At 68.6% G+C, this 57,671-nt stretch carries 48 protein-coding genes, 1 pseudogene and 1 riboswitch (1 of these 50 only partly in view); of the genes and pseudogenes, 22 read left to right on the top strand and 27 right to left on the bottom strand.

Going from position 1 to position 57,671, the window contains the following annotated elements; translation table 11 throughout:
• Positions 1-41: 41 nt before the first annotated feature.
• The gene (locus tag ACFVIV_RS27885; protein WP_379201267.1) at positions 42-1,694 is read left to right on the top strand and encodes a purine-cytosine permease family protein; all 1,653 of its coding nucleotides are present in this window, start codon (positions 42-44) and stop codon (positions 1,692-1,694) included.
• A gap of 65 nt (positions 1,695-1,759) precedes the next feature.
• Here the strand turns inward: ACFVIV_RS27885 and ACFVIV_RS27880 are convergent, their stop codons facing one another.
• Positions 1,760-2,404, bottom strand: coding sequence for a TetR/AcrR family transcriptional regulator (locus ACFVIV_RS27880; protein ID WP_379201265.1), 645 nt, complete (start codon positions 2,402-2,404; stop codon positions 1,760-1,762).
• 38 nt (positions 2,405-2,442) lie between these two features.
• The gene (locus tag ACFVIV_RS27875; RefSeq protein WP_379201263.1) at positions 2,443-3,591 is read right to left on the bottom strand and encodes an MFS transporter; all 1,149 of its coding nucleotides are present in this window, start codon (positions 3,589-3,591) and stop codon (positions 2,443-2,445) included.
• Positions 3,592-3,694: 103 nt separating this feature from the next.
• Between ACFVIV_RS27875 and ACFVIV_RS27870 the strand changes: the two genes are divergently transcribed.
• A complete protein-coding gene (locus ACFVIV_RS27870) occupies positions 3,695-4,165 on the top strand; it encodes a MarR family winged helix-turn-helix transcriptional regulator (RefSeq protein ID WP_379201261.1) in 471 nt (156 codons plus the stop codon).
• A gap of 92 nt (positions 4,166-4,257) precedes the next feature.
• Here the strand turns inward: ACFVIV_RS27870 and ACFVIV_RS27865 are convergent, their stop codons facing one another.
• The 3 genes from ACFVIV_RS27865 to ACFVIV_RS27855 form a co-directional block, all read right to left on the bottom strand.
• The gene (locus ACFVIV_RS27865; protein ID WP_379201325.1) at positions 4,258-5,403 is read right to left on the bottom strand and encodes an MFS transporter; all 1,146 of its coding nucleotides are present in this window, start codon (positions 5,401-5,403) and stop codon (positions 4,258-4,260) included.
• Between the two features lie 455 nt (positions 5,404-5,858).
• Entirely contained in the window at positions 5,859-7,076 is a 1,218-nt protein-coding gene (locus tag ACFVIV_RS27860) for an NADP-dependent isocitrate dehydrogenase (protein ID WP_379201259.1), read from the bottom strand.
• A 267-nt stretch (positions 7,077-7,343) separates the two neighbouring features.
• Positions 7,344-8,834, bottom strand: a complete 1,491-nt coding sequence (locus ACFVIV_RS27855) for an MFS transporter (protein ID WP_379201257.1) — start codon at positions 8,832-8,834, stop codon at positions 7,344-7,346.
• Between the two features lie 134 nt (positions 8,835-8,968).
• Between ACFVIV_RS27855 and ACFVIV_RS27850 the strand changes: the two genes are divergently transcribed.
• From ACFVIV_RS27850 to ACFVIV_RS27835, 4 genes are all read left to right on the top strand, one after another.
• The gene (locus ACFVIV_RS27850) at positions 8,969-9,664 is read left to right on the top strand and encodes a TetR/AcrR family transcriptional regulator (RefSeq protein ID WP_379201255.1); all 696 of its coding nucleotides are present in this window, start codon (positions 8,969-8,971) and stop codon (positions 9,662-9,664) included.
• An 11-nt stretch (positions 9,665-9,675) separates the two neighbouring features.
• A riboswitch (SAM riboswitch) is annotated at positions 9,676-9,786 on the top strand.
• 96 nt (positions 9,787-9,882) lie between these two features.
• Positions 9,883-11,208, top strand: coding sequence for a bifunctional o-acetylhomoserine/o-acetylserine sulfhydrylase (locus tag ACFVIV_RS27845; RefSeq protein ID WP_379201253.1), 1,326 nt, complete (start codon positions 9,883-9,885; stop codon positions 11,206-11,208).
• Between the two features lie 44 nt (positions 11,209-11,252).
• Positions 11,253-12,362, top strand: a complete 1,110-nt coding sequence (locus ACFVIV_RS27840; RefSeq protein ID WP_379201323.1) for a homoserine O-acetyltransferase — start codon at positions 11,253-11,255, stop codon at positions 12,360-12,362.
• A 123-nt stretch (positions 12,363-12,485) separates the two neighbouring features.
• A complete protein-coding gene (locus ACFVIV_RS27835; RefSeq protein ID WP_169814883.1) occupies positions 12,486-12,647 on the top strand; it encodes a hypothetical protein in 162 nt (53 codons plus the stop codon).
• A gap of 8 nt (positions 12,648-12,655) precedes the next feature.
• Here the strand turns inward: ACFVIV_RS27835 and ACFVIV_RS27830 are convergent, their stop codons facing one another.
• Entirely contained in the window at positions 12,656-12,973 is a 318-nt protein-coding gene (locus ACFVIV_RS27830; protein WP_379201251.1) for a DUF3017 domain-containing protein, read from the bottom strand.
• Positions 12,974-13,052: 79 nt separating this feature from the next.
• Between ACFVIV_RS27830 and ACFVIV_RS27825 the strand changes: the two genes are divergently transcribed.
• Together ACFVIV_RS27825 and ACFVIV_RS27820 are read left to right on the top strand one after the other, a co-directional pair.
• Positions 13,053-13,529 carry a tRNA (cytidine(34)-2'-O)-methyltransferase gene (locus ACFVIV_RS27825; RefSeq protein WP_379201250.1) on the top strand — a complete coding sequence of 159 codons (477 nt, stop codon included), beginning with the start codon at positions 13,053-13,055 and terminating at the stop codon, positions 13,527-13,529.
• A 115-nt stretch (positions 13,530-13,644) separates the two neighbouring features.
• The gene (locus ACFVIV_RS27820) at positions 13,645-14,256 is read left to right on the top strand and encodes a Uma2 family endonuclease (RefSeq protein ID WP_379201322.1); all 612 of its coding nucleotides are present in this window, start codon (positions 13,645-13,647) and stop codon (positions 14,254-14,256) included.
• Between the two features lie 25 nt (positions 14,257-14,281).
• Here the strand turns inward: ACFVIV_RS27820 and ACFVIV_RS27815 are convergent, their stop codons facing one another.
• On the bottom strand, positions 14,282-14,512 hold the full coding sequence (locus ACFVIV_RS27815; RefSeq protein ID WP_379201248.1) for a DUF167 domain-containing protein: 231 nt from the start codon (positions 14,510-14,512) through the stop codon (positions 14,282-14,284).
• A gap of 106 nt (positions 14,513-14,618) precedes the next feature.
• On the opposite strand from ACFVIV_RS27815, the gene ACFVIV_RS27810 reads away from it, so the two are divergent.
• Positions 14,619-15,722 (top strand): epoxide hydrolase family protein, encoded by a 1,104-nt coding sequence (locus ACFVIV_RS27810; protein ID WP_379201246.1) that lies wholly within the window; start codon positions 14,619-14,621, stop codon positions 15,720-15,722.
• Positions 15,723-15,773: 51 nt separating this feature from the next.
• Here the strand turns inward: ACFVIV_RS27810 and ACFVIV_RS27805 are convergent, their stop codons facing one another.
• Positions 15,774-19,169 carry an error-prone DNA polymerase gene (locus ACFVIV_RS27805; protein ID WP_379201244.1) on the bottom strand — a complete coding sequence of 1,132 codons (3,396 nt, stop codon included), beginning with the start codon at positions 19,167-19,169 and terminating at the stop codon, positions 15,774-15,776.
• 255 nt (positions 19,170-19,424) lie between these two features.
• Here ACFVIV_RS27805 and ACFVIV_RS27800 point away from each other — a divergent pair.
• Positions 19,425-20,363 (top strand): annotated as a pseudogene (locus ACFVIV_RS27800) (SDR family NAD(P)-dependent oxidoreductase); the annotation flags it as partial.
• Positions 20,364-20,682: 319 nt separating this feature from the next.
• Here the strand turns inward: ACFVIV_RS27800 and ACFVIV_RS27795 are convergent.
• From ACFVIV_RS27795 to ACFVIV_RS27775, 5 genes are all read right to left on the bottom strand, one after another.
• Positions 20,683-21,600, bottom strand: coding sequence for a sucrase ferredoxin (locus tag ACFVIV_RS27795; RefSeq protein ID WP_379201242.1), 918 nt, complete (start codon positions 21,598-21,600; stop codon positions 20,683-20,685).
• Positions 21,597-22,157 (bottom strand): YdeI family protein, encoded by a 561-nt coding sequence (locus ACFVIV_RS27790; RefSeq protein ID WP_379201240.1) that lies wholly within the window; start codon positions 22,155-22,157, stop codon positions 21,597-21,599. The genes ACFVIV_RS27795 and ACFVIV_RS27790 overlap by 4 nt, the downstream gene beginning before the upstream one ends.
• 23 nt (positions 22,158-22,180) lie before the next feature.
• Entirely contained in the window at positions 22,181-22,996 is an 816-nt protein-coding gene (locus ACFVIV_RS27785) for an alpha/beta fold hydrolase (protein WP_379201238.1), read from the bottom strand.
• Between the two features lie 49 nt (positions 22,997-23,045).
• A complete protein-coding gene (locus tag ACFVIV_RS27780; RefSeq protein WP_379201236.1) occupies positions 23,046-24,671 on the bottom strand; it encodes a DNA polymerase Y family protein in 1,626 nt (541 codons plus the stop codon).
• A 376-nt stretch (positions 24,672-25,047) separates the two neighbouring features.
• Positions 25,048-25,785, bottom strand: coding sequence for a hypothetical protein (locus tag ACFVIV_RS27775; RefSeq protein WP_379201234.1), 738 nt, complete (start codon positions 25,783-25,785; stop codon positions 25,048-25,050).
• A gap of 158 nt (positions 25,786-25,943) precedes the next feature.
• Between ACFVIV_RS27775 and ACFVIV_RS27770 the strand changes: the two genes are divergently transcribed.
• Positions 25,944-27,098 (top strand): protein kinase, encoded by a 1,155-nt coding sequence (locus tag ACFVIV_RS27770; protein ID WP_379201232.1) that lies wholly within the window; start codon positions 25,944-25,946, stop codon positions 27,096-27,098.
• 67 nt (positions 27,099-27,165) lie between these two features.
• Here the strand turns inward: ACFVIV_RS27770 and ACFVIV_RS27765 are convergent, their stop codons facing one another.
• Together ACFVIV_RS27765 and ACFVIV_RS27760 are read right to left on the bottom strand one after the other, a co-directional pair.
• On the bottom strand, positions 27,166-27,807 hold the full coding sequence (locus ACFVIV_RS27765; protein ID WP_379201230.1) for a response regulator: 642 nt from the start codon (positions 27,805-27,807) through the stop codon (positions 27,166-27,168).
• A 101-nt stretch (positions 27,808-27,908) separates the two neighbouring features.
• Positions 27,909-29,216 (bottom strand): PspC domain-containing protein, encoded by a 1,308-nt coding sequence (locus tag ACFVIV_RS27760; RefSeq protein ID WP_379201320.1) that lies wholly within the window; start codon positions 29,214-29,216, stop codon positions 27,909-27,911.
• A 179-nt stretch (positions 29,217-29,395) separates the two neighbouring features.
• Between ACFVIV_RS27760 and ACFVIV_RS27755 the strand changes: the two genes are divergently transcribed.
• Complete coding sequence (locus tag ACFVIV_RS27755) at positions 29,396-31,468, top strand: CocE/NonD family hydrolase (RefSeq protein ID WP_379201228.1); 2,073 nt, start codon at positions 29,396-29,398, stop codon at positions 31,466-31,468.
• A gap of 28 nt (positions 31,469-31,496) precedes the next feature.
• Here the strand turns inward: ACFVIV_RS27755 and ACFVIV_RS27750 are convergent, their stop codons facing one another.
• Positions 31,497-32,105 (bottom strand): TetR family transcriptional regulator, encoded by a 609-nt coding sequence (locus ACFVIV_RS27750; protein WP_379201226.1) that lies wholly within the window; start codon positions 32,103-32,105, stop codon positions 31,497-31,499.
• Between the two features lie 312 nt (positions 32,106-32,417).
• On the opposite strand from ACFVIV_RS27750, the gene ACFVIV_RS27745 reads away from it, so the two are divergent.
• The 4 genes from ACFVIV_RS27745 (at position 32,418) to ACFVIV_RS27730 (ending at position 39,428) form a co-directional block, all read left to right on the top strand.
• Positions 32,418-33,065, top strand: coding sequence for an MspA family porin (locus tag ACFVIV_RS27745; protein WP_379201224.1), 648 nt, complete (start codon positions 32,418-32,420; stop codon positions 33,063-33,065).
• A 134-nt stretch (positions 33,066-33,199) separates the two neighbouring features.
• Positions 33,200-37,369: a WD40 repeat domain-containing protein gene (locus ACFVIV_RS27740; RefSeq protein WP_379201222.1), complete on the top strand. Its 4,170-nt coding sequence runs from the start codon at positions 33,200-33,202 to the stop codon at positions 37,367-37,369.
• A gap of 81 nt (positions 37,370-37,450) precedes the next feature.
• Positions 37,451-39,238 (top strand): PspC domain-containing protein, encoded by a 1,788-nt coding sequence (locus ACFVIV_RS27735; protein ID WP_379201220.1) that lies wholly within the window; start codon positions 37,451-37,453, stop codon positions 39,236-39,238.
• Positions 39,231-39,428, top strand: coding sequence for a hypothetical protein (locus ACFVIV_RS27730; RefSeq protein WP_379201219.1), 198 nt, complete (start codon positions 39,231-39,233; stop codon positions 39,426-39,428). Before ACFVIV_RS27735 ends, ACFVIV_RS27730 begins: the two co-directional genes overlap by 8 nt.
• Before the next feature lie 238 nt (positions 39,429-39,666).
• On the opposite strand, the gene guaA is transcribed toward ACFVIV_RS27730, so the two are convergent.
• A complete protein-coding gene (gene guaA, locus ACFVIV_RS27725; RefSeq protein WP_379201217.1) occupies positions 39,667-41,232 on the bottom strand; it encodes a glutamine-hydrolyzing GMP synthase in 1,566 nt (521 codons plus the stop codon).
• Between the two features lie 138 nt (positions 41,233-41,370).
• Between guaA and ACFVIV_RS27720 the strand changes: the two genes are divergently transcribed.
• Positions 41,371-42,225, top strand: a complete 855-nt coding sequence (locus ACFVIV_RS27720; RefSeq protein ID WP_379201215.1) for an alpha/beta fold hydrolase — start codon at positions 41,371-41,373, stop codon at positions 42,223-42,225.
• Positions 42,226-42,378: 153 nt separating this feature from the next.
• On the opposite strand, the gene ACFVIV_RS27715 is transcribed toward ACFVIV_RS27720, so the two are convergent.
• Together ACFVIV_RS27715 and guaB are read right to left on the bottom strand one after the other, a co-directional pair.
• Positions 42,379-43,512 (bottom strand): GuaB3 family IMP dehydrogenase-related protein, encoded by a 1,134-nt coding sequence (locus tag ACFVIV_RS27715; RefSeq protein WP_379201213.1) that lies wholly within the window; start codon positions 43,510-43,512, stop codon positions 42,379-42,381.
• A 78-nt stretch (positions 43,513-43,590) separates the two neighbouring features.
• On the bottom strand, positions 43,591-45,135 hold the full coding sequence (gene guaB / locus ACFVIV_RS27710) for an IMP dehydrogenase (RefSeq protein ID WP_379201212.1): 1,545 nt from the start codon (positions 45,133-45,135) through the stop codon (positions 43,591-43,593).
• A 332-nt stretch (positions 45,136-45,467) separates the two neighbouring features.
• Between guaB and ACFVIV_RS27705 the strand changes: the two genes are divergently transcribed.
• Positions 45,468-45,881: a DUF5319 domain-containing protein gene (locus tag ACFVIV_RS27705; RefSeq protein WP_029923780.1), complete on the top strand. Its 414-nt coding sequence runs from the start codon at positions 45,468-45,470 to the stop codon at positions 45,879-45,881.
• Between the two features lie 204 nt (positions 45,882-46,085).
• Here the strand turns inward: ACFVIV_RS27705 and ACFVIV_RS27700 are convergent, their stop codons facing one another.
• The 3 genes from ACFVIV_RS27700 to ACFVIV_RS27690 form a co-directional block, all read right to left on the bottom strand.
• Complete coding sequence (locus ACFVIV_RS27700) at positions 46,086-47,213, bottom strand: anti-sigma-D factor RsdA (protein WP_379201210.1); 1,128 nt, start codon at positions 47,211-47,213, stop codon at positions 46,086-46,088.
• Positions 47,206-47,787, bottom strand: coding sequence for a sigma-70 family RNA polymerase sigma factor (locus ACFVIV_RS27695; protein ID WP_067543959.1), 582 nt, complete (start codon positions 47,785-47,787; stop codon positions 47,206-47,208). The genes ACFVIV_RS27700 and ACFVIV_RS27695 overlap by 8 nt, the downstream gene beginning before the upstream one ends.
• A gap of 142 nt (positions 47,788-47,929) precedes the next feature.
• A complete protein-coding gene (locus ACFVIV_RS27690; protein ID WP_379201208.1) occupies positions 47,930-48,859 on the bottom strand; it encodes a hypothetical protein in 930 nt (309 codons plus the stop codon).
• 610 nt (positions 48,860-49,469) lie between these two features.
• Here ACFVIV_RS27690 and ACFVIV_RS27685 point away from each other — a divergent pair.
• From ACFVIV_RS27685 to ACFVIV_RS27675, 3 genes are all read left to right on the top strand, one after another.
• Complete coding sequence (locus ACFVIV_RS27685; protein ID WP_067544211.1) at positions 49,470-49,763, top strand: WhiB family transcriptional regulator; 294 nt, start codon at positions 49,470-49,472, stop codon at positions 49,761-49,763.
• Positions 49,764-50,190: 427 nt separating this feature from the next.
• Positions 50,191-50,775, top strand: a complete 585-nt coding sequence (locus tag ACFVIV_RS27680) for a sigma-70 family RNA polymerase sigma factor (RefSeq protein WP_379201206.1) — start codon at positions 50,191-50,193, stop codon at positions 50,773-50,775.
• Position 50,776: 1 nt separating this feature from the next.
• A complete protein-coding gene (locus ACFVIV_RS27675) occupies positions 50,777-51,088 on the top strand; it encodes a hypothetical protein (RefSeq protein ID WP_379201204.1) in 312 nt (103 codons plus the stop codon).
• Positions 51,089-51,315: 227 nt separating this feature from the next.
• Here ACFVIV_RS27675 and groL read toward each other — a convergent pair whose 3' ends face one another.
• Positions 51,316-52,926 (bottom strand): chaperonin GroEL, encoded by a 1,611-nt coding sequence (groL, locus tag ACFVIV_RS27670; protein WP_379201202.1) that lies wholly within the window; start codon positions 52,924-52,926, stop codon positions 51,316-51,318.
• Between the two features lie 143 nt (positions 52,927-53,069).
• Positions 53,070-53,372 (bottom strand): co-chaperone GroES, encoded by a 303-nt coding sequence (groES, locus tag ACFVIV_RS27665; RefSeq protein WP_029923772.1) that lies wholly within the window; start codon positions 53,370-53,372, stop codon positions 53,070-53,072.
• 603 nt (positions 53,373-53,975) lie between these two features.
• Between groES and ACFVIV_RS27660 the strand changes: the two genes are divergently transcribed.
• Entirely contained in the window at positions 53,976-55,475 is a 1,500-nt protein-coding gene (locus ACFVIV_RS27660; RefSeq protein ID WP_379201200.1) for an Hsp70 family protein, read from the top strand.
• 10 nt (positions 55,476-55,485) lie between these two features.
• On the opposite strand, the gene tsaD is transcribed toward ACFVIV_RS27660, so the two are convergent.
• The 3 genes in view from tsaD to tsaB are tightly spaced (each overlapping or abutting the next) and all read right to left on the bottom strand, a layout consistent with a single transcriptional unit that may run on beyond the window.
• Complete coding sequence (tsaD, locus tag ACFVIV_RS27655; protein ID WP_379201199.1) at positions 55,486-56,517, bottom strand: tRNA (adenosine(37)-N6)-threonylcarbamoyltransferase complex transferase subunit TsaD; 1,032 nt, start codon at positions 56,515-56,517, stop codon at positions 55,486-55,488.
• Positions 56,514-57,038, bottom strand: a complete 525-nt coding sequence (rimI, locus tag ACFVIV_RS27650; protein ID WP_379201197.1) for a ribosomal protein S18-alanine N-acetyltransferase — start codon at positions 57,036-57,038, stop codon at positions 56,514-56,516. Before rimI ends, tsaD begins: the two co-directional genes overlap by 4 nt.
• Positions 57,035-57,671, bottom strand: the 3' portion of a protein-coding gene (tsaB, locus tag ACFVIV_RS27645; RefSeq protein WP_379201195.1) for a tRNA (adenosine(37)-N6)-threonylcarbamoyltransferase complex dimerization subunit type 1 TsaB. 128 nt of this gene lie beyond the right edge of the window; 637 of the gene's 765 nt are visible here — the last part of the coding sequence; its start codon lies off the right edge, out of view — the gene reads right to left on this strand; the stop codon is at positions 57,035-57,037. Before tsaB ends, rimI begins: the two co-directional genes overlap by 4 nt.

Below are 57,671 nucleotides of genomic sequence, written 5' to 3'. Positions count from 1 at the left end.
ATGGTTGTCAGTAACGCTGTGAGGGTGACAGGGAGATTCACGTGGTCGATGTCGATACCCGTGCGAGTACCAATGACGGATTGGCGGCGGCCAAGGAGACGCTGGAGGACTACACGCTGCGGTTCGCGCCCCGCAGTTACCGAAAGTGGAGCCCGGCGGTGGTCGGCATCTCGGCACTCGGCGGTATCGCCTACCTGGCCGACTTCGCCATCGGCGCGAATATCGGCATTGCGCACGGAACCGGAAACGCGCTGCTCGGCATTGGTATCTTCGCGATTGTGGTGATGCTGACCGGCTTTCCGCTGGCGTATTACGCGGCGCGCTACAACATCGATCTCGATCTGATCACGCGCGGCAGCGGATTCGGCTACAAGGGCTCGATCATCACGAATATCGTGTTCGCGTCCTTCACCTTCATCTTCTTCGCGCTCGAAGGCTCGATCATGGCGCAGGGCCTGGAATTGGGGCTCGGAATTCCGCTCTGGCTGGGCTATCTGGCCTCGACGCTCATCATCTTCCCGCTGGTCATCTACGGCATGAACACCCTGGCCAAACTGCAGGTCTGGACGACGCCGCTATGGTTGCTGCTGATGGTGCTGCCGTTCGCGTTCCTGGTGATCCGGCACCCGGAATCGGTGGACGCGTTCTGGGCCTACGGCGGTGAGAACGGTTCGGGCGTCAGCATTTCCGGCACCCTGCTGGCGGCGGGCGTGTGCCTGTCGCTCATCGCGCAGATCGCCGAGCAGATCGACTATCTGCGCTTCATGCCGCCCAAGACGCCGGAGAACGCGCGCCGCTGGTGGGGCTGGATGCTGCTGGCGGGCCCGGGCTGGGTGCTCTTCGGCGCCATCAAGCAGGTCGTCGGCCTGTTCCTGGCGGTCTACCTGATCGCGAATCTGGATGCGGCGCAGGGCATCGCGAATCAGCCGGTGCACCAGTTCCTGGAGATCTACAAGGACATGGTCCCCGGCTGGCTGGCCATGACGCTGGCCGTGGTGCTGGTCGTCATCAGCCAGATCAAGATCAATGTCACCAATGCCTACTCCGGCTCGCTGGCCTGGACCAACTCCTACACCCGGGTCACCAAGACCTACCTGGGCCGGCTGATCTTCCTGGCCGTGAACCTGATCATCGCGCTGGTGCTGATGGAAGCCAATATGTTCGGCTTCCTCAACAACATCCTGGGCTTCTACGCCAACTGCGGCATCGCCTGGATCGTCACCGTCGCAACGGATATCGCGATCAACAAGTACGTCCTGAAGATCTCGCCCAAGGTGCCCGAGTTCCGCCGCGGCATGCTCTACGACTACAACCCCGTGGGCCTGGTCGGCTTCGGACTCTCGGCGGCGCTGTCGATCATGACCTTCTTCGGCCTGTTCGGGGAGCTGCTGAAGCCCTATTCGCCGCTGGTCGCGGTGGTGGTCGCCTTCGTCGCCACGCCGCTGACGGCCATGGCCACCAAGGGCAAGTACTACCTGCGCCGCGGCGACGACGGCATCGAGCTGCCGCTGTTCGACGAGCACGGCAACCCGTCCGGCGAGACGCTGCCCTGCGTGGTGACCGGCATGGAGTTCGAGCGGCCGGACATGATCGCCTCGGCGGTGCCGGGTCCGGAGGGCGAGATCCAGTACATCAGCTCGCTCGCGCTCTCGACCGACAAGGCGGGCATCCACCTGCTGCCGCGCCAGCACTGAGTCACCGACGGCAGAGCCGTGCCGGGCGAGATCCCCTCGCCGGCACGGCTTTCGCCGTCTCCGGGTCAGTCCGCGAGCCGCAGCCCCGGCAGCGACTCCCGCGCCGCCGCCCGCAGATGCGCGCAGGCGCGCTGCCAACGCCGGTGCGCGCGTTCGCGATCGGAGTCGATGAAGCTGGCCACCAGGATCCCGCGCAGCGCGTCCATCGCGGTGTAGACGAAATCCCGTGCGTCCCTGCGATGCACCTCGTCCGGCACGTACCGGCTCAAGGCCATCAGCACCGCATTGTTCACGAACGGCTCGACCTTGTGCGCCTCCAGCGCCAGCACCGGATCCGTGCGCCCCGCCACCCACAGCTCCATGGCCGCGATGAACAACGGCCCCTGATGCAGCTCCCACAGCGAGTCCAGCACGGTCGTCACCGGATCGGCCCCCACCTTGATCCGGGAGAGCTCCTGCATGGCCGCCTCGGTGCGCCGCTGCGCCAGATGACTGATGGCCGCGACCACCAGATCCTCCTTGGCCCCGAAGTGGTGCACCTGCGCCCCGCGCGTCACGCCCGCCCGCTCGGCCACCCGCGGCGTGGTGGTCCCCGCGTACCCGTACTCCACCAGGCATTCGATGGTCGCGTCCAGCAATCGGGCCCGCGTCTCACTGCTGCGCTGCTCCTGCGTGCGACGCGGCGGTTTCGAGACGGCGGACCTGGTCATGCCGCGGATTCTACACAGTTACATACACGGCTGTATGTTCACGGCCGGGTTGCGGCGCCGACCCTGGGCGACCTGCTGTCCCGGTACAGCATGAGCCCGGCCAGCCCCGCGGCGGCGAGGGTGACGGCCGCGCCGATCAGCGGCAATGCCCTCGGACCGGGTCCCGCGCCGATGATCCAGCCGCCCGAACGACCGGCGAGGGCGGCGGCGAGCTGGAAACCGGACGCATTGATCGCCACGGCCAGCGTGGGCGCGGCCGCGGCAGCGGTGATGACCCGGGCCTGCATGCCCGGAATGATCGCGAAGGCGAGCACACCGAGCACGAAGACCAGAAGCACGGCGAGCCAGTGGTTTCCGTCGACAATGCCGAAGATCGCGAGCGCGGCGGACAGGCACGTCAGCAGCCCGGTCAGCGCGGGCAGCAGCGCGCGATCGGCCGCCCGCCCGCCGAGCTGATTCCCCACGACCGCGCCCGCGCCGTAGACCAGCAGCAGGACGGGCGCCGCGGCGGCCGCGAATCCGGCCACCTCGGTGAGCAGCGGCGTGATGTAGGTGAACACCATGAGCACGCCCACATTGCCGAGTGCGGTGAGAGCGATGGCGAGCAGCACCCGGCGGTCACCGAGGACGCGCAGTTCGCGCAGTGCGGAACCCGCTGTCGCCGAAGGCAGTTCGGTCACGAAGAGCAGCACCGCGCCCAAGGCCGCCAGTGCGCACGCGGCGACGACCGCGAAGGTGGCGCGCCAGCCGAGCTGCTGCCCGATCCAGGTGCCGAGCGGAGTGCCGAGAATGAGCCCGAGATTCATGCCGAGGGCGATCTGCGCGATGGTGGACGCGGCCTTCCCGGCCGGCGCGAGGGCCACCGCGGTGGTGACCGCGACCGCGAAGAAGGTCGCGACCACCAGACCGGCCGCGAATCGAGTGGCCAGCAGCACCGAATAGCCGGGCGCGAGCGCCGATCCCAGATTGGCGAGCACCGCCACCGCCACCAGCCCGAGCAGCACCGCCCGCCGCGGCAGCCGGGCCGTCGCCACGGTGACCACCGGCCCGCCGACGATCATGCCCAGCGCATACGCGGTCACCAGCTGACCGGCCGCCGACACCGGGACCAACAGTGCGCCCGCGACCTCCGGCAGGATCCCGGCGACCACGAATTCGCCTGTGGTGAGACTGAATACCACCAGCATCAGGGACAGGACAGGGAGTCGCATCATCACTCCAAATAGTTACAACTCGAATAGTACGAGTTGTAACTATCATAGTTCGAAGCTTCCCTGCTAGACTCGGCTCATGGCACGGCGCACCGGCACCACGCCGACACACCACGTGGACACCGAGATCGAGCGGGACGTGTGCAAACTCGTGCACACCTTCACCCACCGCCTCGACATCCACGTCCGGCGCGTGGCCGACGCCCTGGGGCTCACCCCGTCCCAGGTGATCGCACTGCGCGAACTGTCCGAACCCATTACCGCGCGTGAACTCGCCGCCCGCATGTCCTGCGAGCCCTCGAACGCGACCTTCGTCCTGGACCGGCTCGAAGCGCACGGCCTGATCGAACGCCGGCCGCACCCGACCGACCGGCGCGCCAAACAGATCGAGCTCACCGCGGCCGGACAGGACACGCGGACCGCCGTCCTCGCCCGCCTGGAAACCGAATCCCCGCTCACCACACTGGATGTCGAGCAGCAGCACGCCCTGCGCGACCTGCTCCGGCACCTGGTCGGCCCGGAAAGCGCTCCCCACGCGGAACCGTCGTGAACGCGGGGCGCAACTCGAGCGTCATGAACGCGGGCCTGACCCGTGAGTCATGAACGCAGATGCGGCTGAGGCGACGTGGACGCGGGCTCGACTCAGGCTTTGGCGGCCGGGCGGCGCGCGATCAGCACGGTCACGGCGAAGAGCGCGGTGCCGACGACCGCTAGGCCCGCACCCACGGCCGCGGGCGCGGTGTAGCCGAGACCGGCGGCGATCACCACACCGCCGAGCCAGGCGCCGGCCGCATTGGCGATGTTCAACGCGGCATGGTTGAGCGCGGCGGCGAGGGTCTGCGCATCGTGCGCGACATCCATGAGCCGGGTCTGCAAGCCCGGAGCCAGCGCCGCGCCCGACGCGCCGATCAGGAAGGCGCCGACCGCCGCGGTGTACGGATTGTGGGCCGCGGCAATGAATCCGGCGAGAATCACGATCATGGCGATCATGGCGGCGAAGATGGCGCGGTCCACGCCGCGGTCGGCGAGCACGCCGCCGACGATATTGCCCGCCACCATGCCCAGACCGAAGAGCATGAGCACGATCGGGACCAGGCCCAGGCGCATACCGGCCACATCGGTGAGGGTCGTGGTGATGTAGGTGTAGACGGCGAACATGCCGCCGAACCCGACCGCGCCCACCAGCAGGGTGAGCAGCACCTGGGAGCGCCGCAGCGCGCCGAGCTCGGTGCGGGGGTCGGTGAGGCGAATGCCGTGCAACTCCGGGACGAAGCGGGCAATGGCCGCGACGGTCGCGATGCCGATAACGGTGACCACCACGAAGGCGTCGCGCCAGCCCAGATGCTGGCCCAGCCATGTGGCCGAAGGAACGCCGACAACATTGGCGGCGCTCAGGCCCAGCATAACCGCGGCAACCGCCTTGGCCCGCTGGCCCACCGGCGCCAGCGACGCCGCCGCGAGCGACGCCACACCGAAATAGGCCCCGTGCGGCAAGCCGGATACGAACCGCGCGAGCGTCAGCGTCGCGAAGCTGGGCGCGATCACCGTGGCCGCATTACCCAGGCTGAACGCCACCATCAAGGCCATCAGCAGCCGCTTGCGCGGCACCCGCGCGCACAGCGCCGCGATCACCGGCGCACCCACGACCACACCCAGCGCATACGCCGAAACAGCATGCCCCGCAGTAGGTTCGGAAACTTTCATGGCCGCCGCGATATCCGGCAGCAACCCCATGGTCACGAATTCGGTCGTCCCGATCCCGAACCCCCCGAGCGCCAGCGCCAGCATGGCCGGCACATGCCAACCGCTCCGCCCCGCGACAGCACTCGCCCCGCCCTCAGCGGGCGTGGACACAACCTCGGCTTCGGACCCGGATTTCACCACGACCAATCGCAACACCCGAGCGAACTCCCCCGATACCCCAAACCCCGGTGATCTCACTCACCGGGCACTTCCGCAAAACAGTTCGGGCACCCGCCCACTCACCGTTCGGTGAGGGCAGGTGCCCGGAATGTGTGCGGCGAGATGGCCCCGGCCGGGACGATCGGTCCCGGCCGCCATCGTTCGCCGCTGCGGCGCTGTTCGCGTGCAATCAGCGCAAATCCTCGGACGCTGTCCGCGCCCACCCGGCCATCGGATCACTCCGCCGCCGGGTTTCGGGGGCTGACCCCCATCGGCCCGAGAGGGCCTTCCCTCCTCCTGGGGTTTCAGGGGCTTGCCCCTGAGAGTCCCGAGAGTGGGTATTACCGCAGTTCCCGCGCCAGGTTGGCGTCCAGCACACCCAGGAATTCCTCGGTGGTCAGGTAGCCCTGGTCGCCGCCGACCAGCAGCGCGAGGTCCTTGGTCATCTGGCCGTCCTCGACGGTCTTGATGACGACATCCTCGAGGGTCTGGGCGAAGCCGATGACCTCGGGGGTGTTGTCCAGCTTGCCGCGATGCGCCAGGCCACGGGTCCACGCGAAGATCGAGGCGATCGGGTTGGTGGAGGTGGGCTTGCCCTGCTGATGCTGGCGGTAGTGCCGGGTCACGGTACCGTGCGCGGCCTCGGCCTCACAGGTGCGCCCGTCCGGGGTCAGCAGCACGGAGGTCATCAGACCCAGCGAGCCGAAGCCCTGCGCCACCGTGTCGGACTGCACGTCGCCGTCGTAGTTCTTACAGGCCCAGACGTAGCCGCCCTCCCACTTGAGCGCGGAGGCGACCATATCGTCGATGAGGCGGTGCTCGTAGGTGAGACCGGCCGCGTCGAACTCGTCCTTGAACTCGGTCTCGTACACCTCCTGGAAGGTGTCCTTGAACATGCCGTCATAGGCCTTGAGGATGGTGTTCTTCGTCGACATGTACACCGGGTAGTTCTGCTGCAGGCCGTAGTTCAGCGAGGCCCGCGCGAAGTCCCGGATGGACTCCTGGAAGTTGTACATGCCCATCACCACGCCGCCGTCCTCCGGCATGCGCACCACCTCGTGCTGGATCGGCTCGGAGCCGTCCTCGGGGGTGAAGGTGAGGGTGACGGTGCCCGCCTGGTGCACCTTGAAATCGGTGGCGCGGTACTGGTCGCCGAAGGCGTGACGGCCGATGATGATCGGCTTGGTCCAGCCCGGCACCAGACGCGGGACATTGGAGATGATGATCGGCGCGCGGAAGATCGTGCCGCCGAGGATGTTGCGGATGGTGCCGTTGGGCGACCGCCACATCTTCTTGAGGCCGAACTCCTCGACGCGGGCCTCATCGGGAGTGATCGTCGCGCACTTGACGCCCACGCCGTGCTTCTTGATGGCGTTGGCCGCGTCGATCGTGACCTGATCGTCGGTCTTGTCGCGGGACTCGATGCCGAGGTCGTAGTACTCGAGGTTCACATCGAGATACGGATTGATCAGCTTGTCCTTGATGAACTGCCAGATAATCCGGGTCATCTCGTCGCCGTCGAGCTCGACGACGGTGCCTTCAACCTTGATCTTGGACATGGATCTTCGTGTCCTCCTAGGAAGGTGGTGCTCCCATTGCACGGCCGGTGAGCACCGCTTGTAGCGGACCCCAGCTGTTCAACAGACAACGTATACGCATGGCGCGCGGCACGGGGCCTGTGGTGCCAGGTCCACGTACGCTGTGGCGTCAAGCAAGACAAGCGTACTGCTGCTATGAACCTCACCGCGCGGGCAGCCCCCACTGTGCGGGAAGCCGCCCTCAGTTACTCACGAGTAAGGATCGCCCCTGCTCGAGAGTATGGAACGTCAGCCCATGTGTACGTGTCCGGCACCTTCCAGCAGATTCTCAGGCTTGTCCCGAATCATCAACCAGATGATCGGAATGGTGGCCACGAAGAAGCCCGCTCCGATCAGAAACGAGATGTCGTAGCTGTGGATGGCGGCCCGGGCGGCGAGATTGTCGACGGTCGGATTGTTCTCGGCGTACCGCTCGGCGACCTGCACCGCGATCGTGGTGAGCAGGGCCGTGCCGATCGCGCCGCCTACTTGCTGGGCGGCGTTCAGCAGGGCGCTGGCCACGCCCGAGTCGGCCTCGTCGACCTGATGCAGGGCCGTGGTCTGCATGGCCACGAAGATCGGGCCCATGCCGAGGGCGATGAGAATCATGGCGGGCAGGACGCTGGTGGCGTAGCCGTCGCCGTAGTCCAGCTGTGACAGGTACAGCAGGCCCAGGACGCCGAGCACCGCGCCGGCGATCAGCACCGGGCGCGGCCCGCGCCGCGGCAGGACGGCGCTGGTGAGGCCGGCGGCGATGACGATGCCGATCGGGAAGGGCAGGAAGGCCACTCCCGCCTTCAGCGCCGAGTAGCCCAGCGTGATCTGCAGGTAGAAGCTCAGGTTGAGGAACATGGCGAACATGGCGATGGGGACCAGCAAGGCCACCAGGAACGACCCGCCCCGGTTGATCTCACCCGGAATGCGCAGCGGCAGTAGCGGATTCGCGGAACGGCGCTCGATGGCCACGAAGGCGGCCAGCAGTGCGAGCCCGGCGCCGAGCAGGGCGAGGGTGGTGCCCGCCAGCCAGCCGTCGTCGGCCGCCCGGCTGAATCCGTAGACGATCGAGACCAATCCGAGCGTGACGGTGACTGCGCCGGGCAGGTCGTAACCGCCGGTGCGCGGTTCGGGCACGTCCTTGACCACGAAGGCCAGCCCGCCCAGCACCGCCAGCAGCGCGAAGGGCGTATTGATCAGCAGGGTCCAGCGCCAGTCCGCGTATTCGGTGAGCGCGCCGCCCACGATGAGCCCGATGGCCACCCCGCCCGCCGAGACCGCCGCGAAGACGCCGAAGGCGCGGGCGCGCTCCTTGGCCTCGGGGAAGGTCACCGACACCAGCGACAGCGCGGCCGGCGCCAGCAGCGCGGCGAACGCGCCCTGCAGACCGCGTCCGGCGAACAGCTGCCAGCCGGTTTGCGCGAGCCCGGCCAGCGCCGAGGCCGCGGCGAAGCCGATCAGGCCGATGAGCAGGATCCGGCGCCGGCCCAGATAGTCGGCCAGCCGCCCGCCGAGCAGCAGCAGGCCGCCGAAGATGAGCGTGTACGCCGTCATCACCCATTGCCGGTCGCCGTCGCTGATGTGCAGGTCCTGCTGTGCGAAGGGCAGCGCGATCGTGACGATGGTGACGTCCAGCACCACCATCAGCTGCGCCAGGGCGAGTACGCCCAGCGCCCACCAGCGGGTGGAAGTCGTTGTCTCGATTGGTTTCCGGTCGGCGTCCAGCGCCGCGATCCCGCCGGTCATGGTCATCTCCTCGGTTGCCGGGCAGTGCAGCCCATCGTGTCACCGGGCGACAAATGTCGTCAAGAGAAATCTGTCGCGTTGCGACAGTTGTCAGATGAAGTCACAATCGCGCGAGGTATCGCTAGACTGGACCGATGCTCGGTTTGTCGACGTCGACCACCCGGACCGGACTCCGGGAGCGCAAGAAGCAGCAAACGCGGTCTCGGATCATCGAGGTCGCCCTGCGGTTGTGCGACAAGCAGGGCTTCGACGCCACCACCGTCGAGCAGATCGCCGACGCGGCCGATGTCTCACCGCGCACCGTGAACCGGTACTTCGACTCGAAAGAGGCCATCGTGGTCGGCCTCATCGAGGACTTCGAGGGCGCGCAGGCCGAGGCGCTGGCCGCCCAGCCGCGCACCGGCAATGAACTCGAAGCGCTACGCGCCAGCTTCCTCGCGGTGATCGACCGCATCCTCACCGAGGGCGAACCGATCTCCTTCGAGCAGTTCAAGCAGATGCAGCGGCTGATCCTGGACAACCCCACCGTGCGGGCCCGCAGTTTCGAATCCGTCTCCTTCGAACAGGCCGCCCTCGCACAGGTGCTGGCGGAGCGGCTCGGCGCCGCGCCCGATGCGCTCTCGGTGCAGCTGCTGCTGTCGATCTGGCAGGTCATCTGCCATGCCGGCAAGGAGGACAGCCTGCGGCAACTGCTCGACGGGAATGATCTGGAAGCCATCGCCGCGCACTGCGTGAATCACGTGAACACCGCCTATGCGGAGTACATCCGGGTGTGCGCGGTTCCGAGTGTGTCCGGCCCCACTGCGGGAAGTTCCGAATCCGGCGGTTAGAATCTCGCTCAGGTCAAGAGCATCAGCGACAAGCCCCGGCTCGCTGATCGGCAACCCTCCAGCTGCGGTGGGGTGCTCCGGGTGAGGACCTGGCACTCGAGGGACGAGTGCAAGCGCAACGTAGGAGGCCACCCGAAATGTGTTGTTGTCGAAGCCTATTCGTTTCTCGATAACGTCAGACTTCCGCCTTTCGGCGACCTTTTTTCTTGGAGCAGGACATGAGTGACTCGACCGCGCCCATCGACCCGGCCGACTGGTCTTTCGACACCAAGCAGATCCATGCCGGGCAGGCGCCCGACGCCGCCACCGGGGCCCGCGCCCTGCCGATCTATCAGACGACGTCCTATGCCTTCCGCGATACCGATCACGCCGCCGCGCTGTTCGGGCTCGCCGAGCCGGGCAATATCTACACCCGCATCATGAATCCCACCCAGGACGTGGTGGAACAGCGCATCGCCGCGCTGGAGGGCGGTGTGGCGGCGCTGCTGCTGGCCTCCGGGCAGGCGGCGGAGACCTTCGCCATCCTGAATCTCGCGGCGGCGGGCGACCACATCGTGTCCAGCCCGCACCTGTACGGCGGGACCTACAACCTCTTTCACTACTCGCTGCCCAAGCTGGGCATCGAGGTCAGCTTCGTCGAGGATCCCGACGATCTGGAGCAGTGGCGGGCGGCCGTGCGGCCCAATACCAAGGCGTTCTACGGCGAGACCGTCGCGAACCCGAGCAGTTCGATCCTGGATATCCCGGGCGTTGCTCGAATCGCGCACGCGGCGGGCGTGCCGCTCATCGTGGACAACACGGTGGCCACGCCGTACCTGATCCAGCCGCTGAAGCACGGCGCGGACATCGTGGTGCATTCGGCCACCAAGTACCTGGGCGGGCACGGTTCGGCGGTGGCCGGTGTGATCGTGGACGGCGGCACCTTCGACTGGACCGTGCGCGATGCCGGCGGGCAGTCCCGGTTCCCGGGGTTCACCAGCCCCGATCCGTCCTACAACGGCGTGGTCTTCGCCGAGCTCGGCGCGCCGGCGTTCGCGCTCAAGGCGCGCGTGCAGTTGCTGCGCGATCTGGGCGCGGCCGTGTCGCCGTTCAACGCGTTCCTGATCAGCCAGGGCATCGAGACGCTGAGCCTGCGGGTGGAGCGGCACGTGGCCAATGCCCGGGCGGTCGCGGAGTTTCTGGCCGCCGCGCCGGGTGTGGAATCGGTGTCCTACGCGGGCCTGCCGAGCTCACCCTGGTATGAGCGTGGCAAACAACTGGCACCCAAGGGCGTCGGCGCCATCGTCTCCTTCGAGCTGGCCGGCGGCGTGGACGCGGGCAAGAAGTTCGTGGAGGCGCTGGTCCTGCACAGCCATGTCGCTAACATCGGGGATGTGCGCTCGCTCGTGATCCATCCGGCGTCGACGACCCATTCCCAGCTGACTCCCGAGGAGCAGCTCGCTTCGGGCGTCACGCCTGGTCTGGTGCGTCTGGCCGTGGGCATCGAGGGTATCGAGGACATCCTGGCGGATCTCCGGGCCGGACTGACGGCGGCGGCACGGTGATCGTGAACATCGAATCGAGCACGGCGCGGGAGACGGCGGAAGCACTGCTCCCGCCGTCCGACGGGACGCTCGGCAGCATTGCCATCGGCGCGGTGCGGCTGGAGAACGGGGCCGTCATTCCGGATGTGACGCTGGCCGTGCAACGGTGGGGCGAACTTTCCGCGAATGCCGACAACGTGATTCTGGTCGAGCATGCGCTGACCGGTGATTCGCACGTGGTCGGCCCGGCCGACGTGCATCACGCCCAGCCGGGCTGGTGGGACGGCATCGTGGGCCCGGGCGCGGCCATCGATACCGGCGAATGGTGTGTCATCGCCACCAATGTGCTCGGCGGCTGCAAGGGCAGCACCGGGCCGGGTTCCCTGGCCGCGGACGGAAAGCCCTGGGGCGCACGGTTTCCCGAGATCTCCATTCGCGATCAGGTGACCGCCGAGGTGGCGCTGTTCGATCTGCTCGGCATCGACCGGCTGGCGGCCGTCGTCGGCGGGTCCATGGGCGGCATGCGGGTGCTGGAGTGGATGGTCGGGCATCCGGAGCGGGTGGGTTCCGCGCTGGTGCTGGCCGTCGGCGCGCGCGCCACCGCCGATCAGATCGGCACGCAGACCACGCAGATCGCCGCCATCACCTCCGATCCGGACTGGCAGGGCGGCAACTATCACGGCAGCGGGCGCGCGCCCATGACCGGCATGGGGCTGGCGCGGCGCATCGCACACCTGACCTACCGCACCGAGTTCGAGCTCGACCATCGCTTCGAGAATCACGCCCAGGGCACCGAGAATCCCTGGGACGGTGGGCGATACGCGGTGCAGAGCTATCTGGAGTATCAGGCCGACAAGCTCATCGCGCGCTTCGATCCGGCCACCTACGTACTGCTGTCGGAGGCCATGAACCGGCACGACGTGGGCCGCGGGCGCGGCGGCGTCGAGGCCGCGCTGGCCGCCACCCCGGTGCCGTGCGTGGTCGGCGGTGTGGACTCCGATCGCCTCTACCCGCTGCGCACGCAGCAGGAGCTGGCCGATCTGCTGCCCGGCTGTCGCGGCCTGGAGATCGTGCGCTCGCGCGACGGGCACGACGGCTTCCTCACCGAGACCGAGGCGATCGGCAAGCTCATGGTGGAGACCATGGAGCTGGCACGCGCGGCTCGCGAGCGCTAATTCGAGTCGTGCCCGTTTCGCGCGAATTACGCTGAGGCGCTGCCGGTTTCATGCGGGTGACACATCGGTAACCGTGATCCGATCGCGATCAAATCCGGGCGCGCTGCCGCTAATGTATCCCCCATGACGGCAGCCTTCGATGACATGGATCTACGTGATCTCGTCGATCTGCTCTCCGAGGAGGAGCAGCTCGAGCTTCGCCCCGATATCCTCCGCGTATTACACCGGCTCCCGTCGCAGGAGATCCTGCGCCGTGAGCTCGGCCGCCGCATGACCAAGGTTTAACCCAGCCCCTATGTGATCCCCAGCGGGCTGATGGTCGCCGCCAGCACGATGATCGTCGCGCCCAGGGCCGTCAGCCACGCCACATCGAATCCCTTGCTGCGCACCGCGAGCACGCCCACCTTCTCGGTCGGCAGGAGCATCCGGAAGGCCGCCGCCAGCAGCGTCGCGCCGCCGAAGACATAGGTCCCGCGCCGCCAGCGATCCCAGGCCAGCAGCACCACGGCCACGATCATCACCAGCGCGATCAGAATGATCGGCAGATTCTCCCGCACGAACGCACCGGCGCGGCTGCTGCGATCCTCGGGGGCGGCATGGGCTGGACTCACGCTGCGAGCTTAACCGCCCGCCGCCGCGACGGCCCGACCCACGGCCGGGTCACGAACAGCACGGTCCGTATCTTCTGCAATGCTGATCCGCGTGTTCCATCTCGTGTTCTTCCAGCCGCGCATCCCGCCCAATACCGGCAATGCCATCCGCCTGGCCGCCGGCACCGGCTGCCACCTGCACCTGATCGAACCCCTCGGCTTCGACCTATCCGAGCCCAAACTCCGCCGCGCCGGCCTCGACTACCACGACCTGGCCTCGGTCACCGTGCACGAATCCCTCTCCGCCGCATGGGAAGCCCTCACCCCCGAACGCGTCTACGCCTTCACCGCCGGCGCCGCCACCCGCAATACCGACATCATCTACCTCCCCGGCGACGTCCTCCTCTTCGGCCCCGAACCCACCGGCCTCCCCGACGACGTCCTCGCCGACCCCCGCATCACCACCCAGCTCCGCATCCCCATGCTCCCCGGCCGCCGCTCCATGAACCTCTCCAACGCCGCCGCTGTCGCGGTCTACGAAGCCTGGCGGCAACAGGGTTTTCCCGGCGCGGTGTAGGACAATACGGGCGTAGCCGTCTATTCTGCGTGAACCCAAGGAGGCCGCGGGCATGGCGAAATACCCTGATGACGTGTCCATTCCACATGCCGAACAACCGGGCCTCCCCGAGTACATGACCTGGGAGGAGCTCGAGCAGCTTCCTGAAGAGATTGCGGAGCAGATCGAACTGTGGGACGGCCGGGTGGTATGGCTACGGCGCGGACCGGCCGAGCATCAGACCTTCTCGAATCTGCTGTGGAGCGGGTTACGCAGGTGCGCCCAGTCGGATGTGTCGCAGCACTCCGATCACTGCTGGCGAGTGACCACCGAGACCAATGTCTTTCTCGGCAGCAGCGGAAAGTCCAACTTCCTGACACCCGACTTCCTCGTCCATCGGTGCCTCGGAGCGCCCTACCAGGATGTCCGCGCCACCGACACGCTACTGGTCGGCGAGGTGCTGTCCCCGTCGAACACCCGGACCGATCTCGAAGCGAAGAAGATCCGCTACGCCGGCGCCGGAATCCCTTGGTACTGGGAGGTTCACCTGGATCCGGGCAGCAGTGCAATCGCTGTCGTGCGCGCCTACGCCCTCGAGATCGAGCCCGGTCATCTCGCGGAGGGCGTTCGCCCGCTGCGTCCGGTCAACTACATCGTCGCGGGCGAGTGGACCCCCGCCGACAACAACGGCATCGAATTCGACTTCCCGTTCCCGATCCAGATCCCTTGGGACGAGCTCGCGTTCTGAATCGGCGATACTCACCGCCTGATGATCAGTCGTCGATCTCGAAGCGTTTGAAGCGGGAGGTGGCGCCGGCGGTGAGGCGGACGGAGGTTTTGGCCACGCCGTAGTGGGCGGCCAGAAGTTCGATGGCGGCCTTGTTGGCCTTGCCTTCGACGGCGGGCGCGCGGACGTACAGCTGGAGGGTGCCGTCGTCGAGGGTCTCGACGAGGGGACCCTTCTTGCTGTTCGGCTTGATCGTCGCCCGCACCACCGTCGACACCCTGACTCCTCTCGCTTTCCATCGATTCTCACCCAGGGGTTGAAACGGAATGAATCATTCTGCTAATCTGGAACGGAACAAAACATTCCGTTCCGAGGAGATGGCAATGACCTTCCAGCCCTTCCGAGTCGACATTCCCCAGACCGATCTGGACGATCTGCGCGATCGCCTGGCCAAGGCGCGCTGGACGCCCGCGCTGCCCGGGGCCGGCTGGAGCCGCGGGGTTCCGGTGGACTACCTGCGCGAGCTGGCCGAGTACTGGAAGGACGGATTCGACTGGCGCAAGGCCGAAGCGGAGCTCAACCAGTGGCCGCAGTTCATTACGGAGATCGACGGGCAGCGCATTCACTTCAAGCACATCCGCAGCGAGCGAGAGGACGCGAAGGCCCTGTTGCTGCTGCACGACAACCCCGGCGGCGCCATGGGCCTGCTGGATGTGATCGAACCGCTGTCGCGGGACTTCCATCTGGTGATCCCGTTCATGCCGGGCTTCGGTTTCTCCACCCCGCTGGCCGATACCGGCTGGACCGTTCCGCGCACCGCGGCGGCCTTCGCCGATCTGATGACCCGGCTGGGTTACGAGCGGTTCGGCGCGCACGGCGGCGGGGGCGGCGCGAATGTGGCCATCGAGCTGGGCCGCCAGGCGCCGGATCGGATGGTCGGCCTGCACGTCAATGCCTACGTCGCGTTCCCGGACGAGAATGTCGAGGGCCTGACCGAGGCCGAACAGCAGCGAATGGCGACCATCGACACGTTCATGCGGGAGGGCATGGGCTTCAACATCATGATGTCCACCCGGCCGCAGACCATCGCGCACGGCCTCAATGATTCGCCGATCGGCCTGCTGGCCTGGGTGGTGGAGAAGTTCGAGGAGTGGAGCGATCCGCGCGCCGAGCTGCCCGAGCAGGCCATCTCCAAGGACCGCATGCTCACCGATGTCAGCGTCCAATGGTTCACCGGCACTTCGGGTTCCATCGCGCAGAGCTACAACGATGTGGCGCACGACCCGACGGCCCGGGCGCCCAAGCCGCGGGTGAGCGTGCCGACCGCGTTCGTCGTCGCGGCGGGCGATGTCACGGTGCGCCGCTTCGCCGATCGCGATACCACGGTGGCGCGCTGGACCGAATTCGACAAGGCCGGCGCGTACATCGCCCTCGAACAGCCCGACCTGCTCGTCGGCGATATCCGTGCCTTCTTCGGCGAGCTCTGAGCCGCAATCGAATTCGAGCGGCCGACCCCGGCGGGTCGGCCGTTTCGTTCGTCAGCGGAAGTCGCGGGAGCGGCCCTCGATGCGTAAATCCATGCGCTGCAGGTGATCCGCGACAATGGTGACCGCGCCCTCGGCGTTCTGGACGCGGCCGCGAACCAGCAGGGCGGGCGCGGATTGGGCCAGACGGCGGTAGCGCGCCCACAGGCCGATCGAGCAGACCACGTTCACCATGCCGGTCTCGTCCTCGAGATTGAGGAAGGTGACCCCGCCGGCGGTGGCGGGGCGCTGCCGGTGGGTGACCGCGCCGCCGACGAGAACCCTGGTGCCATCGCGAATATCGAGCAGATGCGCGGCGGGGACCACGCCGAGGGCGTCGAGGCGGTCGCGGAGGAATTCGGTCGGGTAGCTGGTGGGCGAGACGCCGGTGGCCCAGACGTCGGCGGCGGCCAGTTCCAGTTCGCTCATGCCGGGCAGGGCGGGGGCGTCGGTGGCCGCGCCGGTGCCCGGAATGCGATCGGGGCGTTCGCCCGCCGCCGCACCGGCCGCCCACAGGGCCTGGCGGCGGGTGATGCCGAGACTGCCGAGCGCGCCCGCGGTGGCCAGCGATTCCGCTTGCGGGACGGTCAATTCCACGCGGCCGGTGAGATCCAGGAAGGACCGGTAGGGGCCGGCTGCGCGGGCGGCGACGATCTGCTCGGCCAGCTCGGCGCCGATGGAGCGGACCGCGGCCAGGCCGAGCCGAACTTCCATCCCACGCTGCTCCAGGGTCGCCTCGGCCAGGCTGTGATTGATATCCGGGCCGTGCACCGCCACCCCATGCCGCCGCGCATCGGCCACCAGCGACTGCGGGGAGTAGAAGCCCATCGGCTGGGCGCGCAGCAGGCCCGCGCAGAACGCCGCCGGATGGTGCAGCTTGAACCACGAGGAGTAGAACACCAGCGAGGCGAAGCTCTGCGAATGGCTTTCCGGGAAGCCGAAATTCGCGAAGGCGTACACCTTCTCGTAGATGCGGTCGGCGATCTCGCCGGTAATGCCGTGCAGGTCCTGCATGCCCTGATAGAAGCGGGCGCGCAGGCGTTCCATCTTCTCCGTGGAGCGTTTGGAGCCCATGGCCCGGCGCAACTGATCGGCCTCGGCGGGGGCGAATCCGGCGACGTCGATGGCCATTTGCATGAGCTGCTCCTGGAACAGCGGAATGCCCAGGGTGCGCGCCAGCGCGTTCGCCAGCGCCGGATGATCGGGGACGGCCTTCTCCTGCCCGTTGCGGCGGCGGATATAGGGATGCACGGATCCGCCCTGGATGGGACCCGGGCGAATCAGCGCGACCTCGACCACCAGGTCGTAGAAGTTGCGCGGCTTCAGGCGCGGCAACGTCGCCATCTGCGCGCGCGACTCCACTTGGAAGACGCCCACCGAGTCCGCGCGGCACAGCATGTCGTAGACGGCGGCCTCGGCGAGATCCAGCTTGTGCAGTTCGACGGTCTCGCCCTTGTGCTCGCGCACCAGATCGATCATGTAGTGCAGCGCCGACAGCATGCCCAGGCCGAGCAGGTCGAACTTCACCAAACCCGCTGCGGCGCAATCATCCTTGTCCCACTGCAGCACGCTGCGGTTCGCCATGCGCGCCCACTCGGTGGGGCACACGTCGGCAATGGGCCGATCGCAGATCACCATGCCGCCGGAGTGAATGCCCAAATGCCTTGGCAGACCCTCTAATTCACCGGCCAGGCCGAGCACGTCGCGCGGAATATCGGTGTGCTCCTCCTTCGACACCCCGGTCCAGCGGCTCACCTGTTTGCTCCAGGCATCCTGCTGCCCCGGCGAAAACCCCAGGGCCTTGGCCGCATCCCGGACCGCCGAGCGCCCGCGATAGGTGATCACATTGGCCACCTGCGCCGCGTACTCCCGCCCGTACTTGGCGTAGACGTGCTGAATCGCCTCCTCCCGCCGATCCGATTCGATATCCACGTCGATATCGGGCGGCCCGTCCCGCTCCGGCGACAGGAACCGCTCGAACAGCAGATTGTTCTGCACCGGATCCACATTGGTGATCCCGATGGCGTAGCAGACGGCGGAGTTGGCGGCCGAACCCCTGCCCTGACAGAGGATGTCGTTGTCCCGGCAGAAACTGACGATGTCGTGGACCACCAGGAAGTAGCCCGGGAACTTCAGCTTCTCGATCACCTTCAGCTCATGCTCGAGTTGCTGGTACGCCGGTGCGTTCTCCGCGCGCGGCCCGTACCGCCGCGCCGCGCCCTCGAAGGTGAGCTCCCGCAGCCACGAATTCTCGTCATGTCCTACCGGCACGTCGAACGGCGGCAGCTCGGGCGCGATCAAGCGCAGATCGAATGCGCATTCCCGCGCCAGCGCAACGGCATTCGCCACCGCGCCCGGGCACTGCGCGAACAGCCGCGCCATCTCCGCCCCCGACCGCAGATGTGCGCCGCCGGTCGGCGCCAGCCAGCCCGCCATCTCGTCCAGGCTGGACCTGGCCCGGATGGCCGCCAGCGCCATGGCCCGCCGCCGCTGCGGCGGCGCCGCGAAATGCGCTCCGGTGGTGGCGAGTACCGGTAATCCGACCCGATCGGCCAGGGCGACCAGCCGGGCGTTGCGCTCATCGTCCTCGGGAATCCCGTGATGGGTGAGCTCCACGCTCACATGCTCGCGCCCGAACCGCTCCACCAGCTCCCGCAGGGCAGCCTCGGCCGCGGCGTCGCCCTGCGTGAGCGCCTGTCGCACATGCCCCTTCCGGCAGCCGGTGAGCACATGCCAGTGCCCGCCCGCCGCCGCGGTCAGCCGATCCAGGTCGTAGCGCAGGATCCCCTTCTCCCCCGCCGCCATATGCGCCGTCGCCATCTCCCGCGACAACCGCCGATACCCTTCCTGCCCGCGCGCGAGGATCAGCAGATGCGGACCCACCGGATCGGGCGCACCCGTGCGCGGCGCGGAATCGGCCACCTCCGAACCGAATTCGTCCATCGGTTCCGGTGTCGCCCGATCCGGAACCGCCTTCCCGCGCGGCCGCCGCCCGCGCGGGACGAGGTGCGCCTTGGGCCGGGCGGCGGTACCGAGCGAGAGCTCCGCCCCGAAAACGGTCGGCATACCCCACTCCCGGGCCGCCTCCGCGAACCGCACCACCCCGTAGAACCCGTCGTGGTCGGTGAGGGCGAGCGCCTCCAATCCGAGCCGCACCGCCTCCTCGACCAATTCCTCGGGCTGGCTCGCCCCGTCGAGGAAGCTGTACGCGGAGTGCGTGTGCAGTTCCGCATACGGCACCACCGGCCCCTCCGGCCGGGCGAGCGCCCCCGCCTCGTACTTCTCCCGTTTCCGCGACCAGGCCGGGCTGTCCCCGCCGTCGCCGTCGGGCAGGTTGCGGGCCGGGTCCGGCCGGCCGGAGAGCACGCGCTCCAGCTCCGACCAGGACGGCGGTCCGTTGTGCCAGCCCACGGCACCCTCCTCCAACTGCGACGATCTTCCGGTGTCGAACATACATTCGATACCGACCGGTCTCTACAGAGGGTTGCCCGGCGCGTCGCGATTACCGACGAACGCGCGCAAAGGAGGGTTGCCGGGAGCTGCGACCGACCCGATCTGGCAGCTGAACTTACTTTCAAGTAAGTTCTAGGCAACTCGATTGTCTGCAAGGGAGCAGCGATGGCCGACAACTCTGTTATCGACGACAACGGTTACCTGGCTCGCCGGCGCGCCCGCCGCGATCTGACCGGCAAGCATGTGGTCATCACCGGCGCCTCGTCCGGCATCGGCCGCTCGGCCGCCATGGCCGTCGCCGAGAAGGGCGCCGTGGTCTTCCTCCTGGCGCGTCGCGGCGACGAACTGGCCGCCGTGGTCGACGAGATCAAGGCCGCGGGCGGAAACGCGCACGGCTACCAGTGCGACGTCACCGACGCCGACTCCGTCGAACAGGCCGTCACCCTCATCCTCGCCGAGCACGGCCACGTGGACATGCTGGTCAACAATGCCGGCCGCTCCATCCGCCGCGCCGTGCACCGCTCCACCGACCGCATGCACGACTTCGAACGCACCATGGCCGTCAACTACTTCGGCGCGGTCCGCATGACCCTGGCCCTCCTCCCCCAGATGCGCGCCCGCAAATCCGGCCACATCGTGAATATTTCGAGCGCCGGCGTCCAGGTCGCCACCCCCCGCTTCGCCGCCTACCTCGCCAGCAAGGCCGCCCTCGACAAGTTCGCCGAAGTCACCGCCGCCGAAATGCTCGCCGACAACATCACTTTCACCACCATCCACATGCCCCTGGTCCGCACCCCCATGATCACCCCCAGCGGCGACCAGGGCACCCCCACCCAATCCCCCGAGTGGGCAGCCGCCCTCATAGTCCGCGCCCTCAGCGAGCGCCCCCGCCGCATCGACGTCCCCCTCGGCACCCTCGCCGAATACGGCAACCTGGTAGCCCCCGGCATCAAAGAACGCGTCCTGCACCGCTACTACCGCGCCATCCCCGACTCCCCCGCCGCCAAAGGCGAAACAGTCCCTGAACCAGAGACAACCGACGTCGACCTCGTCACCCCCCAACGCCGCCGCCGCTCGATCCCACCCGCCATCCGCGTCACCGGCACCGCCCTCCGCCGCGCAGCACGACTCGTGCCCGGAACACACTGGTAGATACCAACTCTCGGGACTCTCAGGGGTTCCCCCTGAAACCCCAGAAGAGGGAGGTGGAGGGTCCCTCACCCCCAACAGCGGACTTGGCAACCTCGCCCCCAAGAGCGGGTATGGCTCCGGCATGCCGCAGGACTCCGCACGCCGTAGGACTCTCTGCGCCGTACGCTGCGGGGCGCGGGGCCCGACGGTCCCACTCCCCCAAACGATCCGGCTCCGCACCGACAGTCACGGGGTCGGCCCGGCAACCACACTCCCCCAAACGATTCGGCCCCGCACCGATAGGTGCGGGGCCGGTCGCTTCCGTGCAGGCGACGGATGTTCAGTCCAGTGGGCGGATGGTGTCGGCGACCAGGGCGGTGGCGGGTTTGGGGGGTACGCCGCAGCTGGCTTGGCGCGGGGCGTAGGTGATGGTGCGGGTGGTGACCAGCCAGCGGCGGCCGTCGCGGTGGGTTACCAGGGCCGCGCCCGCGAAGGTGGCCGGGTCGGGGGGCGGTGGGATATCCGGGGCCGGCTCGACTGTGAGGGCATCGATGGCGGCGTCGGAGATGCGCTCGCGGACTGCGATTTCGGCTACTTGTTCGACCGGGGTGTAGTAGCTGCGGCCGCGGAAGCCGGTGAGTGCGACCTCGCCGCGGCGGGCGGTTTCGACCACGGTGGAGGCCGAATCGGGGTTCAGGCGGCCGTAGGTGAGGCCGGTGGGGAGCAGGACCAGGGCGGGGGCGAAGCGGTGGCCGCCGGTGTGGGAGCACTCCCAGACCTGGCCGGGGTGGAAGTGGGCGAGGTGGGCGGCTATGGGGCGGCCCAGGAGGGCGCAGCATTGGTCGCGTTTGCCATGGGCGCAGACCAGGACGAGGGGATCCGTTACGGGAGCGCCGATTCCGGGGGCGGGGCCGTCGAACAGGTTCGGGTCGAGGTCCAGGAGTTGTTTCAGGTCGGTGATTTCGAAGCGTTCGCACCAGGCGTTCCCGGGGCGGGTGCTGGCGATGAGAATCGTTCGGACGCCGGTGAATTCATGGCGTCCGGGGCGGCGGATGAGGGTGGGGCGGGCGTGGGACGCCGTGGTGCGGGCTGCCAGTTCGGCGGTGATCTCGGGGCCGAGGACCGCGTCGGCGATGACGTCGCGGCCCCAGGCGCCGGGCTGTTCGATGCACAGCCAGCTGGTGACGTGGGTGGCGCTGCCGGCGAGCGGAATCTCCTGGGCGGCAGCCGAACACAGTAGGCCCTGAAAATCATTCACAGCGGCTGACCGTCGATCAGCTTGCGGATCAACTGATCCAGGCGGCGGGCCCTGGTCTCCGGGCGCACGGCGCTGCCCAGGTGGTAGCCGACCACGACACGCGATTGGGCAGGCAGGGTTTCGAAGAAGGCGGCGGCCTCCGGATTGGCGGCCAGGGCATCGAGGAAATCCTGCGGCAGATCGCGGCCGTAGGCGCTGTCCCAGCGGCCGTCCGCCTTGGCGCGGTCGATCTCGGCTTGACCGGCGGCATGCATGAGGCCCTGCGCGATCAACTCCTCGACGATCCCCACATTGCGCTGCGACCACGGACTGCGCTGCCGGCGCGGCGTGAAACCCTGCAGATAGAACTCGTCGTCCACGCGCCGCGACTGCCCGTCGATCCAGCCGAAACACAAGGCCTGCCGCAGCGCGCCGTCGTAGTCGAGGGACTCATGCCCCGACCCCTTCTTGGCGAATTTCACCCAGATGCCATCCACCGCGGCGTGATTGGCCGCCAACCACTCCCGAAAAGACTGCTCATCGGCGAAGAACAGCGTGGGACGCTCGAGTCCGGACACGGCTTCACTCTAGATTCCGGCGCTCAGTGGCCGAGAAACGGGAGGACGGCGGCCTCGAATTCGCGATGCCGGTCCCGGTGGATGCTGTGGCCGCAGGTGAAGGCGCGGACGGTGCAGTCGGGGACGGCGGCCGACAGCTGCGCCAGCTTGTCGGGATCGACCATGCCGCCCGGACCGCCGCGCAGGAACAGGGTGGGCGCGGTGATCTCGGACAACCCCTCCCACCACTCCGGATAAGGCTTGCGGAACTGCTCCAGCGCCGTGCCCGTCATGGACCGGTCGAAGGCCAGCACCGCGCCGGGATGCCGGATCAGACTCGTGGTGGCATGCCAGAGTTCCGGAATCGTCGGCAGCCGCCGGGTCAGCTTCATCTGCTCGTCACCGGAGCGCAGCGGCAGCGGCTGTTCCTCGATGACCAACCGGCGCACCAGCTCCGGACGCTGCATGGCCACCCACGACACCGCGTAGCCGCCGAGCGAATGCCCGACCAGATCGACCGAATCCAGCCCGAGCCGGTCGCACAGGTTCAGCACATCCGCGCCGAACTCGGAGAAAAGATACGAATCGGTATGCGCGCTACGGCCGTGCCCGCGCAGATCCGGAATGATCACCCGTCGCCCGCGCTGCACCAACTGGTGCGCGAACCGGTCCCAGGTGTGCCCGTCGCCGCCCATGCCGTGTACGAGCATGACGGGGATATCACTCGACACATGACCGACGGCCGCCCCGGTATCCCGATAGGCGATCCGCACGTCGTCGAACGAGACCCGGGTAACCGTCACGATCAACCAGGGTACGGATCGAGCCGGTGCGCCGCCGCAAGTTGTGCCCACCGCCATAACCGCTGTGACCAGGGAGAGCCGTGATGCGGATGAGCCGGTCCAGGCGTCACTCGTACAAGCCCTCCACATGCCAGCTGTGGTCGTAGCCGAGCAGCAGCAGGGCCCGGCGGTCTCTGTCGGTCGAGTCCCGGCGATCGGCGTCGATCAGCACGCGATCGCGGGCGGCGGTGTCGATCAGCACTTGCGCGCGGGCGGCGAAGCCGCGTCGGGACCGGTGAGTCCACCAGTGGTCGTCCAGCGGCCATGGGCCGGCCCATCCGAGTAGCGGCCAGGAGCGGCGGCCCCAATGCAGCCGCGCCGGGTCGGCGGTGAAAAGGCCCCGGTCGGTGACCCACACCGGGGACCCGTCCGCCGACTCCAGCCGCACCTCGGGGCGATTCCGCAGCACCACGGCGGGGGCCGGTTCCGGGAGTCGCCCCGGCCACGGCTGGGCCGGATCCGCCGCGGGCACCGGTTCGTCCCCCAGCGGAACCAGGGTGATCCGCTCGTCGGGCCCGCGGCCGCCGCTGAGCACGCCCATCCGCACCGCATCCCCGCCGAGCAGCCCCTGCACCCGGGCCAGGGCCCGGCGCGCCCGCTCCTCGTCCTCGCCGACGCCGCCCCAGAGACCCAGTTGCAGCGCACCGGAGGACACCACTTCGACCGGGTCGAGCCGCAGCAGCGTGATCGGCGCGGTCGGTCCGCCCTGCCGCAGCGCACGCCGGGTGAGCCAGCCGTCCAGCTGCCAGCGGATCCGGTCCGCCGTACTCTCCGGGGTCAATGGTTCGGCGCACCGCCAGATCCGCGAGAGCTGTTCGCCCGCTTCGGTTTCGGCGTGAATGGCCAGCCGTGTGCAGGCCACCGCCGCCGCGGACAGTTTGGTGTGCAGTTCGGCGGCGAGCATGCGCCCGGCGAAGGCGGCGGTATCGACGCGTTCGAGCGGCGGATCGCAGCGCTGTTCCACCGTCAGGTCCACCGCGGGCAGCCGGGAGGCGGGCGGCCGCTCCGGTTCCGCGCGGGCGCAACGATGTGCCGTAATGGCGTCCTTCCCGAAGCGGGAGGTCACCTCGGCGGGTGTCAACGCCGCGAAATCCCCGATCCGCCGCAACCCCAAGCGGTGCAACAGATCCACCAGCTCACCACGCTCCGGCGCGGCCAGCGTCGGCTCCACCGCGAGCTCGGAAACCGGCAGCGGCGCAAGAAATTCCGAGCCCTTACCCGGCGGCACGATGGTGGCGCGCCGGGCCGCGAGCACCGCCGTGGACAGCTCGTCGGCAATCCCGATCTGGCATTCCACCCCGACCGCCGCCACCGCGTCCACCAGCCGCTCGGCCGCCGCCTCCTCCGATCCGAAGAACCGCGCCGCCCCGCGCGCCCCCAGCACCAGCAGTCCGGGCCGCAGCACCTCCACCCCCGGCACCGTCGCATCGACCGCCGCCACCACCGGTTCGAACAACCGCCCGTCCCGATCCGAATCCTCCTGCGCCACCAGCAGATCCGGACAACACGCCTGCGCCTCCCGCTTCCGCAGCCCGCGCCGGATCCCCTCCGCCCGCGCCACCGCCGAACACGCGACCACCTTGCCGTTCGAGAGCACCGCCACCGCCTGCGTGACCGGCGCCCCCGCCTCGGCGGCAGCCGCCGCCGCGGGCCAATCCAGGCACCACACCGCCAGCACCCGCCGCGCCTTCACCCGCGCCTCACCACCATGGCGCCGAGGCGCCGACCGAACCGAAAATCATTGCCCCGCTTCACCCCACTGCCGCCGAGCGGCCAGCCACTGTCACCGCGCAACCGAACAGAAGTCCCGCTCGTCATCCCGGCATGTGTCCCGCTCGTCATCCCGGCATGTGTCCCGCTCGTCATCCCGGCGTACTTTTGGCCGGGATCCACAGCGGCCCGGTAGATTCCGGCCAAAAGCACGCCGGAATGACAGGGAGAATTCGCGCCGGAACGACGGGGAGAATTCGCGCCGAGACGACGGGCAGAGCTATCGGCCAGGCGCTCAGGAAGCGACATGCCGTGCGCCTGCACACTCGAGCGGGCAGGCCGCGAGGGCGCGGATCCGCTCAGGAGACGGCATGGCGGACCGGGCGAAGAGGTTCGACGGCGGCTTGTTTCGTCTCGACCCATTCGACTCGGCCGTTGCCCGGGCACAGGGCCAGGTGGCCGGTGCGGGGTTGGGCGGAGCGGCTGTGGACTTCGACGGCGAGACTGACGGTGCGGAGGCGGCCGCAGCCGCGGCCGAGGCCGCCGTAGCCGGCGATGCGGGTGTCGATGCGCAGGGCCGGGCCGGACCAGGAGCCGCCGGTGACCAACAGGGTGGCGTTCTTGCTGCGGGCCTTGGCGGTGAGGATCCGAGTGCGGGTGAGGGGGACGGACGCGCCGTTCAGGTCGAGGACCACCAGGTCCAGGCCGTCGAGCAAAACTGAGGCAACTTCGAGAGCCTCGGAGCCGGGGCTGGCGACCACGGCGAGTCGGTCCAGACGCGCGCCCATTTCCGCAGCTGCCAGCAAGCCCAGGCGCGGGAGGCCGACGACGGCGGCGTGGGCGCCGGACGCGGTGACGGTGGCCAGCAAACCGGACAGTAGGGAACTGGCGCCGGTGTAGGCGACCACCGAGCCCTTGACCAAACCGCCGTCCGGCAACAGGTTTTCGAGTGCGGCCGGTACGGGCAGCGACTCGCGCTGGAGTTCCGCAGCCGCGGGCACCTGCGCCGACGGCTCCGCACCACGCGCCGGAATCGCGGCCATGCGCCGCCGCAGCTCTGCGATCCGCTGCTGTTTCGCTTCCCCAGCCGAACCCATCTATCGACCACCTCTCTCAACCGACGGGGACCCGGGCACCGATCCAGCTACCTGACATAATCGCACATACGTTCGATTCCTGGATAGTAGAACTCGAGCCTCGGCGCGCGTCAAGAGGCAGTGGCGCAAACCTCGGGCAGCGAACCAGGCCAGTCAGGATGGTTTTCCGCTACCCTGCACCCGTGACCGAACGCGCCCGCCCCATCGTCGGCCCCGATTACCTGGTCGCCGGCCGCTATCGTCTGCAATCGAAGCTCGGTGGCGGCGGCATGGGCGCGGTGTGGCTGGCACACGACCGCATGCTCAAGCGCGATGTGGCCATCAAACAGGTGCTTTCCATCGCCGGCCTCGACGAACGAGAGGCCGATGAGGTCCGGCGGCGGATCATGCACGAGGGCCGGGTCGCGGCCAAACTCTCGCACGAGCACGCCATCGCCGTCTACGACGTGGTGCTCGAGGCCGGGGAACCCTGGCTGGTCATGGAATACCTGCCCTCGCGCAGCGTCGCCAAGGCGCTGTCGCTGGTGGATCTGCTCTCGCCCATCGAGGTCGCGCAGATCGGCGCGCAGGTCGCGGACGCCCTGGCCGCCGCGCACACCGCCGGCATCGTGCACCGCGATATCAAACCCGGCAATATCCTGGTCGCCGACCGCGGCGACGAGGTCGGCATGGTGAAGCTCAGCGACTTCGGCATCTCCAGCGCCGCCGGCGAACCCTCCGACGAAATCGGCGACGTCATCACCGGCACCCCGGCCTACCTGCCGCCGGAGGTCGCGCGCGGCGCCCAGCCGACCACCGCCAGCGACGTATTCTCGCTCGGCGCAACGCTCTACACCGCCATCGAGGGCCGCCCGCCCTACGGTTTCGACGACGACAGCAATGTGATCGTGGAACGCGCCGCCATGGCGCAGATCATTCCGCCGGAGCGCACCGGCGTGCTCACCGCCGCCCTGCTGCACATGATGGAACCGGCCCCGCAGCGCCGCCCCACCATGACCGAGGCGCGCAATGAAATCCTCACCGCCGCATTCGGTCCCGGCACCGCGCCCTACATTCTGGGCGCACCGGTGCGCACCGAGGACGGCACCATCCCGGCCTGGGCGGCCCGCAACTCCGCCGCGGGCCTGCGCAGCCCGAACTCCAGCCCGCTCCCCCGCCCGCAGCGGCAGACCGCGGCGACCCCCGTTGCCCCGCAACCGAAGTCGAAGGGCTTCGACCTGTCCGGCCTGGGGCCGAACGCCGGGCCGCTGGCCGTAGCGATCGGGCTGCTCATCGGCCTGCTGATCATCATCGTGATTCTGGTGGCACTGTAGAACTCTCGATTCTCGTGTGCCCGTTGCCGACGCAACGGGCACACGGAGGCAAGAGGGAGTGCGAGTTTCAGTCGATCCGGCGGCGGTGGGCCCAGCGGGTCAGCGCATTGCGATTGGACTGCTGGGTTTTGCGCAGCACGTTGGAGGCGTGGGTCTCCACGGTCTTCACCGAGATGAACAGGGATTCGGCGATCTCGCGGTAGGTGTAGCCGCGAGCCAGCAGCCGCAGCACCTCGAGTTCACGCGGGGTGAGCGAGTCCAGCTCCGGATCCAGCGGCGGCTCGGGAACCGGGGACTTGCCGGTGAAGGAGTCCAGCACGAAACCGGCCAGGCGCGGACTGAATACGGCGTCGCCGCCGGACACCCGGCGAATGCCGTCGGCCAGCTCCGGTCCGGAGATGGTCTTGGTGACATAGCCGCGCGCCCCGGCGCGAATCACCGCGATCACATCCTCGGCGGCGTCGGACACGCTGAGCGCCAAGCACACCGGCCCGGATTCGATGCCCTGCAATACCGCCACGCCGCCGCCGTCGGGCATGTGCACATCCAGCAGCACCACATCCGGCGCGGTCGCCTTGATGCCGGCGATGGCCTCGGCCACCCCGCCCGCCTCGCCGACCACTTCCATATCGGATTCCCGACTCAGCTCGGCCCGCACCCCGGACCGGAACACGGCGTGGTCGTCGACCAGAAACACCCGGACACTCACCTGATACTCCTCGATTGACGGACCGAATCCACCCTCATCGGTACCACATCCAACACGTCATGCCCCGGACTCGCCTTCGCGGCGGCGTATTCGCGATCGGCTCAACTCGGCAACGCCGATTCCTCGGACGCCGGCTCCTCCGACACCGGCTCCTCGTGCTGCACCACGATCCGGTCGTCCGCGCCGTCCTTGCGCGGCATGGTGATTCGCACCTCGGTGCCGCGCCCCGGGGCGGACTGGATCTCCACGTGCCCGCCGCGGCGTTCGATGCGGGCGCGAATGGATCTGGCCAGGCCCTGCCGGTCGCCGTCGACGGCGTCGATATCGAAACCCTTGCCGCGATCGCGCACGAAGATGCTCACCTGATGCGGTTCGGCCTCGGCGAACAGGTCGATGGCCGGCACCTCGGCATGCTTGGCCGCATTCACCAGCGCCTCGCGGGTGGCGCCCAGCAGGGCGGTGAAATGCTCCTTCGGCAGCCCGGTTCCGCTGTCGTCGATATCCATGGACACATCGCCCACGGTCACCGGCGTCACCTTCACCCCGTGCTGATCCTCCACCTCGCCCGCGATGGTGCGCAGCGCCGCCGCCAGACTGGATTGCGCCGGCCCGGTGTCGTCGAACAGCCACTTGCGTAGCTCGCGTTCCTGACTGCGCGCCAGCCGCACCACTTCCTGCGGATCCCCGGCCTGCCGCTGGATCAACGCCAGTGTCTGCAGCACCGAATCGTGCAGATGCGAGGCGATCTCCTCACGCTCCTCGTTCCGGATCCGCGCCGCCCGTTCATCGTTCAGCGCTCGCACCATGCGCAACCACAGCGGCACGGTGAGCAACCCGGCGCCGATCAGGGTCACCGCGACGGCCAGCAGCGCCGACCCCAGCGAACTCAGATTGATCCGCGCCAGCACCACCACGCCCAGCCCGACGACGATCAGCGTCGCCCCGCCGACGATCCGCGCCCAGGTGACCACCGAGGCGTGCCCGAAGACCGATCGCGGTCCCTCCGCGTCGAATTCGCGCCACACCAGCGCCGCGCCGATGGCCACCACAATGATCGGCCCCACCACGTGCGCGGCCGTGCCATTGAACAACCAGGCCGTGGCCACCGCCAGCGACAACCCGAGCAAGGCCAGCCCGAGGGCCTGCCGCCGCTCCGCCGCCGACGCCGGCGCCTTGTCCTCACCGCTGGGCGTGAAGATCCACAACATGCCGTAGGCGACGATGCCGGCCCCCGCCAAGGCGGACAGCAGCACGAACGCCATCCGCACCTTGAACACGTCGATCCCGAAATGGTCGGCGACACCGCCGGCCACGCCGCCCACCACGCGCCCGCCGGAGCGCCGCACCAGCTTCGGTGGCTGCACGGCCACCCCGCGGGCAGGGTCCATGAAGGGCGCAGGCGGATACATGCCTTCGATACTGGCACGCATCCCCGACAGGTGACATCAGGTACATCCCCGATTCGGACCCTGACACAATCCGCCAAAAATAGATGGTGACCCATCACTATCTTGATTGCCGACTGTGGCGCGCATTACTGTCCTACCCGCCGGTAGCCAGCCGGAGCAGGGAACGGGGAAACATCTTCATGACATCAGCAGCACGAACCAGATGGTGGGCGCGGTGCGCGGTGGTGGTCACCGCCGCCGTCTGCGCGCTACAGCTCGCACCGGTCGGGGGCGGCGAACCACCGGAGGGGTTCACCGGCATCGACGGCGGCGCCGCGGCCACCGCCTGGACCGCCACCGTCGATGGGCCGCAACCGTATTCGGACATGTTCCCGGATCTCGCCGTGCCCATCACCATGAGCGACGGCACCGTGCTGAAGGCCGACATCATCCATCCGGGCAACGGCGGCAAGCGCACCGACGAGAAGCTGCCGACGGTCCTGCAGATCCAGGGCTACAGCAAGATCGCCCTCAATGTGGCCGCGGCGCTGCTCGAGATTCCCGGCGTCGACACCGTGCTGCTGCCGTGGATCGCCTCGTTCAATTTCCCGGGCTCCGGCCTCGACGGCCTGACCGATCTCACCCGCCAGCTGGATTCCGGTGTGCTGCAAGCTTCCGCGCACAATCTCGATCTGGTGCGGGGCGGCTACCACCTGGTCCAGCTGGACCTGCGCGGCACCGGCACCTCCGAGGGCCTGTGGCAGGTCTTCGGCGAGCGTGAGCGCCAGGACGCCGAGGAGGTCATCGACTGGATCGCCGCGCAGCCCTGGAGCAATGGCGCCGTCGGAGCGATGGGCACCTCGTTCACGGGCATCACCGCACTGCAGGCGGCCGAACGCGGCCATCCGGCGCTGCAGGCGGTCTTCGCCAATGTGCCCAGCGGCGATCTGATCGACGATATCGTCGCGCCCGGCGGCGGAGTCGGATTCGGCTTCCTGCCGTTCTGGCTGCTGGCGGTCAATCTGTCCAAGATGACACCCGATGTGGAGGCGCTGCTGGCGGGCCGCTGGGACACCGCGCAGCAGTTGCGGTGGCTGCGGGACCGGCTCGCCGATCCGATGACCATGATGGATGTGGTGCTCAATGCCTACGGCGCCACCACGGTCGATCAGCTCAGCGAGCGCACCCGCGCGATCATCGACCCGGATTCGCCGTTCCGCACCGGCCTGAAGACCGCGGTCGAGAACGTCACCGCGCCCACCTTCATCATCGAGGCGTGGTTCGACATCTTCGGCAGCACGGCCACCGAGACCTACAACAACATCCCGCTGCCGATGGAGCAGAAGAAACTGATCATGGGCGACGGCTACCACGTCGGCGCGGGCGTGGCGGGCTTCGGCCACCCGGGTATGCCGCCGCGGCTGGATGTGCTGCAGCGCGCCTGGTTCGACAAGTGGCTCAAGGGCATCGACAACGGCATCGACAAGTACAGCCCGCTCACCGTCAAACAGCAGGGCGGGCAATGGACTTCGATGCCATCGTTCCCGCGCGCGGATCAGACCCACCAGCGGATGTACTTCAGCGACCGGCATTCCGGCACCGCCGCCTCGGTCTACGACGGCATGCTGTCGGCGCGGCCGTTGCAGGAGGGCGTGCGCGATCTGACCATCGCCCCGAACCTGCTGAGCCTGTGTTCCCGTGACACCGCGCGGATTTGGGCCGGTGTGCCCGCCATCGTGGTGGCCTGCGGTGAGGACAGCCGCATCTGGGAGAACGCCGGGCTCACGTTCACCAGCAATCCGGTGACCGAGGCGACGACCATCTCCGGCCCGATCGCCGTGCACCTCAATGCCGTTCACGACACTCGCGACGGGTACTGGGTGGTCACTGTGAACGATGTCGCGCCCGAGGGGCAGTCCCGTGAGATCAGCACCGGCCAGCTGGTGGCCTCGCTGCGCGCGGTGGACGAGGCGGGCAGCACCCGTTCGGCCAGTGGCGACTACACCAAACCCGAGCTCTACCTGGATCTCGACCGGCGGCAGCTGACCGAACCGGGCGTGCCGGTCACCCTGGATCTCGCGCTCACACCGATCGACGCGGTGCTGCAGCCCGGGCACCGGCTGCGGGTCGATGTCTTCGCCAGCAACTTCCCCCGGGGCCTGCCGCCGACGCCGGTCCTGGTCGACAGTCAGCTCGCTCCACAGCATCTGCGCCTGGATCCGGACGCGCCCAGCTGGGTGAACATCCCACTGAGCGTTGCCATTCCGGAGTAGCGCCATGCGGCGGTAGCGCGGCCGCGGATCACGGTCCGGTGCGGCGGAACTGCTCGAGCATCCGCCGCAATACCGGAACCCGGTGCGCGCCGATCTCCGGATGCCGCTCGCGCAGTGGGCGCTGGAAGACCTCGCTGTCGAAGATGTCGGCGATCAGGAAGGTGAAGGCGACGAGATCGTCGTCGGTGAGATCCAGTTCCCGGCCGACCACTTCGCGCGTCAGCTCGATCATGATCAGGCCGTGGTCGACCATGGTCTGCTGCATCGCGGCGCGCAGGAACGGATCGGTGCGCGCGGCCATGGTGAGTTCCAGGATGGCGTTGTGCGCCGGGGTCCCGGCCACCTCGCGCAGCGCATCCAGGCCGCGATCCAGATCGGTGCCCCCGGCCTCGGCCGCCACCCCGCGGAACCGCTCGGCGACGGTCTCGGCCTGCCGGCGCACGGCCTCGCGCGCGGTGGCGGCCATGAAATCGCTCATGGTCGGGAAGTGCCGGAACAGCGCGCCGTAGGACAGTCCGGCGCGCGCCGAGATGATCTTCACCGAGGCGCGCGCATACCCGATTTCGTCAATGGTCGCGATGCTCGCGTCGAGCAGTTTGGCAATGGTCGCCTCACGTCGTTCCCGCTGGGTCGGCACACCGGAACTGTACTGACTGGACAGCCGCCCAGGGCGTCGCGGCGAGCCCGCTTGTCCGGTCCGGACAGCAATCCGGTACCGGCGCGACCGGACCGGAAAACCGGCGAAACCCCTCCCCATCAGCGGATTTCCCACACTCCGGCCGCTCGCGCACTCGGCCGGACCCCGGTGACGTCCCTACCTTTCTCATCGAGGCCGGCGCGCCTCACCCGGAGGACTCGGTCCGAAGGGGGGATCGAGTCCACCAGGGCAGCAGCCCTACCGCGACCGCTACCGCAGCGGTACGCACCCAGGTTCGGGGAGGAACCAACCATGATCATCAAGACCGCTCTCGCCGCCGCCATCGCCGCGGCGGGTCTCATTGCCGGCGCACCGTTCGCGGGGACCGCCGGCGCCTGGGCGCTCGCACCGCACGAGAAGACGCTCGACGCACCCAACGGCATGGCCGTCACCGTCGGCCACACCGCCAATGCGGCCCGCCCGGTCGCACCGTTGAACGGCATGCCCACCAGCCGGGAGGTGTACCTGGACAACACGTCCTACGGCGCCGTCACCGGCGGCACCGGGAAAATCCGCACCGGCTACTTCGTGGCCTGCGCCGTCGACCTGGACGTCACCTTCAGCATCGACGCCGATATCGGCATCGACGCCGGCGTGAATGTCGGTGTCGGCGTGGACATGACCGGCGTGACCCCGCTGGCGAGCGCCGACATCACCCCCAGCTTCGGCGCGGGCATCGGCTTCGACCTGTCCATCACCCCCGGCAAGATCACCGACATCAAGCTGTCGGAGAAGGAACTGCCCCCGGGCGGCACCGGCTACATCGTCGGCCGCGACTACCGCCTCACCGTCGAGGGGTGCGGCGGCCCGCTGACGGTGCAGGCGTACACGATCATCGAGGCCACCTCCCCCGAGGCGGATGCGGCGGACTGGGTCATCGGCGACCCGATCGTCCTGTGATCCGCTCGCGCCGAGGACGTCTCGATGCCCAGCGGCGGCGGGGCCCGCTCCGCCGCCGCTTCGGCATTTTCCCGTCCCAGACGCTAAATTGGCCTCATGTTCGCGGGGGCAAATCGAATACAGGACCGATCGCGGTGACCGGGGACACCACGATCGAAGGCCAGATCCGTTCACCCCGCGCACTATTCGCGCAACGCTTCACCGAACTCTATGAAGCCGCGGGCAATCCGACCCTGCGCCGGGTAGCGGCCGCCGCGGAAACCCGGATGCGCGCCGCCCAGGGCAAGCGCACCGGCGGCGCCTCCGCCCAGCGCATCAGCGACTGGAAGGCGGGCCGGAATGTCCCGGCCCGCTTCGAATCCCTGCTCCCGGTCGTCCTCACCCTCGCCGACCTGGCCCGCAAATCCGGCGGTGATCTCACCCGCGAGCTAGCGGAACCCCGGGAATGGCAACGCCTCTGGCAATCCGCCACCACCTGGACCCCGGAAGACGACAGCGAAGCAGCCTGCCCCTACCTCGGCCTCAACTCCTACCGCAGGGAAAACCGCGACCTCTTCTTCGGCCGCACCCGCCCCACCACCGAACTCACCGCCCTGGTCCGCGACGCCGCCGGAATCGTCGCCGTAGTCGGCGCGTCCGGAGCCGGCAAGTCCTCACTGCTGGCAGCGGGCCTCGCCCCCGCCTTCGCCGAATGGGAGGTGATCGCCTTCACCCCGGGCAAGCACCCGCTGCCGGCGCTCCTCGACGCGACCGCGTCCGCGCCGGACCCGTCCGCCACGCAACTCGACACGACCACAACGCAACTGGCGGATCATGCGCTGCCCTCCACCTCGCAACCGGCCAGCCGAACGCGGCGGCCCGCAACCGGCCCCGAGCCGGTCGCGAGGGAGTCCGGCCCGCCGACTCCGCGGGAAGCGGCTGCGCCGGAGCGGGCGATCGTCGCGCCCCCGACGCCTGCGGACGCGGCACCGGCCGTCTTGTCCCCGCGCCCCGATGGCCCGCGCCGGCTGCTGATCATCGACCAGTTCGAGGAACTGTTCACCACCTGCGACAGCGAACGCGACCGCGAGGACTTCCTCGCGGCCCTGGACCGCTGCGCCACCCGCACCGACGACCCGATCGCCGTCGTGATCGCGTTACGTGCCGACTTCTACGCCCACTGCCTCAACTACCTGATCCTCCAAGACGCCCTCGAACGCCGCAGCTACCTGCTGGGCCCGATGCGCATGGACGAACTGGCGCAGGCTATCTCCGGCCCCGCCCGCGCAGTAGGTCTGGAGCTGGAGCCAGGTTTGGAAGAGTTGGTCATCACCGAATTGTGCGGCGCCGGCGACCATCACGGCCGCCGCACCTACGACCCGGGCGCCCTCCCCCTGCTCTCCCACGTCATGGCCGCCATCTGGCAACACCGAGAAGGCCGCCGCCTCACCACATCCGGCTACCGCAAGGCGGGCGGCGTCGTCGGCTCGGTCGCCGAAACCGCCGAATACGCCTGGAACGAACTCTCCCCCACCCAGCAATCCGCCGCCAGGGAAATCCTCCTCGGCCTCATCACGGTAGGCCAGGACTCCCGCGACACCCGCCGCACCGCCCAACGCCCGGACCTCTTGCGCCGCGCCCCCAACCCCGAAGACGCCACGGCCGCACTGGAACTGCTCTCCCGCACCCGCCTCATCACCCTCGACGCGGACGCCGTAACCCTCACCCACGAAATCATGCTCACCGCCTGGCCCCGCCTGCGCACCTGGATAGACGAGGACCGCGTCGGCTACCTCGTCCGCCAGCGTCTGGAGGTCGATGCCGCGGAATGGGCTGCCCAAGAACGCGATTCCTCCCTCCTCTACCGCGGCACCCGCCTGCACAACGCCCTCGACAATGTGGATCCACCGCCGGTCGGCCCGCTGGCCACCGACTTCCTCGCGGCCGCGGTGACCGCCCGCAACCGAACCCGCCGCCGCGCATCCCGCAGCAAAGCGCTCCTCGCGCTACTGGCTGTGGCGCTACTGGCACTCGGATTCGCGGCGTACACGCAGACCGAACTGGCCCAGCAGCGCCGCGACGATCAGAACTTCGCCGCCGTCCTCGCCGAAGCGGACCGCCTGCGGGATATCGACCCATCACTGGCGGCCCAGCTGAATCTGGTCGCCTGGCGCATGCGACCCGGCGATCCGGACGCACGCACCAAACTGCTACAGACCCAAAGCATGCCGCTGCTCACGAGCACCCCCGGCCACGCCGACGGCATCTGGCAGCTGGATTACCGGGCCGATGGCGTGCTCGCATCGGTCAGCTGGGACAACACACTTCGGCTCTGGGATGTGACCGTCCCGCACCGCGCCCGGCAGTTGGGCAAGCCGCTCGACGACGTCAGCTATGTCGCCTTCAGCCCGGATGGCAGCCTGATGGCGACCAGCAAGGAGGATGCGGGCACGCGGATCTGGGATGTGCGAGACCCGGAGAATCCTCGCGAGCTCGCCGTGCTGCCGGCACCTGCGGATCGCGGAGTCATCGAGATGGCGTTCGCCGGCGGCGGCCGCTTCTTGGTCACGATGACCCCCGCTCGTCTGACCTTGTGGGACATGAGCAATCCCGTCGCTCCGAAACCCGGCCCGCCCCATGAGCTTTACCACCAGCCGTGGCAAACGCTCCCCTCACCCGAGCTCGCGGTCAGCGCCGATGGGCGAGTACTGGCGATCAGCCGGGGCGCGGGTGACAACGATGCGAACCGAGCATCCGTCCAGCTGTTACAGGTGGGCGACACCAGCACACCGAAAATAGTGGTCGACCGGCTCGGTTCCGGCGATGCGGGTATCTACGATCTGGTCTTCAGTCCGGACGGCAAGACGCTGGCGGTCGGCACCGCCGGCAGCGCCTGGCCCGAGTTCGCCTACAGCGGAGGCAGCTACCTCGCCCGGTTCTGGGACCTCACCGACCTCGCGAACCCCCGGCAAGCGGGAGCGGATTTGGACCTCGGCTCGAACGAGCCCCGGCTGGCCTTCAGCCCGGACAGTGCAGTCTTGGCGACAGCGAGCAAGGATGGCCTCACGCTGTGGAACGCGGCCGACCCCGGGCACCACAACGTGATCACACAGGAGTTGTCGGTCAACGAGGCGACATGCCGCTTCGGTAGCACCACTATCTCCTGCGACGGCTCGCCCTATGTGTTCACCTTCGCCTCGGATGGGCGAACTCTATTGGTTGGTGGTGTTGACGGCGAACTCCAGGCCTGGTCAGTGCCGCCGTCCTTGCTCACCGGGCACACCGGCACTCCGGAACCGCCGCTGTTCGACGGCAGCGGCAATCGGATGGTGACCTACTCCAGCGACGGCCGCATCGCAGTATGGGACATCCGGAATCGGCAAGCGCCGAATCGGCTCGGCGAGTATCGAATACCGGCGGGCTTCAGCCGCGGCCACCTGTCTCCCGATGGTCGCGCCTTGGTGATGGTGAGCGGGTCCGCATCCGGGATCGCCCAGGTATTGGACCTGTCCGACCCGGCGCGGATCCGGCTACTGTCGGATTGGCAACTCGGGCAGTGGACGACGCTGCGTATCAGCGCGGATTGGCGAATGGCCGCCACGGCCGGCGACAGCGCGATTCAGCTGTGGGACTTGTCCGACCTCGCCCGCCCGGCCGCGATCGGCGCCACGATTCCGCTGGAACCCGACCATTCGTCCATACCGACGTTCGCTCCGGACAGCAGGTCACTGTTCGTATACCAAGAACTCGTGACCAGCACCAGCACTACCATCGCCCTGAGCCAGTGGGACATCACCGACCCGCAGCGGCCACGCCTGCTCGGTGATCTGCTGCACCGCAATAGGAACGGATCCGAATACGGCTCCAGGACGCTGGTGACACCGGACCAGCGCACAATGCTCATCATCGATCACGACGCGATACAGAGCTGGGACATCACCGACCCGGCGCGGCCCGCGCCGCTCAGCGATCCGATCGCGGAGGATTCCCGGTCACCTGGATCGTTGCGCTTCTCCGTCGAGGGCCTCACCAGGCTGAGCTCGGTGACCCGTGGTGGCGGCGAGTGGTGGGACCTCTCGGATCGATCGAGACCTCGAAAGGTCGGTCCCCCGCCGGTCGAACCCGCCGAGCAGCAATGGGGCGTCACGTTCCATCCAGACAGCCGTACCGTTGCGGCCATCGGCATGAACGGCGCGATTCGACTGTGGGACTTGGACGAACAGCACGCTATCGACCGGATCTGCTCGAGGAGCGGCACGCTGCTGACCGAGGAGCTGTGGCAGCGCTACCTCCCGCAACTCCCCTTCGATCCGCCCTGCAACTGATCCTGCTCGCCCCAACTTCAGGTGCCGATTCAGGGTGATCCCCGATGCGCCCGATGAGCACCCGCCGCCACGATGGAATCCATGACGAGAACGAGCGACGGGTCCACGGGCACCGGGCGTGCCAAGTTCGCGGATCAGGTGCATGACATGTGGCGGACGCGGCCGGTGAGGCTGCCGCATCAGGGGCCGATCGCGGGGGTGGCCGCCGGGTTCGGGCGGCGGTACAACGTGGATCCGGTGCTGGTGCGAGTGGCGTTCGTGGTGTCGGCGCTGTTCGGCGGGGCCGGGATCGTGCTCTACCTGCTGGCGTGGCTGCTGCTGAGTCAGGAGGGGGATCAGACGTCGGCGGCGGAGTCCCTCTTCGGCAAGGGGCAGAGTTCGCAGCACTCGTCGAAGACCATCGTGCTCATGGTGGCGTTGGGGATCGCCGTGAGCACGATGGGACCGGTCGGGGTGGGGCTCGGCGGGTCGGGGGCGATCAGCATGGTGCTCATGCTGGCCGGGTGGTGGCTGCTGCATCAGCGGCAGCCGCAGCCGCCGGCCGGATATCTGGACTACGCGGGTGACCCGATCGTCACGGGCTACCCGGTCGCCAATTCGCCGTACTGGACCGGGTATCCGGGCACCACCGCGCCGTTCGAGACCTACGGGCCGTACACCAAGCTGCCGGATCACTATGAGCCGGAACCGGACCCGCGGCGCAACGCCGAGGCTCCGACGGAAGTGCTCGCGAAGCAGAGCGTTGCGCCTGCCGCCGAGCAGTCGATCGACGAGGCCACCGACGCCGGCGCTGCGGCGGGGTGGCAGGACACCGCGGTGTTGCGGGCCGAACCGCCTACCTTGCAGGATGTTCCGCCGGCGCACACCGACCCTGACACCCAGGAGACAGTTGTGCTGCACAAACCCGATGCAGCGGTAGAAGGCGCGGAATCCGGTGCGAGCGGCGATGTTTCGCCCAGCCCGGAGGAACAGCCGAAATCCACTCCGACCTCGCTCGTCAAGAGCGCGACCACCGCGTCGCCGTCCACCGGCGCATCGTCGCCGGACTCCGAGCCGCGCGACGCCGCAGCCGAGGAACTGGCCGAACCCCGTGATCTGACCCCGGTGGCCGAGAAACCCTCTGCCCTGCACCGCATCCCGCCCACCGGCGAACGCCCGTACGCCACCTACGGCCCGGCCCCGATCTCCCCGGAGTTCGGCCCCACCCCGCCCGGCTGGGATCCGCTTGGCGTGGCCCCGATGGCCTGGGACCTGCCCGAACCCGCCCCGGCCGCACCGCATCCGGTGCAGGCGCCCCCGCGCCGCCCGCGCTCGCGCTTCACCCCGGTGATCATCGGCTTCTCCCTGCTGGCCGCCGCGGCGGCCGGTGCGGTGGCGGCCGCGGGCGCCGAGTGGATGACCCCGGGCCGCATCGGCGCCGCCGCCCTGGCGGTGATCGGCCTCGGCCTGATCATCGGCGCCTTCCTGCGCCGCGGCTACGGGCTCATGGTGGTGCTGGCCCCGCTGGCCGGATTCGTGATCCTGTCCTCGCTCATCGGCCCGATCGAATTCGACCGCGGCTCCATGGGTGACCGGGCCTGGGTCGCCGCCACCGCGAGCGAACTACAGCCCGAATATCACGTGTCCATGGGCACCGGCACCCTCGATCTGAGCAACCTGAAACTGGACGCGGATCGTTCGGTCGAGCTCTCGGTGCGCATGGGCGATGCCCGGGTGCTGCTGCCGCAGGATCTGCGGGTGAACACCATCTGCAATGTGGGCATGGGTGATTCGAACTGCGTGAACGGCATGTCCGGCCCGCCCACCGGCCCCGTGCTGAACCTGACCGTGGACGTCCAGATGGGAACCGCCGAGGTGAACCGTGGCTGACAAGAAGACTCGCCGACCGTCCTTCTCCCTGCTCCTGGCCGGCCTGCTGGGCCTGGGTGTGAGCGTCTGGGCCTTCATCGGACCGTCCTGGCCGGTGTCGAGTGGACTGTCGCTCGGCTGGATCGTGGTGATCGCCGCCATCGTGGTCGGCATCGTCCTGGTCCTCTCCCCGCGCAAGCACAAGGAATAGTGGCCCAGGCAAGCGCGGACCGCCGGAGACCACCGGGAATGGTCGTCCGGCACAACGAGCGGGGCCGCGATCCGATACGGATCGCGGCCCCGCTTTCGTGAGGTGACAACTGATTTCGTCCGGTCCGGGTAACTCCGGGGGCACCCCCAAAGTCGGTTCGGCACCCGACCGCCGGCACGGGTGCACGACGGACAACGGCACCCGGCCGCCCGCTAAAGTCGCGGGGAGGCGGAATGGCTCACTCCCATTCGATGGTCCCCGGCGGCTTGCTCGTCACGTCGAGCACCACGCGGTTGACCTCCGCCACCTCATTGGTGATGCGGGTGGAGATGCGCTCGAGCACCTCGTAGGGCAGGCGGGTCCAGTCGGCGGTCATGGCGTCCTCGGAGGACACCGGGCGCAGCACGATCGGATGCCCGTAGGTGCGCCCGTCGCCCTGCACGCCGACGCTGCGGACATCGGCCAGCAGCACGACCGGGCACTGCCAGATCTGCTTGTCGAGCCCGGCCGCGGTGAGCTCCTCACGGGCGATGGCATCGGCCTGGCGCAGTGTGTCCAGCCGGTCGGCGGTCACCTCGCCGACAATGCGGATGGCCAGGCCCGGACCCGGGAACGGCTGGCGCGCAACGATTTCCTCGGGCAGCCCGAGCTCGCGGCCGACGGCGCGCACCTCGTCCTTGAACAGCAGGCGCAGCGGCTCGACGAGGGAGAACTCCAGATCGTCGGGCAGGCCGCCGACATTGTGGTGGCTCTTGATGTTCGCGGTGCCGGTGCCGCCGCCGGATTCGACCACGTCCGGGTAGAGGGTGCCCTGCACCAGGTATTCGACCTTGGTCTCACCCTGCTCGCCGACGACCTCGGAGACCGCGTCCTCGAACGACCGGATGAACTCGCGGCCGATGATCTTGCGCTTCTCCTCCGGATCAGTGACGCCCTTCAGCTCGCCGAGGAACTTGTCCACCGCGTCGACGGTCACCAGCTTCGCCCCGGTCGCGGCCACGAAATCACGCTGCACCTGCTCGCGCTCACCCGCGCGCAGCAGCCCGTGATCGACGAACACACAGGTCAGCCGGTCGCCGATGGCGCGCTGCACCAGCGCCGCCGCCACCGCGGAGTCGACGCCGCCGGACAGGCCGCAGATGGCGTGCCCGTCGCCGACCTGCTCGCGCACCTGCGCGATGAGCGCCTCAGCGATATTCGACGCCGTCCAAGCGCCGGGAATGCCGGCGATCTCGTGCAGGAAGCGGCTCAGCACCTGCTGGCCGTGCGGCGAATGCAGCACCTCCGGGTGGTATTGCACACCCGCGAGCCGCCGCGCCCGATCCTCGAAGGCCGCGACAGGCGCGCCGGCGGAGGTCGCGGTGACCTCGAAGCCGGCGGGGGCGTCGGTGACGGCGTCGCCGTGGCTCATCCACACCGGCTGCCGGGTGGGCAGGCCGCCGTGCAGGATGCCGCCGTCCACGCTGAGTTCGGTGCGGCCGTATTCGCGGGTCCCGGTGTGCGCGACGGTCCCGCCGAGCGCCTGGGCCATGGCCTGGAAGCCGTAGCAGATACCGAAGACCGGCACCTCGAGGTCGAACAGCCGCGGATCCAGCTGGGGCGCGCCCTCGGCGTACACGCTGGAGGGTCCACCCGACAGAATCACCGCCTGCGGCTTCTTCTCGGCGATCTCCTCGACGGTGATCGTGTGCGGAACCACCTCGGAGTAGACGCTGGCCTCGCGCACCCGGCGCGCGATCAACTGCGCGTACTGCGCACCGAAGTCGACAACAAGGACTGGTCGCTGGGTTTCTGCCACGCGCACAGTCTAGTGAGCGACCTGGAACACAACGGAGGTGGGACAACTCTCCTCCGGCCCGGAACGGCGGGTCGACTGACACACACTGTGTGGTGGGTGGCAAAGCAGCTCGGTTTGTCACCGGGGCTGGCTATCCTCTATTTCGTGCCATTCGCCCATGCGATCGATGCCGAAGTCCACTACGAGGACTCGGGAGGCAACGGTCCGGTGGTCTTGCTCGGGCACGAATTCCTCATGGACCGAACGATGTTCGCATCACAGCTGGCCTCGCTGACCCCGGAGTTCCGGCTGGTGCCCTGGGATGCGCGCGGCCACGGCAAGACTCGGGACAAGGGCCTGCCCTTCACCTTCTGGACCTGCGCCCGCGACGCGCTGGCCGTACTGGACCAGCTCGGCGTGGAACGTGCCGTGGCGGGCGGGATTTCGCAGGGCGGCTACATCGCGCTGCGCACCGCGCTGCTGGCCCCGGAACGCATTGCGGCACTGGTGCTCATCAGCACCGAGGCGCGGGAGCCGACGCCGGGGGAACTCGGCAATGCGCGCCGATTCCTGGACAAGTGGTACGAGAACGCGCAGCGCGGGCCGCTGGCCGAACACCTGGCGCACTGGCTGATCGGCGCGGACGACTGGTACCGCGGCGTCTGGGTGAAGCGCTGGCTGGCCCGCGATCCCAGCACCACCGAGGTGGCGGCGGGCGCCCTGCTGGGCCGTGATTCACTGCTCGACCGACTACCCGAAATCACTTGCCCCACACTGGTCATCCACCCGACCCACAGCACGGTCCCGCGCGCCCTGGCCCGTGAACTCGCCGACCGCCTCCCCGACTCCCGCTACCTGGAGATCGACGGCGCCCGCCAGACCGCCAATATGACCCACCCGGTCGCCGTGAACGCCGCCATCCGCGAATTCCTCCGCGAGCCAGCCGTTTCCCGCGCCCTGGGCTCCCCCGCCACAGTCCCGCCTCCCCGCATATCCAGCGCCCGGCCAAGGAGCCGTTGACCGTTGGGCACGCGTGGCGGCGGTTGGGTGCCACACCGATTTTTTGGGGGTACCCCGGGAGTTACCCGGACCGTACGAAATCAGTTGTCGCTTTTTGCATAAGCAACGGGTCCGGCCCTCCCATTGGGAGTGCCGGACCCGTATGCGGGCGACTCAGGCGCGGATGTTCAGTCCGACCTTCTGGAATTCCTTCAGGTCGCAGTAGCCGGTCTTGGCCATCGAGCGGCGCAGGCCGCCGACCAGGTTCAGCGAGCCGAACGGGTCGTTGGACGGGCCGTTGAGGACCTGCTCCAGCGGCACGCGCTCCTCGTCGATGCCGTAGGGCAGCACCGCGCCGCGCGGCACTGACGGGTGGGCGGCGGCCGAGGGCCAGTACCAGCCCTGGCCGGGCGCCTCGGCGGCGAGGGTGAGCGGCACGCCCAGCATGACCGCGTCCGCACCGCAGGCGATGGCCTTGGCGATATGGCCCGAGGTCAGGATGTCGCCGTCGGCGATGACGTGCACATAGCGGCCGCCGGTCTCGTCCAGGTAGTCCCGGCGCGCGGCGGCGGCGTCGGCGATGGCGGTGGCCATGGGCACGCCGATGCCGAGCACCTCACCGGTGGTGGTGGCGCCCTGCAGCGAGCCGTAGCCGACGATGACGCCGGCCGCGCCGGTGCGCATCAGGTGCAGCGCGGTGCGGTGGTCGGACACGCCGCCCGCCACCACCGGCACATCCAGTTCGGCGATGAAGGTCTTGAGGTTCAACGGCTCCCCGTCGCCCACGTGCTCGGCGGAGATGATGGTGCCGTGGATGACCAGCAGGTCGATCCCGGCCTGCACCAGGCTCGGGGTGAGCGCGCGGGCGTTCTGCGGGCTGACCCGCACCGCGGTGGTGACCCCGGCGGCCCGCACCTCGGCGACCGCGGCGGCGAGCAGATCGGCCTTCATGGGCGCGGCGTGCAGCTCCTGCAGCAGCGCGACGGCGGCCTCGGTGCCTTCCTTCTCCGCGACCTCGGTCAGCTGCTGGATCTTGGACTCGACATCGGCGTGCCGGGCCCACAGCCCCTCACCGTTGATGACACCGAGCCCGCCGGCCTTGCCCAGTTCGATGGCGAACTTCGGCGACACCAGCGCGTCGGTGGGGTGAGCCAGGAACGGAATCTCGAATCGGTAGGCGTCCAGCTGCCATCCGAGCGACACCTGCTTGGACGAACGAGTCCGCCGCGACGGGACGATATCGATATCGTCCAATTCGTAAGTGCGCCGGGCGGTCCGGCCCATGCCGATCTCGACCATGTCCCGCATTGGTTGTCCGTTCCTTTCTGGGTTCGATTGCCGCGCAGGCCGGATCGCGCCCACGGGCGGCGATCCGGCGGCAGGCGACTACGAACGGGTGGTGTAGTTGGGAGCCTCGACGGTCATGGTGATGTCGTGCGGGTGCGACTCCTTGAGACCCGCCGCCGTGATCTGCACGAACTGCGCCGCCTGCAGATGCGGAATGTTCTGCGACCCGGTGTAACCCATGGCCGCGCGCAGACCGCCCACCAGCTGGTGGATCACCTGATCCAGCGGACCGCGGAACGGCACCCGGCCTTCGATGCCCTCGGGCACCAGCTTCTTCTCCGAGAGCACGTCGTCCTGGAAGTAGCGGTCCTTGGAGTAGGACTTGGCCTCGCCGCGACCCTGCATGGCGCCCAGCGAGCCCATGCCGCGGTAGGACTTGAACTGCTTGCCGCCCACCAGGATCAGCTCGCCCGGGGATTCGGCGGTGCCCGCCAGCAGCGAGCCGAGCATGACGGTGGAGGCGCCGGCCGCGATGGCCTTGGCGATATCACCGGAGTACTGCACGCCGCCGTCGGCGATGACCGGCACGCCGTGCGGGGCGCAGGCGGCATTGGCCTCGAGAATGGCGGTGATCTGCGGCGCGCCGACACCGGCGACCACGCGGGTGGTGCAGATGGAGCCGGGGCCCACGCCCACCTTCACCGCGTCCACGCCGGCCTCGACCAGCGCGGCCGCGCCGGCGCGGGTGGCGACATTGCCGCCGATGATCTGCACCCGGTCGCCGACCTCGGCCTTGACCTTGGACACCATCTGCAGCACGCCGGCCTGATGCCCGTGCGCGGTGTCCACGACCAGCACGTCGACGCCCACGTCCGCGAGGGTCATGGCGCGCACCCACGCGTCCTCGCCGACGCCGACGGCCGCGCCGACGAGCAGTCGCCCGTCGCGGTCCTTGGTGGCGTTCGGGTACTGCTCGGTCTTGACGAAGTCCTTGACCGTGATCAGCCCGCGCAGCTTGCCGTTGCCGTCCACGATGGGCAGCTTCTCCACCTTGTGGCGGCGCAGCAGACCCAGCGCGGCCTCGGCGGTGACGCCCTCCTGGGCGGTGATCAGCGGCGCCTTGGTCATGACCTCGGCGACCTTGCGGTTCTGATCCACCTCGAAGCGCATATCGCGGTTGGTGATGATGCCCACCAGCGTGCCGGTCTCGTCGACCACCGGCAGACCGGAGATGCGGTAGCGCGCGCACATGGCGTCGACCTCGGCGAGCGTGGCCGAGGGCAGACAGGTCACCGGATCGGTCACCATGCCCGCCTCGGAGCGCTTGACGGTCTCGGCCTGCGCGGCCTGATCGGCGACCGACAGATTGCGGTGCAGCACACCCATACCGCCCGCGCGCGCCATGGCAATGGCCATGCGCGCCTCGGTGACGGTATCCATGGCGGAGCTCACCAGCGGCGTGCGCAGCGAGATCTCGCGAGTCAGACGGCTGGAGGTGTCGACCGAGCTCGGGATCAGATCCGAGGCGGCGGGCAACAGCAGCACATCGTCGAAGGTGAGGCCGAGCATGGCGATCTTGTTCGGATCGTCTCCACCCGTATGGGGGCGGCCCGGGTTTCGTTCGCCCGTCACGGGACTGCTCATCGGATCGACCCCTCCTGGAGCTAGGCAGCGTCCCCCGGACCTGCACCGGCGGACACGTGGATGAAATGGCAATGCCGGCGATTACTACCCGGCCTTTGGTCAACCATGGTATCGGTCCCCCAATTCCGGATGGCACCCGCGCCCGGGGACCCCCGACGGCCGAGAACAGTTACTGTGCGCGCCATCACGAGTGGTACGCGACACGGCTTCCGTGACACGAGTGTCCCCGGTCACCGGGCGGACCGCCCCGAACTCGAAATCGACACAGCGAAGTAGGGGCAAATACCTATCAGCGCTGGCGCAGAACCCCTCTTTCTGCGTACCGTGGGACTGTGCGTGACCATCTACCACCTGGCTTGCCGCCGGATCCATTCGCCGGAGACCCCTCCGACCCGTCGGCCGCGCTCGATGCCATCGAGCCGGGGGAACCGCTGGATCCTCATGAGCGCCTAGCGGTCGAGGAGGATCTCGCCGACCTCGCGGTGTACGAGGCATTGCTGGCCCACCGCGGCATCCGCGGTCTCGTGGTCAGCTGCGAGGACTGCCGGCAGGATCACTACCACGATTGGGATATGTTGCGCGCCAACCTCCTCCAGCTATTGGTGGACGGCACGGTGCGCCCGCACGAACCCGCCTACGATCCGACCCCCGAGGCGTACGTCACCTGGGACTACTGCCGCGGCTACGCCGATGCGTCGATGAACGAGGCGCTGCACGGCGACGGATTCGACGGGTTCGACGTCTGATTCGCAGCGGTATCCGAAGTCCGGCCGCGGATTCGCGGCCGCGCGCCGTCCGGCACAGGCAGCGCTCATACGAACAAGGCCTGCGTCCCTGAGGAACGCAGGCCCTGTGGCTATCCGGAAAAACCGGCAGCCCATCGAAAAAGCCGACCAGGGGCCGGCTATCGATTCACGCTTGTAGTTCGCTCACTACCACCCGGTGTGCGCTCACCGCGTACCTCCGGGAACTCCCGGCAGGGTCGGCACCACCGCACCGCCGGTCGGCACCGTATTCGGCTGTGTGGGCGCCGTCGGCACGTCGAAGGTGGGCTCGGTGATCGGACCACCACCCGGGGGCACCGTGCTGCCGGGGTTGCCCGGCTGCGGCAGTGCCGCCGTGGTGGTCGTGATCTGCCCGCCATTGGTCGGCGCCGTGGACGGTTCGACACCCGGTTCGGTCGTGGGCTGCGTGGGCACGCTCGGCCCCGTCGTCGGACCGGTGGCCGGATCCTCGGTCGGCTCCTGCGACTGCAGGATCCGCGGATCGACCGTGGTCGTATCGCTGCTGCCGCCGCCGGTGTTCGGATCCGTCGTCGGACCGGTGGTGACATCCGGCTTGGTGGTCACCGGTGGCTGCGTGGTGTCCGGCTTGTCCGTGGTGGTCGGCACCAGCGTGGCGGCCACCTCCGGCGCGACCTGCTGCAGCTGTGCCACCAGCTGCTGCCAGCGCTCCAGCAGATCGTCCTTCTTACCGGCGTCGTTGACCTGGCTGGCATTCGCCGAGGCGCTCTCCAGCACCTGCGCGGCCTGTTCCGGCTTGCCCTGCTGGATGAGCTGCTGCGCCTGCGCCATATCGGCGTCGGCCCGCTGCACCACCGTGGTCTGGGCCTGCTCGCTGAACACGACCTCCTTGACCCGCCACAGCGGATCGCCGGGTTCGGCGCTGTAGGAGAAGGCGGTCAGGCCACCGAAAATGAGAGCCAGAGCCGCCGCCACACCGGCAACGGGACGCACCAGCCGTAGTCGCCCGCTGGCCCGCGCACCGCTCCGCGCCTGCCGCGCTCCTACTTCCTGATTGACCGCTGCGACGATGGTGTCCAGGTCCGGGCCGGCCGGCATCGGCTCGGCCATGATCTCCGCGCGCCAGTCCGCGAGCAGAGCCGCGAGCTGATACTCCTCGGCGGTCCCCGTCTGCACGGGGCCGTCGCCGGCTATGGCATCGATCAGCGCGTCATCACGACGCACCGCCGCAATGTCCACCGGCCCGGTGTCACCGGACGCCTCGGCGTAGGGACCGCTGTTCTGCGATCCAAGCCGCTTCCAGTCGCCCCGACCGCGCTCGCCATCCCTAGCCATACATTTCACCTGCCCTCGCCACTTGAGACTTGAGTTTCGCGAGTGCCCGGTGCTGGGCGACTCGTATAGCACCCGCCGTACTGCCCACGGCGACTGCGGTTTCTTCGGCTGACAAACCCATGACCAAGCGCAGGATCAGGATCTCTCGATGCTTCTCCGGCAGCGTCGCCAGCAGACTGTTCATCTGGCGACTGGTTTCGCTTTCGAGAGCCCGCTGTTCCGGCCCCTGGTCGGTGGATATGACGTCCGGTACTTCGGCCATGGCATCCGCTTTGTTACGGGCGGCATTGCGATGAGCGTCGGCGACTTTGTGGGAAGCGATGCCGTACACGAACGCCATGAACGGTCGGCCCTGGTCCTGGTATCGAGGGAGGGCTGTCATGACGGCCAGACATACCTCCTGCGCGACGTCGTCCGCGGAGAGCTGACCTCGCTCGGCCGATCCGATGCGCGCACGGCAATACCGCACCACAAGGGGGCGGATGCTCTCCAGTACCTGGGAGAGAGCAGACCGGTCGCCCTGCGCTGCGGCAGCGACGACGGCTGGGTCCAACTCCTCACCCGTGTTGTTCATCGTCAGAGCTGTTCCTGGCGTTACGAGTGGCACGGCGGCAAAGGGGGCGCGTGCTTCCGCGGAGGGGCGGAACGGTCCCAACAATAGCGGCTGTCGCATCCACGCCAGCTGTTACGGGGGGACTCAGAGAGGACGCGAGAAGCTAGGCCGCCGAACGGAATCGCCCGCCCCGGGCAGCCAGCAAATCCGCGCATTCGGCGGCCTCGGCGGCGTGTCCCCCGGCCGGGTCCACACCGGAACGCAACATGGCGCACGCCCAGCGCAGAGGAAGCAGCTCGAAATCCCGGCATTCCGTGGCGGTTTTTCCGGCCAGGGCGCGGGAGCGATCGAGGTCTCCGGCGGCCGCGCAGGCGGCGGCGACCAGTAGCTGAGATTTAACTCGATGGCGGACCGAAGGCGCCGCCTCGGCCAGCGCCAGTGCCGCCTCGGCATGCGCGAGCGCGGGATCGCCGGGAGTGTGCGCGGCGGCGGAGCGCGCCGGAATCGAGCCGTCCGGTCCGGGCGGGGAGATCAAACCGGCGCCCGGGGCCGCCAGCGCCGTCTCGGCAGCCACCCAGTGCAGCCGGATGCGCTGCCGCCAAGCGCCCTCGACACCGGTCGACGAGGAATCCAGGAGGTCGCCGCAACGGCCGAGCAGCCGGGCGGCAAGTTCCGGGCGCGCGGTGCCGAGCGCATCGGCGGCGAGTCCGGTCAACGCATCGCAAATCGCCTCGGTGCGCGCGGCCGCCGCGGCGGGATCGGCCGGCGGGCGGGACGCGGTCGCGGCGGCGGGCATCACGAGGGCGGCGGCGCGGCCGTCGGCCACGGCGGCGCGGGCGTGCCAGCCCAGCTGCCGCAGCAGCGAACCGGCGGTGCTGTGCGCGAGCGAGCGCAGGATCGAGTCGGTGGTGCGGCGCTGGGTGCGGGTGAGCTCGGCCCGCGCGGCGGCGTAGTGCCCGACTCCGCCGAGAGCGACGGCCCGCAGCCAGGAATCGGTGGCGTCGGCGGCGCTCGGCAACCCGATGGCAGCGCGGCCCGGGGTGGGGCCGAAGGCGGTATCGGCGAGCACGGAGTTCACTTCGAGCACAGGCACCGCCGCACTGTAACCAGCCCGGAGCGGGCCGGCGGCATCCGCCATAGCACAGAAGTACAGCTACCTTTCAGCATTCACGGTCGTAATTGTGTTTCCACTCCGTAAATCTGTCCTCGCTACCCCTTAGCACGTGCGTTAGGAATTCGTATGGCGTTTCGCGCTATTAACCTGAGCGCCTCGAGTAGGCCATCTCTGCCGTAGCCACCGACCCTACCGCATTGCTCGAGATCACTCGTATCGCTACTCGTGCATAGCTCGGATTGCACGCATTCGCGACTGAAAAGCGGCGACTACCAGCAGTTTCGACAAGTCGGATGGGCTATCAGAGCCCCCTCCACCGACTGGGCAACCGATCAGTATCCCCAGACGCGGGCCATCTTGTAAATAGAGAGGATGTAAATTCTCAAATGCGCTGGAATTTGAATCCGTACGAACGAAGCTATTGACTCGATTTCGTTGTCCGACCTAACGTACGACATCGCCGTCATCGGCGCCGCTCGAAATTGCGGGGCCGGCGAAGTGCGATCGCCACGCACCGGCGATGCGGCCCACTGTTTGCCACCAGCACCGCTCGACAATGCCGACGAGCTCGCACCATGAGGAGTTCACCATGCCCATGCCGACCCACCTCCCTGGTCCGAATGCCGATGTCTGGGATTGGCAGATGCGCGGGTCCTGCCGCGGTCAGGACTCGTCGGTCTTCTTCCACCCGGACGGCGAGCGCGGCCGCGCCCGGTCCCAGCGCGAGATGCGCGCCAAGGAGATCTGCCGGCAGTGCCCGGTATTGCTGCAGTGCCGTTCGCACGCCCTGAAGGTGAGTGAGCCCTACGGAATTTGGGGCGGTATGTCGGAGACCGAGCGCGAGATGCACGCCCGCCGCAATCGCCGCCGTGTGGTCGCCTGATCCGGAGCGCCTGTGACGGGTGCGCACCAACGGTGCGGGCGAGGCGCACGAGGACCATCAGCGCTGACCACAGCGGTGCGAGCGCAAGATTTTTCCCATCCGCGCGGCGCGGCGCGCCGAATGCCTAGCAAACAACCGGCCACTGCTCCGGCGGGGGTCGATTGCGGCACTCTCACGGTTGCGGAGTGCGGCACAGCAACGCTCGCAAGACCCGGCGTGTCTCGGCGTGTCCCCAAAAGGGCGCAAAACTCCGAGTCCGTACAAATCGGAAATCCACTGCGCGACAATCGCTTTGCCGATACCCCCACCCGAAAGGAGGTAATAGCGGCAGGCTACCCTCGTGGCCGATGACACAGAACGGAGCGTTGTGACAACGCGGCCGCCGGCCGCAGAGGGCGACTCGTTCCAGAGTTCGAGGGACGGGCAGGTGGGTTCACCTGACTCTGCGATCACGGCACGCGCAGCCGAAAGTCTCGAACTCGCCGCACTTCTCGAACGCTGCGGGCAGTCGGATCAGCAGGCCTTCGCCGAGCTGTACGACCGCACCAGCGCGCGGGTCTTCGGCTTGGTCCTACGCGTGCTACACGATCCCGGCTACGCGGAGGAGACCACACAGGAGGTCTACCTCCAGATCTGGCGCACCGCCGCCAATTTCGATCCCGCCAAGGGATCGGCGGTGACCTGGTTGATGACGCTTGCCCATAGACGTGCGGTGGACCGCGTGCGGGCCGAGCAGGCGCACGCCCTGCGCGAGGTCGCCTACGGAACCAGCACCCTCGGTAACGAATTCGATGAGGTCACCGAAGAAGTCGGACGACGGCTGGAACAGCAGGCGGTGCTGGCGGGCCTGGCGACACTCACGGAGACGCAGCGGGAGGCCATCTCCCTCGCCTATTTCGGCGGACGGACATATGCCGAGGTAGCGGCATATTTGGGCGTAGGGTTACCTACCGTTAAGTCCCGTATACGGGATGGACTGACACGACTCAAGAAAAGTTTGGGAGTGACGTGAGATGAACGAAAGCCAGATCGATCTCGCGCACACTGTCGCGCTCGGATCGATCGGCGACGAGGATCAGCGCGCAGTGCGGGAGCTACTGGATACCGACGATCCGGTACTGCGCGCGGACTTCACCCAGGAAGTGCAGCAAACCCGAGAAGCCCTCGCGGCGGCGGCGAGCGTGGTGGCCACCGAGCCACCGCCCGCCTTACGCGAGCGCCTTCTCGCCGCCATTGCCACCGACCCGGCGCCGGCAACCCCGATCCACCGTCCCGCCCTGCATCCCGGAAACGGCCGCACCAGCCACCCGGTCCGCCACGACTGAGGGGCTTTTTCGCAGCTTCACGAATCCGGGCGCCCGCCCAGTTGGTTCCGCGTCGATTGCGACAATCGTCCGAATACCCAACGACTTTCAGCGCGGCTGACGACACGCCGCAACACTCCCGGCAACGACAAGGCCCCCGGACACCAATCGTGTCCGGGGGCCTTGTCTTTCGCTCAGCGCATCAACGCCAGTGGCGTGAACGCGTCAGTGCTCGAGACCGCAATGCGTCAGTGCGCGTGCCCGTGATGCCCGGCGGCCTCCGGCTCCTCGGCCGGCTTGTCCACGATGGCGCTCTCGGTGGTGAGCACCATGCGGGCCACGGAGATGGCGTTCTCGACCGCGCTGCGGGTCACCTTGACCGGGTCGATGACGCCCTCGGTGACGAGGTCGCCGTAGGTCAGGGTGGCGGCATTGAAGCCCTCCTTGCCCTCGGTGACCTTGGCGACCACCACGGCGCCGTCGTGACCGGCATTGGTGGCGATCCAGTACAGCGGGGCCAGCAGGGCCTGGCGCACGACCTCCACGCCGACCGCCTCGTCGCCGGAGAGCGATGCGCGCAGCTCGACCAGCTTGGCCGCGGCCTGCACCAGGGCGGTGCCGCCGCCGGGGACGATGCCCTCGGCGACCGCGGCCTTGGCGGAGCTCACCGCGTCCTCGACGCGGTACTTGCGCTCCTTGAGCTCGGTCTCGGTGGCCGCGCCGACCTTGATGACGGCGACGCCGCCGGCCAGCTTGGCCAGGCGCTCCTCCAGCTTCTCGCGGTCCCAGTCGGAGTCGGTGTTCTCGATCTCCTTGCGCAGCTGGGCCACTCGCGCGTCCACGGCGTCCTGGGTGCCGGCGCCCTCGACGATGGTGGTCTCGTCCTTGGTGACCACCACGCGGCGGGCCTTGCCCAGCACGTCCAGGCCGGCCTCGCGCAGGGTGATGCCCAGATCCGGGTTCACCACGGTGCCGCCGGTGACGATGGCCAGATCGTCCAGGAACGCCTTGCGGCGGTCACCGAAGAACGGGGCCTTCACGGCGACGGCCTTGAGGGTCTTGCGGATCGCGTTGACCACCAGGGTGGACAGCGCCTCGCCCTCGATGTCCTCGGCGATGATCAGGACCGGCTTGCCGGACTGCGCGATCTGCTCCAGCAGCGGCAGCAGGTCGGGCAGCGAGCTGATCTTCTCGCGGTTCAGCAGGATCCAGGCATCCTCCAGCACGGCCTGCTGGGTCTCCGGATCGGTGGCGAAGTACGGCGACAGGTAGCCCTTGTCGAACTGCACGCCCTCGGTGATGGCCAGCTCGGTCTGCAGCGAGGAGGACTCCTCGATGGTGACCACGCCGTCCTTGCCGACGGTGGTGAGCGCCTTGCCGACCAGATCGCCGATCTCCTCGTCGCGCGAGGACACGGTGGCGACCTGCGCGATGGCCTTCTCGCCGTTGACCGGGGTGGCGGCGGCGATGAGCGCGGCGGAGACGGCCTGGGCGGCCTTGTCCATGCCCTTGCCCAGGGTCATCGGGTTCGCGCCCGCGGCGATGTTCTTCAGGCCGCCCTTGATGAGCGCCTGCGCCAGCACGGTGGCGGTGGTGGTGCCGTCACCGGCGACGTCGTTGGTCTTGGTGGCGACGCTCTTGACGAGCTGTGCGCCCAGGTTCTCGAACGGGTCCTCGAGATCGATGTCACGGGCGATGGTCACGCCGTCATTGGTGACGGTCGGGCCGCCGAAGGCCTTGGCCAGCACCACGTGCCGGCCGCGCGGGCCCAGGGTGACCTTCACGGCGTCGGCCAGCTTGTCGACGCCGCGCTCCATAGCCCGGCGAGCCTTCTCGTCGAACTCGATCTGCTTTGCCATTGGTTGCCTACTCCTGTGGGTCCGAAGGATCCGGGGGTTTCACCCCCGAACCCCCGAATGAGTTGGGAGAGAACGCACTCCGCCCCGGGTCGGTGGCCTGTACGACCAGCGTCGACGCCGGGGCGGAAAAGGGGTGCGTCCCTTTACTTGGTGACGACGGCCAGCAGGTCGCGAGCCGACAGGATCAGGTACTCCTCGCCGTTGTACTTGATCTCGGTGCCGCCGTACTTGCTGTAGATGACGACGTCGCCTTCCTTGACGTCCAGCGGAATCCGCTTCTCGCCCTCATCGTCCCAGCGGCCGGGGCCGACGGCGATGACGGTGCCCTCCTGGGGCTTCTCCTTCGCCGTGTCGGGGATGACCAGGCCGGAGGCGGTCGTCGTCTCGGCCTCGTTGGCCTGGACGAGGATCTTGTCCTCGAGCGGCTTGATGTTCACGCTCGCCACGTTGAGCCCTCCACTTTCAGGGGATCTTCGCGTCCGGGGCTGTTCCCCGGACTCACGGTTTCGGTCATGTTGCTGACCCTGCGCATAGCCCCGTCGTCGCGGGTGCCGGGACCCCTGCTCAGTAGTCATAGCTGGCACCTGAGCACAACAATCAGTGCCAACTAGCACTCTATACAGGGGAGTGCCAGCGCTCAAGGGGAGGGTCTGCTACGACGACCCCGGTTTCCGGGCATACGTCCAGGCAGCGCGACTCGCCGAGGGACCGGCCGGGGAATCTGAGGGCTTCCAAAGAAAAAAGAAAATCTGTAACGTTCGGATAACGGATTGTGACACCATTGACGACGGCCGCATGGCAGGACGACATCAAGCCGGTCACGCGAACCGTCGAAAGTTACAGAGTGCTTCACCCCACTGCGCGGCTAGCCCGCACAGCGCTGAGACGAGAGCAATACCGCAAGTGATCGTTGGCTGGTCCCGACGCCCCATCGGACGAGGGCCCGGCCGGATCCGTAGCTCGGGACCGTTCGTCAACCACACGGCGGCCCCGCAGTCCGTTCGAGATGGTCGGTTACAGCAGGGCCATCCGCTCGAAGGGAGGTGAACATGCGAACATCCCTCGGCATCTCCGCCGGGAGCGAGGTGGTGTGCTCGGCGACGGTCGCCACCGCGCCCAATGGCGCCCAGAACTTCGACTACCGCGTCGTCACCGCCGACACGGCCCACTCCGATCTCGGCGACCTCGTGGCGTCCTCCATCGAGTTGATGACCACCCAGATCCCCCGCGACATCGTGCACCCCGTGGGCGCCCATCCGGCCGCCTCGGCGAACGGCAACGGCGATTCCGACCCCACCCCGCCCGGCGATATCGCGGTCGCCTACCGCGACCGTGAGCAGGCGCAGATCATCCGCTCCGCCATCGGCCGGCAGCGCCGCGATGTGCGGCTCATTCCGGAAGCCACGGCGGCCCTGGCCTTCCTGCGCGATACCGGGCTGCTGGACCGCTACCAGACGGTCGCCATCATCGACCTGGGCGCCACCGGCACCACCGTCACGGTGGCCGACCACGCCGACGACACCGTGCTCCGCTCCGAGCGCACCACGGCCATCAGCGGCAATGCCGTCGACGAGCTCATCCTGCAGCACCTGCTGGACTGCCACCTGGCCCGGCGCGGCACCCGCCCCAATCGCGGCATGCTGCTCAATCGCAGCCGAGCGGCGAAGGAGCACCTGTCCATCGCGCCGGCGGTGACCATCGACCATGTGGCCGGGCAGCCGCTGAAGCTGACGCGGGTGGACTTCGAGGAGCTGATCGCCGATCTGCTGCGCGAGCTGGCGGTGTTCGCGCGCGGCGTATTCGCCCGGGCGCCCAAGTTCCCCGAGGCGGTCGCGGTCATCGGCGGCGGCGCCAACAGCCCGGCCGTCATCGCGAATCTGGAGCACCAGCTCGACGTGCCGGTCCTCACCGTGCCCGAACCCGAGGCCGCCATTGCGAAAGGCGCTGCCCTGGTCGCGGATTCGGCGACCTCCACGGCCGCCTTCCCGGTCATCAGCCTGGGCTCGGACGCGCCCGTCGGCACCTTCACCAAGCTGGCGGGCACCCTCGCGGGCGCGATCGTGGTGGTCGGCCTGATCGTCGGCTACGGCGTCAAGGAACTGGTGCCCGAACCGCGCGACACCAACTACTCCCCCACCACCTCGGGCAATTCGCAGCCGGTCGTCCCGACCACGGTCCCGGGCACCGGGCCCACACCCGGTTCCAGCACACCCGCCAACCAGAACGGCGGCGCCACCACACCGGCGCCCACCACGGGCCGGCCCAACTCGTCCGGCGGCAGCACCCCGCCCACCACGACGGCCAATCAGCCGCCCCTGCGCCCGGACCCCGGCCTACCCCAGATCCCATTCCCCGCGGACCTACCCCGGCTCCTCGGCCCCTTGCTCGGCACCACCCTGCCGCCGAGCACCCTCGCGCCGAATACCGATCCGGCCGAACCGGATACGAAGGCGCCGAGCAGCTCTGCCCCCAACGCGCCCACACTGCCGCGCACGAACTCCGGCTCCTCGGGCGCCGGGCTGACGACGCTGGTCCGCCCGACCGACTGAGCGCGACGGGTCAGAGCTGGCTGGTCGACACGGCCAGGCCCGGATCGGTGGCCACGGTGAGTTCGGAAGGCTGTGCGCCGCCGGCGATCACGTGCGCGCCGAGGGTGGCGATCATGACGCCGTTGTCGGTGCACAGGCGGGGCTTGGGGACGCGCAGCGTCACACCGGCTGCGGTGCAGCGCTCTTCGGCGAGCGAGCGGATGCGGGAGTTGGCGGTGGCGCCGCCGCCCAGGACCAGCGTGTCCACGCCGACGTCCTCGGCGGCGCGAATGGCCTTCATGGTGAGCACATCCGCCACGGCTTCCTGGAAGGAGGCGGCGATATCGGGGATGGGCAGTTCCCGGTTGTCGCGTTGCGCCGCTTCGACATAGCGGGCCACCGCGGTCTTCAGACCGGAGAAGGAGAAGTCGTAGCGCGGGTCGCGGGGGCCGGTCATGCCGCGCGGGAAGGCGATGGCGTGCGGATCGCCTTCGGCGGCAATGGAATCCAACACCGGTCCGCCCGGATAGCCGAGTCCGAGCAGTCGGGCGACCTTGTCGAAGGCCTCGCCCGCGGCATCGTCCACGGTGCTGCCGAGTTCGACGATGGGCCGACCCAGATCGGTGACGTGCAGCAGGTGGGTGTGGCCGCCGGAGACCAGCAGGGCCACCGCGGCCGGCATCGGACCGTGCTCGAGGGTGTCCACGGCGACATGGCCGCCGAGGTGGTTGAGCGCGTAGAAGGGGATATCCCACGCCGCGGCATAGGCTTTCGCCGCCGCGACGCCCACCAGCAGGGCACCGGCCAGACCCGGGCCGATGGTGACGGCCAGCGCGTCGGGCTTGTCGATATTCGCCGCGGCCAGCGCACGCCGCATGGCCGGGACAATGGCCTCGAGGTGCGCACGCGAGGCGATCTCGGGAACCACGCCGCCGAAGCGGGCGTGCTGGTCGACGCTGGAGGCCACCTCATCGGCGAGCAGTTCGCAGCTGCCGTCCGGGAGCAGGCGGACGATGCCGACTCCGGTTTCGTCGCAGGAGCTTTCAATACCCATGACGATCATGACAAGACCTCGTTCGCGGATCCGGCTTCCTGCACGAACCCCGCGTCCTGCGGGAAACCGGTCAACTCGGGGCGGCGCATGGTGTAAGCGTCGGCGCCGCTGGGCTGGTAGTAGTTCTTGCGCAAGCCGATGATGTGGAAGCCGTGCTTCTCGTACAGGGCGATGGCGGGCGTGTTGTCGGTGCGCACCTCGAGGAAGACCGGCCCGCCGCGGCGTCCGGCCTCGGCCAGCAGCGCTTCCAGCAGCAGGGTGCCGATGCCGGCGCGGTGCAGCTCCGGATCCACGCCGATGGTGTGGATTTCGGCTTCCGGATGTTCGAGGGTGCCCAGCAGCGCGATGCCGGCGTAGCCGACCATGCGGTCGTCGTCATCGCAGGCGGTGATGTAGCGATTGTGCGGCCCGGCCAGCTCCGACAGGAACGAGACCTCGTGCCACGGATCGTCTTCCGGGAACAGCACCTGTTCCAGCTCGGCGCAGCGGACGACATCCGACGGCCGCATCGCTTCGATGCGGATGGTCATCGGCCCACCTGCGCATAGCTGCGCTCCACCGCATCCGGGCGGCGCAGATAGAGCGGAACCAGCGGTTCGGGGGTGAGGCCCGCCAGCACATCGGCGGCGGCGCAGCGCACCAGACCGGCCGGGGACGGGGTCTCCACCGGCAATACCGGCAGATCGAAGTCGTCGACATGAGAGGCCGAACCGGCGATGACGGTCGCGGTGCCCGGATCCAGATCGGCGGGCTTGCCGACCTCGGGGCCCTGCACGCGGCCCATGGCGCGAACCTCAGGCCCGGAGGAGGCGGCTTGCGTAACCACGGAGGGCCCGGCGAGCGCCGCATCGGAGACAGCCCGGTAGCGGGCCCAGTACACCTCGCGGCGGCGCGCGTCGGTGACCACCAGCAGTTCGACCGGTTCGGCCTGGTCGCGCAGGTAGCTCTCGGTGTCGGCGGCAATGGCGTCGAGGCTGCACACGCCGTAAACCGGCACGCCCAGCGCGTCCCCGAAGGCGGCCGCGGTGGCCATGCCGACGCGCAGACCGGTGAACGGGCCGGGCCCGACACCGGCCACGACCGCGGCGATATCGGCACGGGACCGGCCGGATTCGGCGAGGCAGGCCAGGATCTGCGGAGTCAGCACCTCATTGTGCGCGCGA

Source organism: Nocardia sp. NPDC127526 (genome assembly GCF_042672265.1).
Classification (GTDB): Bacteria; Actinomycetota; Actinomycetes; order Mycobacteriales; family Mycobacteriaceae; genus Nocardia.
Note: the sequence above shows the minus strand (reverse complement) of the source record. Positions and strands in the feature narration are given on the sequence as shown.

Bases quoted from the DNA above. Each gene is read 5' to 3' on its own strand.
- ACFVIV_RS27880 (WP_379201265.1), bottom strand. From the start codon at position 2,404: ATGACCAGGTCCGCCGTCTCGAAACCGCCGCGTCGCACGCAGGAGCAG.
- ACFVIV_RS27875 (WP_379201263.1), bottom strand. From the start codon at position 3,591: ATGCTGGTGGTATTCAGTCTCACCACAGGCGAATTCGTGGTCGCCGGG.
- ACFVIV_RS27870 (WP_379201261.1), top strand. From the start codon at position 3,695: ATGGCACGGCGCACCGGCACCACGCCGACACACCACGTGGACACCGAG.
- ACFVIV_RS27865 (WP_379201325.1), bottom strand. From the start codon at position 5,403: ATGCTGGCGCTGGCGCTCGGGGGGTTCGGGATCGGGACGACCGAATTC.
- ACFVIV_RS27860 (WP_379201259.1), bottom strand. From the start codon at position 7,076: ATGTCCAAGATCAAGGTTGAAGGCACCGTCGTCGAGCTCGACGGCGAC.
- ACFVIV_RS27855 (WP_379201257.1), bottom strand. From the start codon at position 8,834: ATGACCGGCGGGATCGCGGCGCTGGACGCCGACCGGAAACCAATCGAG.
- ACFVIV_RS27850 (WP_379201255.1), top strand. From the start codon at position 8,969: ATGCTCGGTTTGTCGACGTCGACCACCCGGACCGGACTCCGGGAGCGC.
- ACFVIV_RS27845 (WP_379201253.1), top strand. From the start codon at position 9,883: ATGAGTGACTCGACCGCGCCCATCGACCCGGCCGACTGGTCTTTCGAC.
- ACFVIV_RS27835 (WP_169814883.1), top strand. From the start codon at position 12,486: ATGACGGCAGCCTTCGATGACATGGATCTACGTGATCTCGTCGATCTG.
- ACFVIV_RS27825 (WP_379201250.1), top strand. From the start codon at position 13,053: ATGCTGATCCGCGTGTTCCATCTCGTGTTCTTCCAGCCGCGCATCCCG.
- ACFVIV_RS27820 (WP_379201322.1), top strand. From the start codon at position 13,645: ATGACCTGGGAGGAGCTCGAGCAGCTTCCTGAAGAGATTGCGGAGCAG.
- ACFVIV_RS27810 (WP_379201246.1), top strand. From the start codon at position 14,619: ATGACCTTCCAGCCCTTCCGAGTCGACATTCCCCAGACCGATCTGGAC.
- ACFVIV_RS27785 (WP_379201238.1), bottom strand. From the start codon at position 22,996: ATGGCGGTGGGCACAACTTGCGGCGGCGCACCGGCTCGATCCGTACCC.
- ACFVIV_RS27775 (WP_379201234.1), bottom strand. From the start codon at position 25,785: ATGGGTTCGGCTGGGGAAGCGAAACAGCAGCGGATCGCAGAGCTGCGG.
- ACFVIV_RS27770 (WP_379201232.1), top strand. From the start codon at position 25,944: ATGGTTTTCCGCTACCCTGCACCCGTGACCGAACGCGCCCGCCCCATC.
- ACFVIV_RS27760 (WP_379201320.1), bottom strand. From the start codon at position 29,216: ATGTATCCGCCTGCGCCCTTCATGGACCCTGCCCGCGGGGTGGCCGTG.
- ACFVIV_RS27755 (WP_379201228.1), top strand. From the start codon at position 29,396: ATGACATCAGCAGCACGAACCAGATGGTGGGCGCGGTGCGCGGTGGTG.
- ACFVIV_RS27745 (WP_379201224.1), top strand. From the start codon at position 32,418: ATGATCATCAAGACCGCTCTCGCCGCCGCCATCGCCGCGGCGGGTCTC.
- ACFVIV_RS27735 (WP_379201220.1), top strand. From the start codon at position 37,451: ATGACGAGAACGAGCGACGGGTCCACGGGCACCGGGCGTGCCAAGTTC.
- ACFVIV_RS27715 (WP_379201213.1), bottom strand. From the start codon at position 43,512: ATGCGGGACATGGTCGAGATCGGCATGGGCCGGACCGCCCGGCGCACT.
- guaB (WP_379201212.1), bottom strand. From the start codon at position 45,135: ATGAGCAGTCCCGTGACGGGCGAACGAAACCCGGGCCGCCCCCATACG.
- ACFVIV_RS27700 (WP_379201210.1), bottom strand. From the start codon at position 47,213: ATGGCTAGGGATGGCGAGCGCGGTCGGGGCGACTGGAAGCGGCTTGGA.
- ACFVIV_RS27695 (WP_067543959.1), bottom strand. From the start codon at position 47,787: ATGAACAACACGGGTGAGGAGTTGGACCCAGCCGTCGTCGCTGCCGCA.
- ACFVIV_RS27685 (WP_067544211.1), top strand. From the start codon at position 49,470: ATGCCCATGCCGACCCACCTCCCTGGTCCGAATGCCGATGTCTGGGAT.
- ACFVIV_RS27675 (WP_379201204.1), top strand. From the start codon at position 50,777: ATGAACGAAAGCCAGATCGATCTCGCGCACACTGTCGCGCTCGGATCG.
- groL (WP_379201202.1), bottom strand. From the start codon at position 52,926: ATGGCAAAGCAGATCGAGTTCGACGAGAAGGCTCGCCGGGCTATGGAG.
- ACFVIV_RS27660 (WP_379201200.1), top strand. From the start codon at position 53,976: ATGCGAACATCCCTCGGCATCTCCGCCGGGAGCGAGGTGGTGTGCTCG.
- tsaD (WP_379201199.1), bottom strand. From the start codon at position 56,517: ATGATCGTCATGGGTATTGAAAGCTCCTGCGACGAAACCGGAGTCGGC.
- rimI (WP_379201197.1), bottom strand. From the start codon at position 57,038: ATGACCATCCGCATCGAAGCGATGCGGCCGTCGGATGTCGTCCGCTGC.